Below are 45834 nucleotides of genomic sequence, written 5' to 3'. Positions count from 1 at the left end.
TATGAGGGATAAGGGCAAATTGTAGGTTTTATCTCAGGTTCAAATTTAAGATTTTAGCAGCACTCCAAACTCTACAATTTGCGTATAGTGGTAGCTAATCACTATATCAATCAAGATACAAGCAGCACCAAACGTCCGGAAGTGGTCGGCAATGGGGTTTTTGTCGCCAGTGCCGATGGCCGTTTAGTGGCTTATGAAATTACCAGTGGCCAGAAGCTGTGGGAAAATGACCAGTTGCTTAACCGTCGTTTAAGTAACCCGGTAATGCTGGGTCAGGACCTGGTGGTGGGAGATATGGATGGTGTCTTGCATCTGTTTAACCCGAGCAACGGTCAGCTGATTGGTCGCGCCAAAACCAGCGGTGAAGTGCGTTCTTTACGTGTCATCGACAACCAGTTATATGTTGGTACGCAAAAGGGTGCATTCAGCATTTGGCAAAACCGTTAACTTTTTGTTGCCTTATGTTAAACTAGGCGACAATTTCCGTATTTTTTAACGCGGGGTGATTGAATGTTCAATGCCCCGTGTTTTTATTCAGGTCTTTGACTCAAATTTTTTCTTCCCATTTGTTTCTGATGTTCAGACCCGTGTAGTGGACTGATCTCAAATAAAGGTTAATCTATGAAACCCGTAATTGCGCTCATTGGTCGTCCGAACGTCGGAAAATCAACGTTGTTTAACCAGATCACCAAGAGTCGTGATGCTCTGGTCGCAGACTTTGCCGGCCTGACGCGTGACCGTAAATATGGTGATGCGACCTATCAGAATAAATCCTTCATCGTGGTCGATACCGGCGGTATTGGCGAATCTGAAGGTGGTATCGATTCTTACATGGCCGAGCAGTCGAAAACCGCCATCCATGAAGCCGATATGATCATCTTCGTGGTCGATGCGCGTGCCGGTCTGCTGGCTTCGGATGAGCAGATTGCCCGTGAACTGCGTACGCTGGGTAAAAAAGTCTTTCTGGTGGCCAACAAGGTCGATGGCGTACATGCAGAAGCCGCGCTGGTTGAATTCTTTAAACTGGGGATGGGCGAGCCAATGCAAGTGGCCGCCAGCCATGGTCGCGGTGTTCAGCAGATGCTGGAAGAAGTACTGCAAGATGTGCCGGAAGATGAAAACCCGGAAGAGCGTGATGAAGACACGGGTCTGCGTCTAGCGATTATTGGTCGTCCAAACGTGGGTAAATCGACGCTGGTGAACCGTTTGCTGGGTGAAGAGCGCGTGGTTGCTTTTGACCAGCCGGGCACAACACGTGACTCGATCTATATTCCGTTTGAGCGTGAAGGGCGTAAATACACCCTGATTGATACTGCCGGTGTACGCCGTAAAGGCAAGGTCGATGAAATGATCGAGAAATTCTCGATTGTAAAAACCTTGCAGGCGATGAAAGATGCCAACGTGGTGGTTGTGGTGGTCGATGCGCGTGAAGGGATTGTCGAGCAGGACCTGCACCTGATTGGTTATGCGCTGGAAGCTGGCCGTGCCATGGTGATTGCGATCAATAAATGGGACAACATGTCTGAATATGATCGCAAGCAGTGTAAGCTGGATGTCGAGCGCCGCTTTGACTTTATTCCTTGGGCGCGTATTCACCTGATTTCAGCGCTGCATGGCACTGGGGTGGGTGATCTTTATCCATCGATTCATCGTGCTTATGAGTCTTCGCGCTTAAAAGTATCACCAGCCAAACTGACTCAGATTCTGAATGATGCAACTGAAGCGCACCATCCGCCAAAAGTGCAGGGTCGTGCCATTAAAATGCGTTATGCACACATGGGAGGCCAGAACCCGCCAACGATTGTAATTCACGGTAACAAGGTGGATAAAACCCCGGCCGATTATCGTCGTTACCTGGAAAACGTGTTCCGTAAGGTCTATAAGCTGGAAGGAACTCCGGTGAAGATTGAATTTAAAACCTCTGAGAACCCGTTTGAAGGACGTAAATCACAGGTGGATGAACGTACTGCTGCGCGTCGTCGTCGTTATGTACAGAAGTTTAAGAAAGCCGAGAAGAAATTTAAACGCGGTTAAGCGGTTTTTACTTGATACAAAAAAAGCCCGAATCAGATTCGGGCTTTTTTATGGCCATCAGTTTCTAGTCTGGACGCCGTGCCAGCCACATATTGCTATAACGATTCACCCACTGCGGGCTTAGGCGCGACAGGGTAAACAGGAATTTGCTTTTTAATCCGACCGGCTGATGGGTGGCGGTAAATAGCGAGCTTTTTCGCGTAACACAACTGAAAATTTCATCGGCCACATCTTCCGCGCTTAAATGTACCCCCATATTTTGGATGGTGCCGGCATCCATATCTTTGACCATGGCGGTTTGTACAAACAGCGGCATCACATCCAGCACCCGGATACCGTATTTTTGCCATTCTACATCCAGCCCTTCGCTTATACCGCGTACCGCAAATTTACTGGCCGAATACGACACCAGATCGGCCTGTCCATAAATGGCCGAAGCTGACGACAGGTTCACCACCCGGGCAAAAGTCGCCTGTTTTAAATAAGGCAGTGCGGCATGACAGCCATTTAGTACCCCATTGACATTAACTTGCATGGTGCGCTGATGCGCCTGAATCTCGGTGTCTTCAAAAGCACCCGAATATAAAATGCCGGCATTGTTGACTAAAATATTCAGCTCGCCAGCCCAGTCTACAAAACGCGCCAAAGCCGTTTGCCACTGCGCATAATCCGCGACATCCAGCCCGCCGGCTTGCGCATTAGGACCCAGCTGCTGCGCCAGTTGCTCGGCCAGCGCAACATTTAAATCATAAATTCCGACTTTATAACCCGCCTGATAAAATAAGCGGGCCACTGCTGCACCAATGCCTTGTGCTGCGCCACTAATGAAGATACTGTGCATGTGGCTAACTCCTTGTGTTTTTGTTTTTCAACGTGTGGTTCTGTTGAGAGCATAGCAAATATTTTTATGTAGATGATGGTTGAAGAAGGTAGAAATCGGCATGGATCAGTTATTGGCAGTGATGAAACAGCTTCGTGAGCAATGTCCGTGGGACCAGAAGCAGACCCCAGAATCGCTGACCAAGTATGCGATTGAAGAAGCCTATGAAGTCGAAGCGGCCGTGCGCAGTGGTCATGCTCAGGACGTCAAAGAGGAACTGGGCGATCTATTGCTGCAAGTGGTATTCCAGTCGCAAATGTATAGCGAGCAGGGTGCTTTTGACTTTCAGGATGTGGTGCAGGCCATTACCGATAAAATGATTCGCCGTCATCCGCATGTATTTCAGCCCGAGCAGTTTGCGGCCTTAAGCCCGGAAGATGTCAGTGCATTGTGGCAGCAGATTAAACAGCAGGAAAAAGCCGGCAAACCTGCATCGCGCTTATCTGAGGTCAAACATGGCCCGGCCATTCAGCAGGCTCAGCAGTTACAGCACAATGTCGCGCAGATTGGCTTTGATTTTCCCGATGTCACTGGCGCGATGCAGAAAGTCGATGAAGAGTTGCAGGAGTTGAAACAGGCGGTGGATCGGCAAAATTCCGACGAAATTCTGGATGAGCTGGGTGACTGTTTATTTTCTTTAATTAATGTTGGCCGTAAACTGAATCTGTCCAGCGAAATGGCTTTGCTGAGTACCGTACATAAATTTAGAACCCGCTTTGCTTTCATTGAACAGCAGTTACAACAGCAGCATAAAAATATAGAACAGGTGTCGTTGGCTGAAATGGATCAGTTGTGGGAGCAGGCAAAACAACAATTAAAATGACAGAGTGACCATGACAAGAAGAATAAGATTTCAACACGCTCAAGCTCTAATTCAATTTACTGTGATGTTCTGCGTGTTTTGTAGCTTTTTCGCGCTGCAAAATGCGCAGGCAGAAAATTATGATGCGCGTTATCTGCAATGGAAGGCTGAACAAGAGGCGATTGATGCCCGCTTAAGCCCGTCGGCTTCTACGAAGACTTCCCAACCCCGTTCAGCTAGCGCAGGCAGTAGTGAAAAAATTAATCTGAATATGGCAACAGCCGCGCAATTACAGCAATTATCTGGCGTGGGACAAAAGAAGGCGGAAGCTATTATTGAGTACCGCAATCGGCATGGAAAATTCAAACGGATTGAAGATTTACAGTTAGTCAAAGGGATTGGACCGGCATTATTGGCCAAAAACCGGCACCGGCTGGGTATTTAATCGGGTCTGATCATCGGCCAACACCGCATCAGCCGGGCCCGAGTATTGAGATAATCAAATTGCCCTTTGATTGTGTTAGAGATATGATTAGCGTCATCTAATCTATTTTACGTTCAGACGTAGGAGACAGCGTCTTTTGCAAACTTTGCGCGCGTCAAAATGTGGTTTATCAACCACGCAATTACCTGCTTACATTCTAGATGTTATTGATGCTTTAACCAAAGCTGGCTATGAAGCTTATATCGTTGGTGGTGGTGTTCGTGACCTGATGTTGGGCCTGAATCCGAAGGATTTTGATGCCGTGACCAATGCCACGCCATCTCAGGTCAAAGAGGTGTTCGGACGCCGCTGTCGCATTATCGGACGCCGCTTTGAGCTGGCTCATGTCTATTCTGGACGTGAACTGGTGGAAGTTGCTACCTTCCGTGCACCGCCGAAAAGAGCGGTGACCTCTGCTGCGGGCATGATTTTAAGAGACAATAACTGGGGCACGATTGAGCAGGATTTTGCCCGTCGTGACTTCAGTATCAATGCTTTGTATTACCAGCCACGTAAAGGAATCGTGCTGGATTTCTGTCATGCAGTTGATGACATTAAATCCAAAACCTTGCGTCTGCTTGGGGATCCGACCGTCCGTTTTGAAGAAGATCCGGTGCGGATGCTGCGGACCTTACGTTTTGCGGCCAAGCTGAATTTCAATATTGATCCGGCCATTCTGGAGATTTTTACTCCGGAAATGACTCAGTTGCTGCGCGATGTTTCTCCGCACCGTCTGTATGATGAATCGCAAAAACTGTTCACCATGGGGCATTTAAATCGCGTCTTGCCGATGCTGATTGACTTCGGTATCTGGCGTCAGCTTTTTGCCGACATCAAGCCGGACATCACCCCCTTTATTGAACTGGCTGCAAAAAATACCGATCAGCGCATTGCGATTGGCAAAACCATCAACCCGGCCTTTTTCTATGCGGTGCTGCTGTGGAAGCCATTTTTAGAGCGCTGTGATTTTTATCTGTCCAAAGGGGTAATTCCGGCAGAAGCACGTGCACAGGCTGGGCTGGATGTGTTGAAACGTCAGGCCACCCGCACGGTGATTCCGCGTTTTGCCGAAACCTTTATTCGTGAAGTCTGGGAAATGCAAACCCGTTTGCTGAATCCAAAACCTCAGCAAATTGCTGCCTTGTCCAACCATGCGCGTTTCCGTGCCGGTTTCGACTTTTTGCTGCTGCGTGAAAGATCTGGCGATGCCCAGACTCAAGAGATGGGTACGTGGTGGGATCAGTACCAGACCATGAGCACCGATGAAAAAGAACGTGCCATTGGCCAGTACAACCGTCAGCGGGCCAAGAGCCGTCGCAAAGCTGCACAGGAAGAACATCTGGAGCAGCAGCTGAATGCCGCGCAGACCGCCGAAATTGAACCGCTGGTGAATGAGCCGGAGCCACGCAGCCGCCGTGCCCATAAAGCCAAACAGCAGGAAGATGCCCGTGCCCAAGTTGCATCAACATCATCAAGCAATGGCTCGGGTATTGGTGCAGACCATCCAATTCTGAAGCGCAAGCGGGTACAACGTGATTTAAGTCAGGTTATTTTCGGGCCAACACAATGAGTAGGGTGACTTATATTGGCCTAGGTAGTAACCTGGGCGATTCACGCCAGATTCTGACCGAAGCTGTGCACAAGCTGGCGACGTTGGGTCAGGTCAAAACCTCTAAACTGTATCAAAGTCCGCCAATGGGGCCACAAGACCAGCCGAATTATTTAAATGCGGTGGTACAGCTGCGTACAGATTTACCGGCGCTGGAATTGCTGGATCAGCTGCAGCGTTTTGAGCAGGAAGCCGGACGGGTGCGTTTACGCCATTGGGGTGAACGCACGCTCGATCTGGATTTACTCCTCTATGGACAGGAGCAGATTCAGCATGAACGTCTGACTGTGCCGCATGTCGGCGTTTTAGAACGCAATTTCGTGGTCATTCCATTACTGGATTTAGACCCCGAACTGCGTGTGCATACGCAATTATTAAAAGACTTGCCGTTCATTCAACAGCCCGCACTGGATGTGCTGGACCATGAACACTGGGCAAATATTTAAAGTGATTTTTAGCATGTTCTATGCTTTTCCTAGAGGAACATCTCCATGATTAGTCTCAGTGACTTAAGACAATTTAAAGCCGATGGTCGCAAATTCTCCTGCCTGACTTGTTATGATGCGAGTATGGCCAAGGCAATGGAAATTGCTGAAATTGATAGTATTTTAATTGGCGACTCGCTGGGGATGTCGATTCAGGGCCGTGACTCTACCTTGCCGGTGACCGTTGAAGATATGGCCTATCATACGGCAGCAGTGCGTCGTGGCAATCAGCATGCCTTTATCATGACCGATCTGCCATTTATGAGTTATGCCACCTTGAATGATGCACTGCAAAGCTCGAAAACCGTGATGCAGGCCGGTGCGCAAATGGTCAAAATGGAAGGTGGTGCCTGGCTGGCTGAAACCGTAGAAGTGCTGACCCGTAACGGAATTCCAGTGTGTGTGCATTTGGGCCTGACGCCGCAATCGGTACATGTCTTTGGCGGTTATAAACTCCAGGCGCGTACCCGTGAAGCGGCGGACAAGTTGATTGCCGACTGTCAGGCGGTGGTTGATGCCGGTGCTGCGCTGTTATTGCTGGAATGTGTACCGGCGCAGCTTGGTCAGGAAATTAGTGCCCTGTTCCCGCATATTCCGGTAATTGGGATTGGTGCCGGTGCAGACACCGATGGTCAGGTGCTGGTGGTGCAAGATATGCTGGGTCTGACGTTTGGCCGCGTTGCCAAATTTGTACGGAACTTTATGAAAGAGCAGTCTGGTGAAACAGCCATTTTAGATGCCTTCAAATCCTATCATGCTGCGGTACAAGACGGTTCTTTCCCGGCACGTGAACAAACTTTCCAAGTTGAGTTGTAAAACATGAAAACAGAAACCACGATTCAGGGATTGGCAGCCTCATTAAATCCTGCACGTGCAGCGCGTAAAATTATTGGTTTTGTCCCGACCATGGGCAATTTGCATGAAGGCCATCTGAGCCTGGTGCGTGAAGCGCGTCAATTATGTGATGTGGTGGTGGTCAGCATCTTCGTGAACCCGATTCAGTTTGGTCCAAATGAAGACTTTGACAACTATCCACGGACCTTGGAACAAGACAGTCAATTGCTGGCAGAAGCCGGTTGTGACATCGTATTTGCACCTTCTGTCGAGCAAATGTATGGCAAAAACCCGCGTTTAACCAACATCAGTGTGTCTGAAATTACCGAAGACCTGTGTGGTTTGCAGCGTCCGGGACATTTTGATGGTGTCGCGGTGGTGGTGACCAAGCTGTTTAATATTGTGCAGCCGAACTATGCCTTCTTTGGCCAAAAAGATTATCAACAGCTGGCGGTGATCCGTCAGTTTGTACGTGACCTGAATATTCCGCTGGAAGTGATTGGCGTGCCAATTGTCCGGGCAGAGGATGGTCTGGCGCTCAGTTCACGTAACGGTTATTTAAGTGAACAGGAACGTAAAACGGCACCAGTAATTTATCAAAGCCTGAAAAACGCTGAACAGGCACTGCAACAGGGTGAAAAGCTGTCAGAAGTGTTAGCGAATATTAAAGCAGCATTGACGCAGGCCGGCTTTGTTGTGGACTATGTAGAGGCACGTACACCTGAACTGCAAAAAATTGATGAATTTAATCAAGAGATTGTTTTGTTCGTGGCGGCAAAATTGGGAAGCACCCGCTTAATTGATAATATGCAGATCAAACCGACTGCATAGCTCAGCAATGGAAAGGACAGCCTTGTCATGAAGCGTATTTTGATTGTGACCGGACAATCAGGTTCAGGAAAATCCTCGGCTTTGCAGGTTCTCGAAGACCTCGGATATTACTGTATTGATAACCTTCCTCTGGCATTGCTGCCCGAAATTGTGGCCAAGCTTGATCTGGAAAATAATCTGGAACAGCTGGCGCTAGGGGTCGATGTGCGCAGTACCCGCGCCAATTTGCAGGAATTTGACCAGGTATTTGAACAGCTGCAGGGTCATGGCTCGGTCGATATTATTTATCTGACCGCCCAAGATCAGGAGCTGATCACCCGCTTTAGTGCTTCGCGCCGTCCACATCCTCTGGCCAGCCGGTTTAAAAGTCTGCATCAATGCATTCAGGAAGAAAAAGTCCTGCTTATGCCGATTCAGCTGCGCTCCACGGTGCACATTGATACCACCGACAAGAGTGTGCATGACTTAAAGCATACCTTGCTGTCGAAGCTGGGTCAGACCGATAAACTGATTGTGATTTTGCAATCTTTTGGCTACAAGCATGGTATTCCGCTGGATGCCGACTATGTCTTTGATATCCGGCATTTGCCGAACCCACATTGGGATCTGTCTTTGCGCAAATATTCCGGGCTGGATGAGCCGGTGCAACAGTTTCTGGAACAGCATGAACAGACCAATGAAATGTTCCAGGATATTTATCAGTTTTTAAATAAATGGCTGCCTGCATTTGCAGAAGGGCATCGTCATTATATGACCATCTCTATTGGCTGTACCGGTGGGCAGCACCGATCTGTTTATATGGTGGATAGACTAAAAAAGGCACTTGAGGCACAATGGTCTATTCAAGTCTTACACCGGGAAATGAAGCACTGGTCATGATTGACACAACTGTTGACGTAATTAATAAACTAGGTTTACATGCGCGTGCATCAGGCAAACTGATTGAAGTCACCACGAAATTCCGTTCGTCCATTCAAATTGGCAAAGGTGACAAGTTGGTCGATGCAAAAAATATCATGTCCCTGCTCATGCTCGGCGCAGGTAAGGGCACAACTTTACGTTTAGTGATTGAAGGTGCAGATGAAGAACAAGCTTTATCTGAAATTCAGGCACTTTTTGCAGCAAAATTTTACGAGGCAGATTAATCGTGGCACGTCGACCGCACCGTTTTACCGAAGATGATTTCGAATCTTTAGAAGGACGTGCAAGTAAAACTGAACAGAAAAAAGCCGTACAGCGTATGGCTGCTTTGGGCGAGCAGTTGTCTCAACTGAACCCGAAGCAAATTCAAAAGCTTCCTGTAGATGAGCGTTTAATTGATGCACTCATTGAAGTGCAGAATATCAGTTCGCATGAGGCGCGTCGCCGTCAGTTCCAGCGGATTGGGAAACTGCTGCGCAATGAAGATGAATCGGTGATTCTGTCTTATTTAACCCCGCAGCAGGGTGCCAAAAAAACCGCACAGCTGCAACGCTGGGTCGAGCGGATTATTAAAGATGGTGATCCGGTAATTAATGATTTCTGCAAAACTTATAATGCGGCAGAACGACATACCCTGCGTCAGCATGTGTTGCGCATTCACCGTGATTTGAAAGTGGAAATGCCGGAAGCAGAGCTGGAAGCATCCAAGTTAAAATTGTTTAACTATGTGCAGCAAGTGGCGCTGTTATCTGACAATTAAGCTAATCAGACTTTATCTGGTCCGAAGCCATTAAAAACGACTCAATGGAGTCGTTTTTTTATTGCGGTTCATTTTTGGGTGACTGATTTGAAAACGGGCACTATGACCCGCATCAACATCTCAGCTGGCTTTAACCGAACTCGCCGACAGCGCGTTCTTTGGCCCATTCACGTAATACAAACTTCTGTAATTTTCCGGTCGAGGTTTTAGGAATCTCGGTAATCACCACTTCTTTTGGCACTTTAAAGCGCGCCAGATGCTGCTGGCAGAAGGCAATGATTTCATCTTCGGTCACGGTTTTACCTTCTTTAATTTCAATAAAGGCGCACGGGACTTCCTGCCAGCGCGGATCCGGTTTGGCCACCACTGCCGCGGTGAGGACCGCAGGGTGCTGGTACAGCACCTCTTCAACCTCCAGCGAGGAAATATTTTCACCGCCGGAAATAATCACATCCTTGGAGCGGTCGGTAATTTTGGCATAGCCATCCGGCTGGCAAACGGCCAGGTCACCGGTATGGAACCAGCCACCGGCAAAGGCTTCGGCCGTCGCTTCCGGATTTTTTAAATAGCCTTTCATCACGATATTGCCACGGAACATAATTTCGCCCATGGTTTCGCCATCGTTCGGTACCGGTTGCATGGTCTCCGGGTCGAGGACTTTCATGCCATCTTGCAGCGGATATGGCACGCCTTGGCGTGAATGCAATTGCGCCTGTTCCTGAATAGTCAGCTCAGACCAGCCAGCTTGTGATGCACATAGCGCCGATGGGCCATAGGTTTCAGTTAAGCCATAAACATGGGTCACGTTAATGCCCAGATTACGCATCCCTTCAATAATCGCCGCAGGTGGTGCAGCACCGGCCACCATCACTTCTACGCGATGCTCAATTTTGATCTGCTGCTGTTCCGGGGCATTAATCAGCATCGACAGTACAATCGGTGCGCCGCAGAAGTAATCAACTTTGTGTTCTGCAATCAGCTTAAAAATCAGTTCAGGATCGACTTTGCGCAGGCAGATATTGGTGCCGCCATTGGCCGCCATGGTCCAGGCAAAACACCAGCCATTGCAGTGGAACAGCGGCAAGGTCCATAAATAGGTCGCGCGCGGGGTCATGCCGCAGGCAATAATATTACTGGCGGCATTGATATAAGCCCCACGATGATGATAGACCACGCCTTTCGGGTTGCCGGTGGTGCCAGAGGTATAGTTCAGGCTAATCGCATCCCATTCATCTTGTGGGAGTGACCATTCAAAATTGGCATCGCCTTCAGCCAGCCAGTCTTCATATTCAATCTGGCCAATCGGGGCAGTAAAGCACTGCTCGTACAGCTCATCTTCAACATCAATCACAAAAATTTCTTGTGGCACCAGCGCCAACGCTTCTTTGGCCACGGCAGAAAATTCCGGATCAACCAGTAACACTTTGGATTCGGCATGTTCCAGCATAAAGGCCAGACTTTTGGCATCGAGCCGGGTGTTGAGGGTATTGAGGACGGCGCCTGCCATTGGTACGGCAAAATGTGCTTCCAGCATGGCTGGTACGTTCGGGAGTAAGGTGGACACGGTATCATTCTTGCCGACCCCCAGCTGTTGTAGCTGATGGGCAAACTGGCGGCAACGTTGATATTTTTCTCGCCAGGTAATGCGGCGTTTACCGTGAATAATGGCGTCCTGATGCGGGTAGATATAAGCAGCGCGTTCAAGGTATCTCAGTGGAGACAAGGCCACGAAATTGGCAGGGGTACGCGGCAATTGATCATATGCGCTAACCATTATTATTACTCCCTAATCATATTTATTGTTTCTCTGGTTTAAAGATATTCATTTCAGTGCAGGCTTGCAGTTATTCTTTAGTCGAGTGAGCGGTATTGCTGCTGAATAGGCACGCTATCATCTGAAATATAAACCTTTTTTGATCCGGTAAAATTGTATGGAGATATTTCTTTTTTATCTGGGTGTAGCTGATGATGGCAGTTGCAGATAGATTGGCCAGATCAGCATATAAAAAGCCACATCATCCGTTTGACCGGTAAATCCGGAAATAAAATTGGCCCATGCAGCACATTTTTTTAAATCGGAAAAAATTAAGCATAAACACGAGGCTTAATTTGAATTTTCTCGGAGAAAAGGTTTAATCACCGCGCCAAGACGTGTAAAATTCTAGTCGATTTTTTATTTACCACCGTTTTTTATCTTTTGAGGTTCTCCTCGATCATAATCTCGCGGTGACATGCTCCATGGTACGGGGCATCACTCCTTAAGGATTTTCTATGCCAATTATCACTTTGCCGAATGGTGATCAAAAACAATTTGATCAAGCCGTATCTGTGATGGAAGTTGCACAAAGCATCGGCCCGGGTCTTGCCAAAAATACTGTGGCAGGTCGTGTGAACGATCGTTTAGTCGATGCCTGCGATTTAATTACCGAAGATGCCACCTTACAAATCATCACACCGAAAGACGAAGAAGGGGTCGAAATTATTCGTCACTCTTGTGCGCACCTGGTGGGCCATGCGGTAAAACAATTGTTCCCTGAAGCAAAAATGGTGATTGGTCCGGTCATTGAAGAAGGTTTCTACTATGACATCTGGATGCCACGTCCATTTACTTTAGATGACATGGCGGCCATCGAAGAGCGTATGAAAAAGCTCATCGACCAGGACTACGATGTTGTGAAAAAAATGACCCCGCGTGATGAAGTTATTGCTGAATTCACTGCGCGTGGCGAAGAATACAAACTGCGCCTGATTGCAGACATGCCTGAAGAAACTCAAATGGGCCTGTACTACCATCAGGACTATCTGGATATGTGCCGTGGTCCGCACGTACCAAATACCAAATTCTTAAAATCGTTCAAGCTGACCAAAATCTCGGGTGCTTACTGGCGCGGTGATGCCAAGAACGAGCAGCTGCAACGGATTTACGGTACCGCTTGGGCTGACAAAAAACAGCTGGCTGCCTACATCAAACGTATTGAAGAAGCAGAAAAGCGTGACCACCGTAAAATTGGTAAAGCCTTAGACCTGTTCCATATGCAGGAAGAAGCGCCGGGTATGGTGTTCTGGCATCCAAATGGCTGGACCATTTACCAGGTGCTGGAACAGTACATGCGTAAAGTGCAGCAGGACAACGGTTATCAGGAAATCCGTACTCCGCAGGTGGTCGATTTCACCTTATGGGAAAAATCGGGTCATGCCGCGAACTATGCGGAAAACATGTTTACCACGCATTCTGAAAACCGTAACTACGCAGTGAAGCCAATGAACTGCCCATGTCACGTGCAGGTGTTTAACCAGGGCCTAAAGTCGTATCGTGATTTACCAATCCGTCTGGCAGAATTTGGTTCATGTCACCGTAACGAGCCATCGGGTTCATTGCACGGTATTATGCGGGTACGTGGTTTCACTCAAGATGATGCGCATATTTTCTGTACCAAAGAGCAGATTGGCCAAGAGGTTGCTGACTTTATTCAATTAACCTTAGACGTCTACAAAGACTTTGGTTTTGAAGATGTGCAAATGAAGTTATCGACTCGTCCTGAAAAACGTGTCGGTGATGATGCACTGTGGGATCTGGCGGAAAAATCACTGGCCGATGCTTTGGATGCAGCGGGTCTGGCCTGGGAATTACAGCCGGGTGAAGGTGCATTCTATGGTCCGAAAATTGAATTCTCATTGAAAGACTGCTTAGGCCGTGTATGGCAGTGCGGTACCATTCAGTGTGACTTTAACTTGCCAGAACGTTTAGATGCTTCTTATGTGACGGAAGATAACGACCGTGATCAGCCGGTAATGTTACACCGTGCGATTCTTGGGAGTTTTGAGCGTTTTATTGGTATACTTATTGAACACTATGCGGGCTTTATGCCACCTTGGTTATCGCCAACACAAGCCTGTGTAATGAATATTACCGACGCGCAAGCTGAAGCCTGTGGGTCAGTCGTCGAGAAACTGAAAGAAAACGGTATCCGTGCGATTTCTGACTTGAGAAATGAGAAAATCGGCTTTAAGATTCGTGAACGTACTTTAGAGCGTATTCCTTACTTGCTGGTTCTTGGCGACCGTGAAGTAGAGGAAGGTACAGTGAACGTGCGTACCCGCTCAGGAAAAAATTTGGGTACTATGTCAATTGATGCTTTCATTGACCTAGTAAAAGCAGCCGTTGCCGAACGCGGCCGGTACATTGTGGAGTAAGAAAGATTAAACAGCCTGACCGTAACCAACAACAAGGTGCTAAGAGTAACCGCCCTGCAATTAATGACGAGATCCGTGCAAAAGAAGTACGCCTCGTTGCAGCGGATGGTGAACAAAAAGGAATTGTTTCTTTAGCGGAAGCATTGCGTGCTGCAGAGGATGCAGATCTTGACCTCGTTGAGATTGTGGCAAATGCAGAGCCGCCTGTTTGTAAAATCATGGATTACAACAAGCACTTGTTTGACCTGAAGCAAAAGCAAAAAGATGCCAAGAAAAAGCAGCATCAAGTGCAGGTAAAAGAAATTAAATTGCGCCCAGCAACCGATGTAGGTGACTACAACGTAAAACTGCGTGCCATTTTAAAGTTCTTGGAAGAAGGCAACAAAGTCAAAATCACGCTGCGTTTCCGTGGTCGTGAAATGGCGCACCAACAATTGGGTCTGGCACAATTACAGAAAATTGAAGCGGATGTAGCTGAAATTGGTGTAGTTGAACAGGCGCCAAAAATGGAAGGTCGTCAAATGGGTATGCTGCTTGGACCGAAAAAGAAAAAGTAAGCACTCATTGATCAGAAAAGCCCTGCAAGTGCAGGGCTTTTTTATTTTTAAACTTTTGTATTTAAATCCCAATGCTGCTTTAGGTCGTTTACGATTTGATCAGTGTAATTTTTAGAGAAGCTGCCTAACTGAATGAGTGTAAACCTTTGTCTGAGGCTATTGCCTAAGTTTTTTTCAATAAATATAAATTGTACCGTCCCCTGACGAAAATTAAACTGCTGTTCTGATTCAGGCGTATTAAATCGGGTGAGATTTCGTTTGATATAATAATAAGGTGGGTCATATTTAGCATTAAATCGGCTACTTGAAATATCTTCGCGTTTGATTGACCACAATGTAGGTATGCCAAGCACACTATAATAAATTTTAGACTCGGTAATATGTAGTCGTATATTCCACAAAGACAATGAAATTATTATAAAAATAAGCATATAGAGCAAAGATTGCGGCGCTTCTTTGATAAGCGCATTTAAAACTTCCAAGAAGGGTATATCATTATCAAGCCCCATCTTCCAAAGAATCCATAACACGCCAATGGGTGCAGCTAGACTTAAAATGGAGGCATACTGAAAGATCAAAATAGGATAGGAGTGGTTTTGAATATTCATACTTTTTATTTTTATGTTTCATTGCTTTAAATGTATCAATTTAAATAAAAAAAGAAAGACCCATCTTCGAGTCTTTCTTGGGATTTAATGATTATTCAGCATTCACTGTTTTTTCGGTCACTTCAGGTGTTTCGAGTAACAGTTTTTTGCCGATTGGAATTTGACGCGGTAATTTTTCTTCAGGAATAATGCGCTCAAGATCAATCACCAATAAGCCATTTTCGTAGTCCGCTTGTTGCACTTCAATATGCTCATCTAGACGCAATGATAATTTAAATGAACGGCGCGCAATGCCTTTGTGTAAGTATTCAGTATGTTCTTGCTGTACTGCTTCAGGTTTGCCTGTAATGGACAGTAACTGATTTTCAAGGCTAATGCTGAGTTCATTTTGGCTAAAGCCTGCAGTTGCAACCACGATACGGTAACGATTTTCGCCACTTTTTTCGATATTGTAGGGCGGATAATTCGGTGCATCGCTTTGCATTGCATACTCAATAAAGTCGTTAAGACGGTCGAAGCCAATGCTACGGCGGAATAATGGATGAAGATTTAAATTACTCATAATTAGAACCTCCTGAGGTCAGCAAAGTTTTAAAAATAAGAAATAAGATCTGTCATGAATATCATCGACAGGGCGAAAGATGAATTTCATCCTTACGCAAAAATAAATATAGGTGTAGGTGTTAAAATTTCAAGAATTAAAGCTAAATTTATTTAAAAAAATTTCTTAAAATACTGAAATTAAAATAGAAATAAATTATAAATGATGCGCTTGCTGTTTTTCTGAAGATACATTAAATTGTCATAACAAAACACCAGTGAAGGTGTGTGGAGTATAAAATCTGATGATTGATCTTTATTATTGGGGCACGCCCAATGGCCATAAAATTACGATTGCCTTAGAAGAAATGGCGCTGCCATACCAAATTTTCCCGATTAATATCCTTGAAAACGACCAGTTCCAGCCAGATTTTCTGCGCATTTCTCCCAACAATAAAATTCCAGCTATCGTCGATCAGAATGGACCGAATCGCCAGCCGATTTCGATTTTTGAATCGGGTGCGATCTTGCAATATCTGGGCCGTAAAACCGGTATGTTCTATCCGGTAGATGAGCTCGAGCGGGTAGAGGTGGAGCAGTGGCTGATGTGGCAAATGGGTGGCTTAGGCCCGATGCTGGGGCAGAACCATCACTTTAGCCGTTTTGCACCCGAGCGTATTGCCTATGCCACCGAGCGTTATGTCAATGAAAGCAAACGTCTGTATGGCGTGTTAAACAAGCAGCTGATCGGGCAGAAATATGTAGCCGGTGAATATTCAATTGCCGATATGGCGATTTTACCGTGGTTGTTACGCCATGAATGGCAGCAGATTCCGCTAGAAGATTATCCGCATGTGCAGGATTATATTGAGCGTTTAACCGCCCGTCCGGCAGTACAACGCGCCCTGGCGATTCAGGTTTAAATAATCATCATAAAATCACCTAAAGCATCTTCGGGTGCTTTTTTTGTGATTTCAGTTAAGATGGGCAGAACCTGTTAACTGCATCTGTTATGGCTTATCTGCTGTTATTTCTGTCGGCCTTTGGGGCGGCTACCTTATTGCCGTTGCAATCTGAAGCGGTATTACTGGGCCTGCTCATTCAAGAGCAACATTCGGTGATGGCTTTAATAGCCATCGCCAGTCTGGGCAATATTCTGGGCAGCTGTGTGAACTGGTGGTTAGGACTCAAGATCGAGCAGTATAAAGACAAGCGCTGGTTTCCGGTGTCTGAACCCAAGCTGCAGCAGGCACAGCAGATTTATCGGAAATATGGCTTCTGGTCTTTGCTGCTCAGTTGGGTGCCGGTGATTGGTGATCCAATCACCCTAATTGCCGGTTTAATGAAAGAAAACTTCGCCCGATATCTGCTGATGGTGAGTGTAGCCAAAATCGGGCGTTATCTGTTTATTTATCTGGCTTATGCCATGTTCTAGTTTAGCCCTCACATTCTGCTGGCTGAAAACGGACTTCATCTTTCAGGCTGGATTTTTTATAGATCCAAAATTTGCGTGGTACATCGACCTGTGCACCTTGCAGCGCCTGAATCAGTTTCTGGTCCAGCGCATAACGGCCGGAGCCTTGCTGAATTTTAACCTTGTGGATGTTGCCGTATTTATCGGCTTTCACTTTGAACTGAATCCGGCGGGCATGACCATTTAACTCATCTTCGGTGACGTTCAGTTGAGGCTGGCTGCGATATTGAAACGCGCTTTTTGCGCCGGCTTGCTGCGCTTGCCAGACAGTCGAGTCAAAGCTGTAGTGGCAGTCCTGAGCAGTATCTTTTAAATCCAGATGAAAGACCTGATAACCAATCACTGGAACCGGGGTATCATCGACCAGATGTGGTTTGATTCTGGCCTGTTTTACCGCCTGGCTAATCAGCTGATCTAAAGATTTTAGTCCGGTGCTTTCCTGTACCGTGACCTTGTTGATTTGCCCCGATTCATCGGCATGAATCCGTAAAATGGCCGCGCGGTTTTGCTGCTTTAAATCGGCATTGCTATAACGCAGCTGCGGAAACTCGGTCCATTGAATACGCGTGGTCAGATGGGCGGCCAACGCCGAGGTTTTTTGTACTTGCAGTTGTTCGGCAGGGGCAGCAATGGCAAGCGTGGCACTAAGCGGCAGCGCCAGACACAGACTCAGGCAAATGGTTTTTTTCATGAGGATTAGCTTGTTGTTGGGCAAAAGAAGGAACGCTGCGCAGTATTTCCTGAATTGGCCGTCAGTACAAGTCTTCCGCTATAAAAATAAGAGGTTCCATCTGTATGTTTTGGCTGTTCAATAAAAAGGAGAGATCCTGCTAATCTCAAAGACCTCATCTGCCGATAGAAGACGAGCGACTTTTGCAATATCTGCTTTTGTTTTAGGCAAAGATGCTTTAGAATACGTGCTCCCTTACCTGCAGGTCGTTTGTAATGGTGCAAATGAGCCGAACAGGTACTTAAAAGAGGTTGTTATGGCTAAGTTAAAAACTCGCCGTGGTGCAGCTAAACGTTTCAAAGCGACTGCTAACGGTTTCAAGCGTAAACAAGCGTTCAAACGCCACATTTTGACCAAAAAATCTGCTAAACGTATCCGTCAATTGCGCGGCTGTGTAATGGTTCACGTGAGTGACGTTGCTTCAGTTCGTCGTATGTGCCCATACATCTAAGGAGATTTATAAATGGCTCGTGTAAAACGTGGTGTACAGGCTCATCGCCGTCATAAAAAAATTCTTGCTCGTGCTAAAGGTTACTATGGTGCTCGTTCACGCGTATATCGCGTAGCGTTCCAAGCGGTAATCAAAGCAGGTCAATACGCTTACCGTGACCGTCGTCAGAAGAAACGTCAATTCCGTGCTCTATGGATTGCGCGTATCAATGCTGGTGCTCGTCAAAACGGCTTATCTTACAGCCGTATGATTGCTGGTTTGAAGAAAGCCCAAGTGATCATCGACCGTCGCGTACTTGCTGACATCGCTATGCATGACGCAGTTGCATTTGCTGCTTTAGCTGAAAAAGCGAAAGGTGCATTGGCTGCCTAAGTCCTCGTGACTTAAAAGAAGACCGCTTTATGCGGTCTTTTTTATTGCGCAGAATCAGGATCTGGATGATGAAACAGGGAAATTGTATGCAGCGAATTAATGTGGTTGGTACTTCGGCCTCAGGCAAGTCGACCTTTGCCCGGGCGCTGGCAGAAAAGCTGGGACTGGCCTATATCGAGCTGGATAATCTGTTCTGGTTAGATGACTGGCAGCAAAGTGCTGATACAGATTTTTTTGCCAAAATTCAGGCAGCCATTGAGCAGGCACCCAATGGCTATGTGATTGATGGTAACTATACCCGCACCATTCCCATTAAATGGGCACAGGCCGATACCATCATCTGGCTGGATTTACCGTTTCATAGCAATTTACTGCGTTCTGTACAACGCGCCGTGCAGCGCGCGGTTTCACAGCAAACCCTCTGGTCCAATTCCAATAATCGGGAAACGATCAGACAGCTGTTTAGCCGCGATTCGATTGTCTGGTGGATGATTAAAACCCATCAGAAAAATCGCCGGCATTATCTGCAGCTGATGCAATCTCCCGAATATGCCCATCTGCACTGGATTCGGCTGACCTCGGTCGCTGAGGTTGAACGGTTTCTGAATCGCGTTTAAAGTCCGAAATAATAGGCTAATAAACAAATTACCACAGTAATAAGAATCAGCTTGATGACTCCAGTCGCACCAACTTTATGATGAGACGGGGCTTTGGCTGAATGCGCTGCTTGCGCATGGGTAGCCTTGTTGTCAGATGCGAACGGTTCCAGCGGATTCGGCTGTGCGACAGGCGTCAGCTGGGCGCTTTGGTAATGGTTGGCCACCTTGACAATAAATTTGGCGCTTAAATCATCCAGCTTCTGGGCAAAATGGCGCAGGTCAAGCTGCTCTTCCGGACTCAGCACTTCATTATCTGCATTATAGGGATGCTGGATTTTCTGTTGAATATCATCTTTTAGCGCTTCTAAACGGTACAGCATGCGATGTGCATAATCGGCCTGATAGTGAGTCGGTAATAAAGACAGCTGATGCGGATCAGGTGTATCTGCCGTAAGCGGAACACCATAATAGGGTAAATTCTGCTGTTCAGGTGGCTGAAAGTCGGCCGCCAGTGTATGGGAAAACAGCTCCTGCTCGGTAAACAGATGAATTTCATCCCAGTGAGCGGGTTCTAAATCGGCCTCTACCTTTTTGGCCAGCTTGCTATTGAGTTCATAGCGCCAGAACGTTTCCTGGCGCAGTTCCATCCGCTGTGCCGGTGGAAATTCATAATCATTGTCGGCGTTATACCATTCCGGCAATTCCTTGCCACAAATCCAGGCGAATTTTTTATGTGCTTCATGGCTGACAATAAAATGCGGGTAGGGCAGCAGCTCGACATTGGCGTTGGGATTTTTTTCATCGACCAGCAGACTGGCATTGTGCAGACTCAGTCGGGTTGTACCCTGGCGTTTTAAGCCTTCCAGCCAGATTTCAAAATGCTGGGCCAGCAGATGCTGGGAATTTAAATCACGAAACCAGAACATGTGCTGATTAAAAATGGGATGCGCACGCCAGCGACTGAAACTCAAATCCTGGCTCAGATATTCATTGCCATAGGTGACCAGGGTCAGTTGCTGTTTCCAAATTTGATCGAGCGCCATAGTGTTTGATCTCATTGATATTTTGATTATCTTATACTTTTTCCAAATTGCGATGCCAATCTAATTTTCCTGCAATGCAACTTCATTCTACTGTCCAAAAACTGTTAGAATGTGGGGTTTTTTAATTATATTCAAAATTTGTTGCTTTGAGAGTTACTATGTCACTGGAAGCCCTGACCACTGAAGCGCTCGCTGCCATTGCAGCAGCAGACGACCTTGCTACACTCGATCAAGTACGGGTGCAATTTACGGGGAAGAAAAGCCAGCTCGCGGAACAATCTAAGTCACTTGGTAAAATGGATCCTGAACAGCGTAAAGCGTTTGGTGCGCAAATCCATGCGGTGCGTGAAGCCATTAATATTGCATTAACCGAGCGTCAGGCAGCATTACAGCAAGCGGCATTAGAACAAAAACTTGCCAGCGAAACGGTGGATATTACTTTACCAGGCCGTGGTCAGACCATTGGCTCCATTCACCCGGTAACTCAGGTGCAAGAGCGTATTTGCCAGTTCTTTACCAAAGCCGGTTTTACTGTGGCTACTGGCCCAGAAGTTGAAGATGATTATCACAACTTTGAAGCGCTGAATATTCCAGGCCATCACCCGGCCCGTGCCATGCACGACACGTTCTATTTTGATGCGACTCATTTACTGCGTACCCATACCTCTGGTGTACAGATTCGGACCATGGAAACCCAGCAGCCGCCAATCCGTATTGTCTGCCCGGGCCGTGTTTATCGCTGTGACTCCGACCAGACGCATTCACCAATGTTCCACCAAATTGAAGGTTTGTACGTGGCGGAAAACACCAGCTTTGCTGAACTGAAAGGTTTACTGGTGAACTTGCTGAACGAATTCTTTGAAAAAGATTTGAAAGTCCGTTTCCGTCCGTCGTATTTCCCGTTCACAGAGCCAAGTGCTGAAGTGGATATTATGGATGAGCGCGGTAAATGGTTAGAAGTGCTGGGCTGCGGTATGGTGCATCCAAATGTATTACGCGCGGCAGGTATTGATCCGGACAAATATAAAGGCTTTGCTTTTGGTCTGGGCGTAGAGCGTTTTGCAATGTTGCGTTATGGCATTAACGACCTACGTATGTTCTACCAGAATGATGTGCGTTTCTTACGCCAGTTTGCTTAAAACAAATTTATACCTCTCCCTGACCTCTCCTAAAAGGAGAGGGGTTGTCCATCGGTGACATAGGGTTCTCCCCCTTTTTTTAAAGGGGGAGTTAGAGGGGGATTTTAGAGATTTGAATTACAGGTTTTATATTAATGAAAATTAGCGAAAATTGGCTACGCACGTGGGTCAACCCAGCCATCGATAGCGAAAAACTTTCTGACCAGTTAACCATGCTGGGTTTGGAAGTTGATGATTTATCTCCAGCTGCAAAACCATTTACTGGTGTAGTGGTTGGTGAAGTGCTGACGGTTGAACAACATCCAGATGCAGACCGTTTACGTGTAACGACGGTGAACATTGGTTCAGGCGAGCCTTTACAAATCGTCTGCGGCGCGCCAAACGTACGAGCAGGTATGAAAGCACCTGTGGCAACTATTGGTGCAGTATTACCAGGCGATTTTAAAATCAAGAAAGGCAAACTGCGTGGTGTGGAATCACAAGGCATGCTCTGCGGTGCATCTGAAATCGATTTAGAAGACAAAATCGACGGTCTATTAGAACTTCCTGTGGATGCACCGGTCGGTGTCAACATCCGTGAATATCTGGACCTAGATGACAACGTGATTGACATCAGCATCACGCCAAACCGTGGTGATTGTTTCAGCATTCGTGGGATCGCACGTGAAATTGGGGTGATTAACCAACTGCCTGTGACTGCGCCTGACATTCAAGAAGTGGCTGCAAGCATTGCTGATGAAAAGAAAGTGGTTGTATCGACTGAAGGCTGTCCACGTTATTTAGGTCGTGTGATCAAGAACGTGAACACCAAAGCCGCGACGCCTGAATGGATGGAGCGCGCATTGGCACGTTCGGGTATCCGTCAGCACAGCATTCTGGTTGATATTACCAACTATGTCTTGATGGAACTGGGTCAACCACTCCATGCCTTTGATGCTGCAAAAGTGCAAGGTGCTGTGCAGGTGCGTCAGGCGACTGCGGGCGAAAAACTTGTTCTATTGAATGAACAAGAAGTAGAACTGCAAGACGATGTCATGGTGATTGCTGATGATGAAAAAGCACTGGCGATTGCGGGCATCATGGGTGGTCTGTCTTCATCGGTTACCGATGAAACCACTGAAATCTTCCTGGAATCTGCTTTCTTTGCACCGCTGCATATTGCCGGTCGTGCGCGCCGTTTTGGCCTGCATACCGATGCCTCTCAGCGTTATGAGCGTGGTGTGGATTTTGAACTGCCATTGATCGCCATGCACCGTGCCTCTCAGTTAATTTCTGAGCTTGCAGGCGGTGAGTTTGGCCCAATTACGGTGGCAGAAAATGCAGCAGTATTGCCAACACGTGACGCGATTGAACTGGAACAGGCACAGGTCGATCAGCTGCTGGGTTATAGCGTAGATTCAGACTTTATTACCGATGCTTTAACACGCTTGGGTTGTGAAGTGACGGTAAAAGCGCAAGGCCAATGGTCTGTGGTACCGCCATCGCATCGTTATGACATGGCCATTTACCAGGACCTGATTGAAGAAGTCGCGCGTATTCACGGTTATGACAATATTCAAATCAGCCTGCCGGTGATTGACACCAAACTGGCGAAGTATCAGGATCAGTTTGAAGTGGCACAGCTGCGTCAAACCCTAGTGACTTTGGGCTATCAGGAAGCAATCAGCTTTAGCTTTGCTGACCTGAAACTGGAAAAACAGCTAAATGCAGCGGTCAACCCACTGGCATTGGCGAACCCGATTTCAAGCGATCTGGCGGTGATGCGTTCAACCTTGCTGTCGAGCCTGATTCCTTGCGTACAGTACAATATTAACCGTCAGCAAAGCCGTGTGCGTTTCTTTGAACTGGGTTTACGTTTTGATTATCAGAATGCAACTTCAATTCATGACCTGAAACAGATTCCAACCCTGGCGATGATTGCGGTGGGTGCTAAAACAGCAGAATCATGGCATGGCAAGCCACAAGCTATGGACTTCTTTGACCTGAAAGGTGAAGTTGAAGAGTTGCTGGCGGCAGGTCGTGTACAGGTCGAATACGTACGTTCAGAGCGTAGCTGGTTGCATCCAGGCCAATCTGCAGAGATTCTGGTCAATGGCCAGTCAATTGGTTATTTAGGTCGTCTGCATCCATCTCTGGAAAATGAACTGGATTTAGGCACTACTTGGGTGGCGGAACTGGATCAGCAGGCTGTTTTGCAAACTTATGTATCTAATTTTACAGAATTATCACGTTTTCCGTCGGTAAGACGTGATATTGCGCTTTTAATTAGTGATAAGATTAATGTTAGCGAAATTCAGCAACTTATCGAACAAACGGGCGGCGAGCTTCTGCATTCAACCTGGTTATTCGATGTGTACACTGGTCAAGGTGTTGAAGCGGGTAAACGCTCATTGGCATTTGCACTGTTATGGCAACATCCGACACGTACGCTTGAAGATGCTGAAATTAAATCAGGTATGGACAATATCCTACAAGTGTTAGAAAACACTTATCAAGCGACATTGAGGGCTTCATGACAGCATTAACAAAAGCAGAAATGGCTGATCATTTAAGTGAGCTCACGAGTTTAAACCGTCGTGAAGCGAAACAAATGGTCGAGTTATTCTTCGATGAGATTAGCCAGGCGCTAATCTCTGGGGAGCAGGTGAAACTTTCAGGTTTTGGTAACTTCGAGTTGCGTGATAAACGTCAACGTCCAGGCCGAAATCCGAAGACGGGTGAAGAAATTCCGATTTCTGCACGCCGGGTGGTAACCTTCCGTGCCGGACAGAAGTTCCGCCAACGTGTTGGAAATGAGCAGATCGATTGATCTGCTTTTTTTATGCCGCTAAAAAAGTAAGGGCTGAGGTTCTAACGGCAGGTATTACCGTGTTCCTTGTATGTGATGATGAGATGTTGTAAGAAATATTCAGACAATAAAAAAGAGAGCCAAAAGGCTCTCTTTTTGTCAATAATCTAAGATTATTGAGCTTCAGAAGCAGCAGCGTCAACAGCAGCATCAGCAGCGTCAGTAGCAGCATCAGCAGCAGCAGCAGCAGTGTCAGCAGCATCAGCAGCAGCGTCTACAGCAGCATCAGCGCCAGAAGCAGCTTCAACAGCAGCAGCGTCAGCAGCAGCTTCAGCTTCAGAAGCAGCTACAACAGCTTCAGATGCAGCTTGGTTAGCGTCAGCAGCAGCTTCTTCAGTTTTTTTAGCACAACCAACGAAAGCTAAAGTAGTAGCAACTGCAGCAGCAATAGCGATTTTTTTGAATAACATGGCATCACTCTCTAAAAAATTGAGATTAAAAAAAACCGACGTTAGCCTGTTATATGCTTTTATTATTCCTAATTTTGTTAGGCACTAACAACGCAGGAGCAGTCTAACTGGTCTGCGAATATGCTATCACTGAGTTTTTTTAATTACTACTAGCTTGCTCTAAAAAAAGCCGAAAAAAGCCCTAAAATGCGTTGTTTTTTAACAGAAAATAACAATCAAGAGTTCAGTTTATATTGGCGAAAGGCGATTTAAATCATTAAAAACTATAGGGTTTTTTTGAAATACTTATTTATAATCATTTACTTAAAAATAAGTTTACACAGAAAACATCCAATTGTATCTTTATGTAAAGATGGTCAACCGAAATAAAAAAGCCATCGTTATACGATGGCCTTTTTAAAAAGTTTTGATCTTAGTTGCTGGCTTTACGCTTCATATGATCAAAGAACTCGTCATTGGTTTTGGTTTCTTTCATACGATCCAGCAGGAATTCCATGGCTGCCAGTTCATCTTGGGTATGCAGCAGCTTACGCAGAATCCAGACCTTACGCAGGTTGTCTTCAGACATCAGGCGCTCTTCACGACGGGTACCTGATTTCTTGATGTTCATGGCAGGGAACACGCGTTTTTCGGCAATACGACGATCAAGCGTAATTTCCTGGTTACCGGTACCTTTGAATTCTTCGTAAATCACTTCATCCATCTTGCTGCCGGTTTCAATTAACGCGGTTGAGATGATGGTCAGTGAGCCGCCTTCTTCAATATTACGTGCGGCACCAAAGAAACGCTTTGGACGTTCCAGTGCGTGAGCATCGACACCACCAGTCAGGACTTTACCTGAAGATGGCACCACGGTGTTATAGGCACGCGCTAAACGGGTAATCGAGTCAAGCAGAATCACCACATCTTTTTTGTGTTCTACCAGACGCTTGGCTTTTTCAATTACCATTTCAGCCACTTGTACGTGACGGGCTGGAGATTCATCAAAGGTTGAGGCAACCACTTCACCACGCACGGTACGTTCCATTTCGGTCACTTCTTCCGGACGTTCGTCAATCAGCAGAACAATCAGGAATACTTCCGGGTTATTACGTACAATCGACTGGGCGATGTTTTGTAATAACATGGTTTTACCAGCTTTTGGCGGCGCTACAATAATTGAACGCTGGCCTTTACCAATTGGCGCAACCAAGTCAACCACACGCGCGGTTAAATCTTCAGTGGTACCGTTACCAAGTTCCATGACCAGTTGTTCGGTTGGGAACAGTGGGGTCAGGTTTTCAAACAGGATTTTATTGCGCGAGTTTTCTGGCGTGTCGTAGTTAATCTGGTTAACTTTTAACAGGGCAAAATAACGTTCGCCTTCTTTTGGTGGGCGAATGGTGCCGGTAATGGTGTCACCGGTACGCAGGTTAAAACGACGAATTTGCGAAGGGCTGACATAGATATCGTCAGGACCGGCTAAATAAGAGCCTGCTGCAGAGCGTAAGAAGCCAAAACCATCTGACAGAATTTCGAGCACGCCATCACCAAAAATCTCTTCGCCATTCATTGCATGACGTTTTAAGATGGCAAAAATAATGTCTTGCTTACGGTTACGAGCCATTCCTTCAAGGCCCATAAACTCGGCAATCTTGATGAGTTCGCCAATCGGTTTTTTCTTGAGTTCGGTTAAATTCATAGGTGATCAGATAGAATCAAAAATTCTGGGGTACAGGTTGGAAGGGAAGCAACATTTGACCGCATGCAGGCAATAAAACGAACGCAATTGTATTTGCACAATAACAATTCAGAGGACTGATTAATTGTTTCAGAGAAAAATGTGAAAAAACAATTTCTGTTGCCGAGCGGCATTTTTGTGTTGTGTCTTTTAAGAAACGGGCGGGACGGGAAGTCCTTTATTTCTTGAGCAAGCAATATAAGAGAGAAACGCCGATTTGTCAATTTATAGACGAAAAAAATACGCTATGAAACATAGCGTATTTTAATTTTTCTAAACAGACAGGATTTAGATGTTTTCATCAATAAATGCAGTCAGTTTCGATTTTGGTGCAGCACCAATCTGCTGGGCAACCACTTCACCATTTTTGAACATCAACAGTGCAGGGATGTTACGGATGTTGTAGTTCACGGCAGTTTGTTCGCAAGCGGTCACGTCAACTTTCACAATTTTAACTTTGCCTTCATATTCAGTCGCCAAAACTTCAAGTACTGGCGCAATTGCCTTACAAGGCGCACACCAGCCCGCCCAGAAGTCAACCAATACAGGTGTTTCAGATTGAAGAACGTCTGCTTCGAAGTTTGCATCCGTTGTGTTTACGATGTTGCCAGACATGGAATGTGCTCCAAATGAATTTTTGTATAGATAGCTATATTTATTAGTATTACATAGCCATCTAGAACAATGTAGAGGAATATGTAAATTTTCGATCTTTCCTGTGAATTTGTCTAATTGATGCTCACGATGCTGATGATCGTGTCACACAATTGTCACATCTGCCGAAAATTTAAATACTCATCGAAATGTGCGCACAAATGGCTTTTAAATTGCATGTATGTGAATTACTCTAGGCACAATTCTGTATAGGTTTGTTTGAAGAATGTCTGATTTTTTAATTGATGAAGAGTTACTTGCAGCCATCGATATGGGGTCGAACAGCTTCCACCTGGCCATTGCCCGTGTGGATCATGGTGAAGTAAAAAAAGTGGCATCAATGTCAGAAAAAGTACAGCTTGCCGCTGGTTTAGATGAGAATAAAAATTTAACCGAAGCCGCACAGCAGCGCGGTTTAGCCTGTTTGGCACGCTTTGTCGGACGTTTAAGCGCTGTACAGCCGAACCGTTTACGTATTGTTGCCACCAACGCCTTGCGTCAGGCCAAAAACGGACATGAATTTATTCAAAAAGCCGCAGAAATCTTGCCAAAACCCATTGAAATTATTGCCGGTCGTGAAGAAGCCCGCTTAATTTATCTGGGCGTGTCGCACACCATGGAAAACAGTGGTCGCCGCCTGGTGATTGATATTGGCGGTGGTTCAACCGAGCTGATTATTGGTGAAGAATTCGAACCTATTCATACCGAATCTTTACAGATGGGCTGTGTGGCCTATACCAAAGCCTTTTTCGCCAAAGGTGAAATTAACCATAAAAGTTTTGACAAAGCCGTGTTTGCCGCACGCAAAGAATTATCCACCATTGCCAATACTTATAAAAATGCCGGCTGGGATACCGTAGTAGGCTCAAGTGGCACCATTAAAGCCTGCCGCCAGATTACCGTGAATATGGGCTGGAGCAATGCGCAGGAAAATCTGACCCGTGAGGGCCTGGAAAAACTCAAAGATAAACTGCTTAAATACAAGCATGTCTCTGAAATGGACTTTGACGGTTTAAAAGAAGATCGACGAGCAGTTTTGCCAGCCGGGATTGCGATTTTATATGCAGTTTTTGATATTTTAGATATTGATAAACTGGTTTATTCCGATGGTGCCTTACGTGAAGGCGTAATGTATGACCTGCTGGGCCGTTTCCAGCATGAAGATATCCGAGACCGCAGTGTGCAGGCGCTGATGGGCCGTTATAACGCCGATCCGAAACAGGCAGAACGTGTGGTCAAAACCGCGCAGCACCTGTTTGAAGGCGTAGCCGCGGAGCTGAAATTGACCAGCGATGACAGTGATTTACTGCGCCGCGCGGCCTATTTACATGAAATTGGTCTGGCGATCAGTCATGGTGGCTATCATCGTCATGGTGCTTATTTATTACAACATTCGGATATTCCGGGCTTTTCACAAATTGATCAAAACCATCTGTCGCATCTGGTTGCGCACCATCGCCGCAAGCTGCGTCAGGACGATAAAATTGATGTCAACAAGGTCGGTGGCCATAAATTAATGCATTTATGTCTGCTGCTGCGCCTAGCAGTTTTAGTCAATCACAGTCGCAGCGATCAGATGCTTCCTGCCATTGAATTGAGTGTTCAGAATGCGCAACAATGGCAGCTCAGCGTTTCGGGTGATGCTAAACAATGGCCATTGCTTGTCGCTGAATTGCACGATGAACAAGTGCAGTTCAAGAATTGGGACATTGAATTAAAAATTCATTCGGAACAATTTGTCGATTAACGTTTTGGTTAATTTAGGGATAACAGTCGACTTATGAAAAATAAAGCTGCTCAATCAAAAGCATGGACAACGGTCCAAATTGCACGACATCCAGAGCGTCCGCAATTCCTGGACTATGTAGGCGAAATTTTCACTGAATTTGATGCGTTGCACGGCGACCGTTTATTTGGTGATGATGGTGCAATGGTGGGTGGCTTGGCACGCTTCGATGGTCAGCCGGTCATGGTCGTGGGCCAGCATCGTGGTCGCAGTACCCGCGAAAAATTGCAGCACAATTTCGGCATGAGTAACCCGGAAGGTTACCGTAAGGCACAGCGTTTGCTGGATATGGCAGAACGTTTCAAGCTGCCGGTCTTTACCTTTATTGACACCATGGGGGCTTATCCGGGGGTGGGTGCAGAAGAACGTGGTCAGGCGGAAGCGATTGCTACCAGTCTTGCTCAATTATCGAACCTGAAAGTGCCGGTCGTGGCAACAGTTTTAGGTGAAGGAGGTTCAGGCGGTGCCTTGGGTATTGGTGTGGCGGACCGTGTGGTGATGTTATCTCACAGTATTTATTCAGTGATTTCTCCAGAAGGCTGTGCATCTATTTTGTGGAAAACTGCAGAAAAAGCAGAACAGGCAAGTGAAGCATTGGCACTGACTGCTGAAAAATTACAGCAGATGGGTATTGTTGAATATGTGGTTGATGAAGGTGAGGGTGCTCACTTGCAACCAGAAAAAGTCATGCAAGATTTAAAAGCCGTGTTAAAACAGGCTCTAGAAGAATTGCAACCGATGGATGCACAAGAACGATGCGAAGCACGTTACCAGCGTTTGATGAAGTTTGGCAGCGACAATTTAGGACTGGCGTCTTAACCCAGATTCAGTCTTTTCCAGAAGATACGCATTTTCTCATCGGATGTAGTGGCGGCATGGATTCTATGCTGCTGCTGCATCTGATGGCGTTTTTATGCCCGGAAAAAGTCCGGGCCATTTATATTGATCATCAATTACAGCCTTCCAGCCAGGCCTGGGGCAAATTTGTCCAGAAGTATTGTCAGACCTTCAATATTCCCTGCATCATTCAAGCGGTACAGGTCGCCGAAGGCAATCTGGAACAGCAGGCGCGCGCCGCACGTTATCAGGCATTTCAGCAGCATATTCAAACCAACGAGATATTGGTACTGGCCCATCATCAGCAGGATCAGGCGGAAACGGTGTTATTGCGCCTGTTTTCCGGTGCTGGAATTCCTGGTCTTGCCGCCATGAAAACTTTCGATTTTCGTCCTGAGCTGTCAATCTGGCGACCATTGCTATCTTTATCGCGTGAGCAGATTCAGAGCTGGTGCCAGCAGCTTTCGATTCCACATATTCAAGATCCGACCAATCAGGATATTCACTACGACCGGGCCTGGTGCCGGGAACAGTTGTGGCCGCTGTTAAACGCGCGCTTTCCCAAAATGCAGCAAAGCATTTGCCGCAGCAGCCAGCTGATGCAGGATGCCGAGCAGATTCTGACCGAAGTATTGCTGCAGGATTTGGCCAACTGTGGCGATGCCGAGCATCTGGATTTACACCGTATTCAGCAATTGTCCGAGGCACGGCAACGCCAGTTACTGTCATTCTGGATGAAAGGGGACAGCCAGTACCGGCCAAGTTTTGACATGGTGCAGCGCATTCAGCAGGAAGTGATTCAGGCCCGGGCCGATGCGCAAGCAGCTTTGCATTGCAATGGCTTTTATTATGTGCGCTATCAAAATGTCATTTACCGTCTGCCCCAGCTGGAATATTTGGCCAGTCAACAGGCCATCCCTGCGCGGGAACCAGTGTGCTGCCAGTTGGGGCAAACCCTAGATTTACCAGCCGGACAGTTTCAGTTGAATGCACCGCATCAGGTTGGTTTGTCTTTTGCATTACTCCAACAAGAATTGACTTTAAGTACGCGAGTGGGCGGAGAAAAAATCCATCTTCATGGACGTGTCGGGGCCTGGCCATTAAAAAAGGCGATACAACAGGCACAAATTTTTCCTTGGAAGCGTCATACAATTCAAATATTAAGCAGAGATAATGTTATGCTAGGGGTTTTCACGCCAAAAGGGTTTTGGCTGGCAGATTCTGCCTATTGCGAACCGGATGGCTGGCAACCGACTTTAATCTCTTAACTATAAAGAACTCAACCAAGAGTGTGAATCATGAGTGCAGTGTTAAATTGTAATATTAGTTTTATTGGTGGCGGAAATATGGCGCAGGCCTTAATTGGCGGTCTGATTGCACGTGGCATGCCTTCAACGCGTATTACAGTTGCTGATCCGGTCGAAAAAATCCGTTTGTTGCTGGAAGAAAAAGATGTACATGTGACCGAAGACAACCAGGCTGCCATTCGTGATGCCGATATTGTGGTGTTCGCGGTCAAACCGCAGGTACTGGCCAGCGTGCTGCAACCGCTAAAAGGGCAGTTTGAAGGCAAACTGGTGATTTCGATTGTTGCTGGTGCAGAAATTGCTACCATTTCGGCATTGCTCGATACCGACCGTGTGGTACGGGTGATGCCAAATACCCCGGCGCTGGTACAAACTGGTGCGCATGGTTTATATGCGCATGATGCGGTCGATAGCAAAGACCGTGAATTGGCAAGTCAGGTTTTGGCTGCCACGGGTTTAACAATTTGGGTAAACTCTGAAGCGCAAATTGATGCAGTCACGGCAGTATCCGGTTCTGGCCCGGCTTACTTTTTCTATATGATGGAAAGTATGATTCGTGCCGGCAAAAATTTGGGCCTGGATGAAAAAGTGGCAACGGCTTTAACCTTGCAAACTGCGTTGGGTGCGGCACAAATGGCAATTACCAGTTCCAATACCCCGGCAGAGCTGCGTAAAAACGTGACCTCTCCAAACGGGACCACGCAGGCAGCGTTGGAAGTGTTTGACCGTGCGCAAGTGTCGCAGAATATTCAGGCGGCGTTGGCGGCTGCCAAAACACGCAGTCAGGAACTGGCTGCCGAGCTGAGTGACAGCATTAAATAAAGTATTTAATTTTAGGAACGTTCAAGTATGGGTGCAAATTCTGCGCTAATTTTTGGCATCATCATTAACGTAGCGATTTTGCTCGTCTTCTTCCGTTTTCTCATGCAGCTGGCTGCGGTGAGTCCTTATAATCCGGTGGTGTTGTCTACGATCAAGGCCACGAAAATTGTAGATGTATTTAGCCGTATTTTCCCGACCGTGGCAAAAGGCCGGGTGAATCTGGCGGCATTGGCGCTGCTGGTGGTGCTTTATCTGCTGAAAAATTACGGCATGATGTATTTAAACGGGGCGATGCCTAATGGCCCGGTACATCTGCTGATTCTCACCTTTGTGACCATGATTCAGGACCTGCTACGTTTCTGTCGTTACCTGATTTTTGCCACCATTATTTTAAGCTGGGTAGTGATGTTTACCCAGTCACGCGGGCCTTATATTGAAGTGATGCAGGAGCTGGCAGAACCCTTGCTGGCACCGTTTCGCCGGATCATGCCGAATATGGGCATGATTGACCTGTCTCCAATTCTGGCATTTCTGGCCTTGTATATTGCTGAAATTCTGATGAACCAGGTGGCGATTGTTTTGCTGACCGGCTTCTAATAAATTCAGCTCAAGAAAAAAAGGACTCAATTGAGTCCTTTTTTATGGCTCAAGTTTTGAGGTGAAGACCTTGATATTTCGCCCAAGAGGCAAATGACCTTCAGCCCAGCCTTCCTCCGAGGAGGAAGGTGGAAAGACTTTAGTGTGCTTCATCCCAGTTCTGGCCTTTGCCCACTTCAACCACTAGCGGAACAGACAGTTCAATCACCGACTGCATCACTTCGGCCAGTTTGGGTGCCAGTTCATCGGCGACATTGGCATCGACTTCAAACACCAGTTCATCGTGCACCTGTAGCAGCATTTTGGCCTGATGGCGTGGCAGCATTTTATCTACCTCCACCATGGCCATTTTAATAATATCTGCCGCAGAGCCTTGTAAGGGCGCATTAATTGCTGCACGTTCTGCTGCTTTACGCACCATCATGTTACGGGCATCAATATCCGGGGTATATAAACGGCGGCCGGTCAGGGTTTCAACAAAGCCTTGTTCCAGAGCCACCTGACGGGTGCGCTGCATATATTCATAAATGCCCGGATAACGCTGGAAGTATTGCTTGATATAGTTCTGCGATTCTTCCCGGGTAAAGCCCAATTGACGGATCAGACCAAATTCGGACATACCATATAACAGGCCGAAGTTAACCGCTTTGGCCTGGCGGCGCTGATCTGGCGTGACATCTTCCAGGGCAATATTCAACACTTCTGCTGCGGTACGGCGGTGTACATCCTGACCATGATTGAAGGCATCAACCAGCGCGTCATCTTGCGAGAAATGCGCCATTAAACGCAGTTCAATTTGCGAATAGTCGGCAGCCAGTAATACGCGGCCTTCTGGTGCAATAAAGGCTTTACGAATTTGACGGCCAATATCCATACGTACCGGAATATTTTGCAGATTCGGATCGGTGGAAGACAGACGGCCGGTCGCGGTGAGGGCCTGATGATAACTGGTATGCACGCGATGGCTGCTGCTGTTGGCCTGTTTTTGCAAGCCATCGGTATAGGTACTTTTCAGTTTCGACAGACCGCGATATTCCACAATCAGGCTGGCAATCGGGTGCTCAATCTTTTCTAGAATGCTTTCACTGGTGCTGTATTGGCCGGTGGCAGTTTTCTTGCCGCCTTTGATGCCCAGTTTTTCAAACAGGATTTCGCCAACCTGTTTTGGCGAGCTGACATTAAACGGCTGGCCGGCCAGTTCAATAATCTGCTGTTCCAGTTGCAGCATGGTATTGGAGAATTCTACTCCTAGTTGATCCAGGAAATTCAGATCCAGCTTGATGCCGTTTTCTTCCATCTGGGTTAGCACGCGTGCTACCGGCATTTCAATATGATGCAGCAGATTGCTTAGTTCCGGATGACGCTGTAACTTTTCATTCAGCACTTCATACAGGCGATACGTCACATGTGCATCTTCGGCGGCATAATGCGCAGCTGTTTCAATCTCGATCTGGTTAAAGGTTTTCTGTTTGGCGCCTTTACCGGCAATCTGTTCATAGGTGGTGGTCAGGTGACTTAAATACAAACGTGCCACATCATCCATCCCATGACGGGTGGCGACAGAATTTAAGACATACGAGGCCAGCATGGTGTCAAAATACCAGCCCTGTAAGTGAATGCCGTGGTTTTCCAGCACATGCGCATCATATTTTAAATGATGGCCAATTTTTTCAACCGCTGGATTTTCCAGAATCGGTTTGATCTGCGCCAGCACCGCTTCACGGTTTAACTGTTCCGGTGCGCCGGCATAGTCATGCGCCAAAGGCACATAGAAGGCTTCCGTAGCATCAAAAGCCACCGAGAAGCCGACAATCTGGGCAATCCGATAATCTAGGCTGGTGGTTTCGGTATCAAAGGCAAAACGTGTGGCGGTGCTTAAACGCTGGAATAGCGCATCCCAGTCTGCCGGGCTTAACACCGTATGATAGGTGGCTTCACCTAGCTGGTCTTCACTGCTGCTGAGCTGGGCCTGATCTTCAGTAGCGACTTCTGCGGCCGCTGGGGTTTGGCTAATGGCCTGGCTGACCTGTTTGTAGCTGTTGCTGTTCGGGTTGTTCGGATGATCGAGCGACTGCAGCTGGTTCCGGAACTCCAGTTCGGTATACAGGCGGCGCAATTCTTCGGTATTTGGATCGCACAGTTTCAGGTCTGCAAAGGTCAGGCCCATGTCCAGATCACAGACAATACTGGCCAGTTGATGATCAATGGCAATACCATCGACATTGTCTTTAATATTCTGGCCAACGCGACCTTTAATTTTGTCGACATTTTCTAGAATTCCGCCTAAAGAGCCGTATTCAGTCAGCAGTTTGGCGGCAGTTTTAGCACCCACGCCCGGAACACCCATAATCCCGTCCGAGGCATCGCCCATCAGGGTCAGATAATCAACAATCTGATTCGGCCAGACGCCAAATTTCTCAAAGACACCCTGCACATCCATTGGCTTTTCTTTGAAGCTGTCTTCCAGCGTAACTTTGTCGGTCACCAGCTGAGCCATGTCTTTGTCGCCGGTGGAAATTAACACCTGATGACCTTCGGCTTCGGCGCGTTTGGCCAGCGTGCCAATAATATCGTCGGCTTCGGCACCCGGCAGCATATAAAGAGGAATCCCCAGTGCGCGAATTAAGGCGTGTAAATAAGGAATCTGCTGTGACAGTTCATCTGGCATACTTGGACGGTCACCTTTATAAATGGGTGACAGTTCGTGACGGAAGGTTGGTTCCGGGGTATCAAAAATCACCGCCATATGGGTGGGCTGGGTACGGCGCATCAGTTTCTGGATTGCGGAAATTGCCCCACGGATGGCGTTGGTATGTATACCGGTTGACGTGGTTAAAGGGGGTAAGGCGTGAAACGCACGAAATAAAAAATAAGACCCATCGACCAAGACAAATGGTGGCATTGAAAGTTTCCTAATCCAAAAAACCTGTTTATTGTACGTGATTTTACACACGCACGCTGAGTGATGATTGTATATGCAGGTTACCGAATATCTGATGAATATAAAATAAGCACTGTGCAAGTTGTTGTATGATCAGCACAATTAATAAAGGAATAAAACAAGATGCTGAGAGGGCAGAGCGAAATCCGCATGATCTGGTTGATGAGCCTGATGATTGTCGCCATCAGCGCGTGGTTTTTATCATTTCCACTGCTGACCTATGTCTGTGGTTTTGCACTGCTGATGAGTGTCATGCACTATGTCGATGCTATTCAGCAACCGGCCCAGGCGCTAGGCGAACAAAGGTTAATTGCATTTCGTGCCACCTCCAAAGTGCCGCTGTATCTCTCCTCGATTATTGCCGTGGTCGGTGGGCTGCTGGATTGGGGCTGGATGATTGCTGCTGGCGCTGCGGCCTGGATTTTCTTTTTTCTGCGCTGGCTGCGGCGTCTGGAACAGTATTTGGGCCACATTCAACAGGCCCAGCATTTTTTGCCGCAGCCGGCTTCTTCGGTACAGCCGGACATACCGCCTTTACCGTTTAGTGCAACAGCTGAAGCTACGCCAGTGCCTGCTCCCAATTTAGTCCAGCAAATCAAACACTGGATTTTTGACGGTAATCCGGTGCTGAAAACCGCGATTTCTATTCTGGTGATCGGCATTATTCTGCTGCTGCGTTTTGCCACGGAACATTGGCAGCTGAGCCTGGCCACCAAACTGGCCATGGTCGCGCTGAGCAGTGCTGCCGTGACCGGACTGGGTTATCGCCTGCAACAGCGCAATCGCAGTTTTGCTCTGGGGCTGGAAGGGCTCGGGCTGGCGGCCTTGTGTCTGACCTTATTCTTTGCCTATTACAATGCGGTGATTCCAAACTTGCTGATTGCCAGTGGCTGTTTTCTGCTGCTAATGGCCCTGACGTTATGGCTGAGTTTAAGACAGCAGTCGGTTGAACTGGCGTTAATGGCCATGGTGATGGCCTATCTTGCACCATTTACCTTACCGGTGCGTGATGCAACTGCGCCTGAATTTATTGGCTATTATCTGGTGATTAATATTGCGGTGGCCGTGCTCAGCAGCCTGCGGCCATGGAAGTTTCTGAATCAGATTGCCTTTTTAATGACCGTGCTGGTCGGTGGCAGCTATGCCTTCGTGCATGGTAGCGATACTGACCGTGACCTGATGACCGTACTGATTCTGGCACATGCCGCTATCTTTATCTGGCTGGGTTTCCGCTTTAGCCAGTTATTGGCACAGCAGGACTTAGACAAGTTTAAGCTCAAGCCGGCGCTGGATATCGGGCTGATTTTTGCTGCTCCATTGCTGGCCTATAGTGGTTTATATGTGATGCATTTTCAGGACACGGCCTGGCAGGCAGGGCTTAGTCTGCTGTTTGCACTGCTGTTCGCCGTGTTGTACCGATTGTCCAGACACCATCAAACGGTACAGCTAATTGCGCACAGCTATTTAAGCCTGACCTTAATTTTTCTGGCCTTAATTCCGCCGATTTTATTACCAGCTGAAAAAAGTGTTATGGGCTGGGCCATTGAAGGCCTGCTGATTTTCCTGTTGGGGCTGGTGCGGCAGTCCAAAATCAGTCTGTATCTGGCCATGGGCCTGCTGGTCGTGGCGGGACTGTCGAGTCTGTATTATCTGGTGGAGCTGATTGTATTTCCACGCGCCATGTTCTGGGTGCTGTGCCTGAGCTATGTGGGCGTGGTATTGCTGTCCAATAGCCGGCTGCAATTTCAGCAACAACTTAGTAGCAGTATGATTGGCTTTCAATGTCTGCTGATGTTGCTGGCGACCACCATGTTGCTGGTGCTGCTCCAGGATGAATGGTCCGGCGAGCTGAGTGCGGTGCTGAGCTTGTTGACTCTAGGTCTGGCCTATTGGGTTGTGAATGAAATCCTGTTACGCCGTCAGGCCGGGGTGGCCTGGCTATTCAGCAAATGGTCGGGCTTGGTTCCCTTGCTGCTGTTTGCGGCAGGAATTGTCATGCTGCGGATGCAACAGGGCAGTATTGTCTGGGCATCTTTCAATGAGCGGCTGTTCTTTGCCGGAGCTGGCATCATCCTCAGCCTGCTCTGGTTGAGGCCACTTTTGGGTGTGCGAACCGAAAAGGAATGGGTCAGTGCCGGTACTTTACTCAGTCTGCTACTGACCAGTCTGACTTTATTACCGCAGCAGCCGTATATTAGTATGGTGATTTTGCCGCTGCTGTTTTGCGGCTGGTGTTACTGGCAGGCACAGCCCGAATGGCAGATGTTCTGGCAGGCCCGAAGCAGTTTGCTGTTGATGCTGGCCTGGATGATCTGTTCGCAGCTGTTAAGCCAGCAGGCGTTTCATGGCTATCTGCTGCCCATCTTAAATCCTTTTGATCTGGTCAGCATCGCCATGCTGGTCGGCTTTTTATGGATGCTGTCGTTACAGGTTAAGGCCGGGCTGGACCGCAGCATGGCTGCAGTGTTGATGGTGCTGAGTTTATTGTGGCTGAGTAGCTATATTGTGCTGCGTGGCTTGCATGTGTATTTGGGGACGCCGCTGAATGAACTGGCGCTGTGGCGTAATGGCACGGTACAACTGAGTTTGACTTTACTTTGGGTTAGCCTAGCATTTGTTACCATGAGCTGGGCCAGCCGCAAACAGCTGCGTTCGGTCTGGGTCCTGGGCGGCAGTATTCTGGTGATTGTCAGCTTAAAGCTGGTGCTGTTTGATCTGTCGCATATTGGCACTTTAACCCGGGTCATTTCCTTTTTAGCCGCCGGTGCGGTGATGCTGATCATTGCCTATATTGCGCCAATGCCCGATCCAGAACAACCGGTTGAACGCTCACCCTCTGAATAGAAAAAGCCTTCTCTTGGTGGAGAAGGCTAATATTACAAAGTTTATTTTACATCCGGTTCACGTTTCAGGGCTTTTTCATTGGCATATTGATCAATCTCTGCATTTTCCAGCGGTCGGGACAGCGGATGATCGACAAAGCCCATTTTCGGTACCGGAATTTCAATCTGGTTATCGACAAAGCCATTACGAATCCGTTCCTGCATTTCATCACGTACTCGCAGGAAATTTTCCTGCTGGCACCAGATCGCAAACAGCAGTTCAATTGAGGATTCTCGGAAGGCAGTTACTGTCACCGCAGGTTTCGGATCGGCCAGCACCAATGGATATTTATTGGCCACATCCAGCAGCACTTCACGCACCTTGATAATATCTTCATGGAAATTAATGGCCAAAGTAATTGGAATCCGCCGGATCGGGAATTTGGACAGGTTGTGTACTGGCGCCCGAATCAGCTGTTCGTTCGGTAAACGCACATACACGTTGTCCTGGGTGAGCAGTTTCACCGAGAGCAGGTCAATCGAAATCACTTCACCTTCTACGGTATGACCACGAATGAGGGTAATCTGGATAGTGTCACCCACTTCAAAGGAACCTTCACCAATCAGGAACAGACCGCTGATCAGGTTGGAAGCCGAGGTTTGTGAGGCGAAACCCAACGCCACGGTTAAGATACCGGCTGCACCCAGGAAGACACTAAGTTTAAAGCCGGCTTCTTTCAGGCTGGCCATCACAAAAATCAGGAAAATAAAGTAGAAAATCCCGCGACGCCAGACCAGACTCTGATGCGCATTAAAGCGTTTCCCAATGGTGCGGATAAAGGCATTAGAGACAAAACGCGCCACCAGAAAGCCTAAGAAGCACAGCACCAGCGCCACCAGAATTTCAGTCAGGCGCTCGGTGTTGATATTGGTGAAAATCCCTTTCAGGCTATTGGTAATTTCTTTAGGGATATTGGAATCGGCCATGTCTACTCCCTAGAAGAATGAATCAAACATATTAAATAACGCCCCCGCGGTTTCACGTGGCGGATGCACATAAATCACTTCACCGGCATGCGGTGGGGTACGGTTTTCAATTCGTACCCGTGGTGGCCGGTCAGAGCCTTCGTGCAAGACTTTAATTTGGGAGGTCCATAAACGTCCGGTACTTTCACTAAAAAATAGCGGCAGTGCCGGCACCGGTACATTCATCCGGTCAAAGCGCAATTGCTGGTTGCTGATATTATGAAACTCGATAGGCGTAATGGCACGAAAAGCGCGCGGGCGTAGCTGGTGCAGCTCGGTCCGGCCATCCACCGCGGTGGCATAACAGATTTCGCCATAACGGTGATTCGGTCCAAACCAGGTATCTTTGGGCAAAATCACCGGCAAATCAAAAATCGGCTCGCGCTGGCCATCGACAAAGCCGGCAATCCATAACGGGGTACTAATGTACAGTGTCCCACGCTGGCCAGCCGGAATATAAATTGGATCGACCGGTTTAATCACCACTGAACGGTCTGCCAGACGCGGCATCAGCTGGAGTTTGTTGGTGGTCGATTTGAACATGTAGCGTTCAATTTTCACCGGCTGCGGAAAGGAAAAATTCGGGTCATTGATGCGATGCCATTGCTGTTCATAGTCATACTGCACCTGCGGACGATGATATTCCAGACGCCACTCCTGCATGCCGCGTGTTAAACGAAACAGTAGGGAGCCAAATTGCCAGGCTTTGGGCTGATGCAGCTCAAACTCGTGTTCGCCCCACCATTTTAAATCGGGCAATTCATCATGATTCAGTAATTCATTCGGATGCGGCAAGGGCGTCTTCCTTTCAATTTAAAACCATAAAAACAGACTTCACGCTGTCATAAGCTTAGAGTACACTCAAATGAGATTTTTTCATCATTATTATAATCGCTGATGCAAGTACTTAAACAATTACAAATTCCCTATAGTTTTGCAAAACGCCATGGCGTGCTAATTCGCTATGAGGGGGATCATGCTTTTATCGTGCGCCGTGAAAATACGCCGCTGCTGGCTATTCAGGAGGCGCGCCGTTTTCTCGGGCATCCGGCCCAGTTCCAGTTATGTACCGATCAGGAATTTCATCAGCTGTTAAGCAGCAGTTTTGCCGGCGATACCGGGGAATCACAACAGGTTGCGGCAGGTCTGGAAGATCATCCGGATTTACTCAGTCTGGCCGACTCGGTGCCTGAAGCCGAAGATTTAATGGATCAGGAAGATGATGCGCCCATTGTCCGGCTAATTAATGCACTGCTGTCCGAAGCCATTCGGGTCGGTGCGTCGGATATTCATATTGAATCGTTTGAAAAACGCTTATCGGTGCGTTTGCGGGTAGATGGACAATTACGTGAAATTGTACAGCCGCGTCGTGAGCTGGCGCCGTTACTGGTATCGCGGATTAAAGTCATGGCCAAACTGGATATTGCTGAAAAACGCATTCCGCAAGATGGCCGTATTTCGCTGCGACTGGCGGGCCGTGAAGTCGATGTGCGGGTATCGACCTTGCCATCTTCGCATGGTGAACGGGTGGTGATGCGTCTGCTGGATAAACAGGCCGGACGGCTGAACATGACCCATTTGGGCCTGATGCAAAATGATTATGACCGGCTAAAACAGCTGGTACATCGTCCGCATGGCATTATCTTGGTGACTGGTCCAACCGGTTCGGGGAAAACCACGACTTTGTATGCAGCACTATCGGACCTGAATGATGGCTCGAAAAATATTCTGACCGCTGAAGACCCGATTGAATATCAGCTGGAAGGGATTGGGCAGACTCAGGTCAACACCAAGGTCGATATGACTTTCGCGCGTGCTTTAAAAGCCATGCTGCGTCAGGACCCGGATGTGGTGATGGTCGGGGAAATCCGTGATCTGGAAACTGCAGAAATTGCGGTACAGGCTTCGCTGACTGGTCATCTGGTATTATCAACCTTACACACCAATACTGCGATTGGTGCCGTAACCCGTTTAAAAGATATGGGCATTGAACCTTTCCTGCTGTCCAGTTCCCTGATTGGTGTGATTGCGCAGCGTCTGGTCCGAACCTTGTGCTCGCACTGTGCCACCTGGCATGATGCCGATGACTTTGAAAAAGAACTGTTTAAACCTGTTAGCAGTGAAACCATGTTGCGCCTGCCGAAACCGAAAGGCTGTGAGCAGTGTGCGCATACCGGATTTACTGGCAGGACCGCCATTTATGAAATTGTACCGGTAGATGATCACATGCGCCGCCTGATTCATGGCAATGCTGCAGAGTATGAACTGGAAAACTATGCGCGCCAGCAATCTGGTTCGATTCGTGAAGATGGTTTGCGTAAAGTACTGGCCGGTAAAACCACAGTCGAAGAAGTGTTACGTGTCACCAATGAAGCGGCAGACTAGCAGAGCTGTAGAGCCTGTTTAAAAAAATCGTCAGTCCCTACCACAGGCTGACGATTTTTTGCATTAAGAGGGCGCGTAAGGGTGCTGTCGGATTGCCGGGATTGCGCTGGCTTTCATGAGTATAAAATGCCTGCCAGGCCTGCACCATCTCCAGGGTTAAACCTTGAATTTGCATCTGATGCACATCGGCAGCTGTGATGGAATCTAAACGCGCTTGCGCACCTTCCGGGCCGCTGCCCCAGCCAATCAGTCCCTGTCCAAAGGCCGGAAGATTCATCTGATTCGGTGTGGCTGGAACTGGCAGACGTGCCATCTCCGGATTGACCTGAGAATAAACCACAGGACGCATTTTTTCAGAAATACTCAGCTCGGCCAAGGCCAGTGTTGAGCACAGTAGCCCCAGACTGGTGATCACGCTTTTAAACATCAGGATAATTTTTTGTTGAAAATAAGAATCATTATTATATTTGAGTTACAAGCCTACGTCGATCACAATATTAGTGAGATTAATGGAAAGACTTAATAATTGACTAACACGCGATGCTGCATTAAAGGCATTGACTCGCGTACCTGTTGCTGTTCTTTCAGGTCAAATTCGACTGTAATCAGTTGCGCGCCTTCGTCCTGCACCATGGCCAGTAATTGTCCACGGGAATTGGTCGCACCAGAATGACCCCAGGTTTGACGTTTTTCGCCGTGCCAGCCTTGCTGGGCAGCACCTAAAACCTGACACTGACTGTCCATGGCACGTGCTTGTAGCAGCAGCTGCCAGTGCATCTGGCCAGTGGTGTAGGTAAAAGCAGAAGGTGCTGTCAGAAGATTGGCGCCTTGTGCACGCAGTTTTAGCGCCAGTTCCGGGAAACGTAGGTCATAGCAGACCATCAGGCCAATATTGCCAAATGGGGTTTTGGCCACCACAACGTCTTGGCCCGGTTCAAAGAATTTGGATTCCTGATAACCCCCGACGGCATCACCCACCTGTACATCAAACAGGTGAATCTTGTCATAACGGGCTTCGGTTTTTTCCGGACTGATACACAGGCTGACAGTACGTACCCGGCCATCTTCAATGACTGAACCATCCGGGCGGAATGGACACGGCAGGGTACCCGCCACCAGCCAGATTTGATGCTGATGGGCCAGTTGTTCCAGACGTTGTTGAATAGATTCAAACTGGGCTGCAGTTTCGCGCTGCTTGCCGGCAGCAAAACAGATAAAATTTTCAGGAAGAACCAGCAGTTCACTGCCGGCGGCTTTACTCTGCTGAATCAGCTGCTCGACTGTGTTGAAATTGGCTTCAATATCATTTTGCGAGTTCATCTGTGCAACAGAAACGAAAGTCATGCAGGCATTCTCCCAAACTGAAAATTATACGTTTTGCTGATTAGACACCTGTTCCAAGTTGTCCTGTTCTTTTTGTAGCTGTTTGACCAGGGGTTCAAACATATTCTGGTTGCTGTCGTTGAGTTTCATCAGGGTTTTGTGGGCATCCAGTACGGTCGAGAGCATATTGCTATGCGTCACATGCTCTTCAATCAGGGCACGGGTGCAGACACTCGGATCGCCACAGTAATTCAGAATCACAAACACCTGTCCCAAGCCCATGCTATTGGCCAGTGTGGTGATGTCCGGATTGGTCGACAGCATGACCGTCTGAATCTGATGTACCTGTTTAAGTTTCAGCCCAAGTTTTGCCAAAACACCCAAAACAGTACTGTCAATAAATGTGGTTTGAGTTAAATCGACAATGGCGCCGACCACATTGGTTTGCTGTTCAATTTTACTGAGTAGTTTGTCTAAACTGATACAAGATTGGGCACGCACTTCGCCGATCAGCTTGAAAATATGCGTTCCATCCAAACTTGCGTATTCAACATGACCTGTTGACATATAAATGCCATTTGCAGAGAAGGATAGATAAAATTATCCCATAGGGACACCACAGACTCAAGTGTCTGCTATGGACATAAGTCTAAGGATGGTTTTAAGTGGTTGATTAAGTGATTAATTCAGTCGGCACAAACTGAGGATGGCAATATCATCGGCCACGTGTTCTGGCGCTTTAAAGGACTGATTCTGCAAGTGATAGACCAGTTGTTCAAACTGTTCATTGAGTCCGCCGACATAAGGTTCAAGCGCACCATCTGAACAGATAATAAAGCGCGCCTGACGTGACAGCACGCATTCATATTCTTCTACTTCCAGGTCTTCGGTCAGACCCAAAGGGAAGCTGCTGGTGTTTAAAATTTTCGGTGGCTGATTCGGTTCAAAGATAATCGCAGGCGGATAATGTCCGGCACTGGACCAGCGCAGCTGATGGGTTTCCAGGTTTAAAATCCCGCTAATCATGGTGATATGCTTTTCAATATTTTCCTGTACCAGCATCCCGTTGAGTTTTTTCAGTAACTCGCGCGGGGTTTTGGAACGACCATGAAAAGCCGCCATCCATGACGTTAATAAACTGCTGGTTACCCCATGGCCAGACACATCGGCCAGATAAAAAATCAGCTCTTTGTCACTAATTTTCCAGTAATCGAACCAGTCGCCAGATAAATAGGCGGAAGGTTGAAACAGGGTTTCAATTTCATAATTGACCAGTTCAATTGGGTTTGGCAGTAAACGTTTTTGTAACTCTGCAGCCGAGGGTAAATCACGGCTGTCCTGATTGCGTTTATATTGCGCATCAATTTTAAGCAGGGCCTGCTGCGGTTCTGTCGGCAGTTTGCTCCAGATCCAGCCGGCTAAAGCACCTTGCTCCCAGGCTTGCGATAGGGCCAGCCCTTCATCTTCAAAGCCCAAAACAATGGTCGGTAAATTCCAGCGATGGGTTAAATAATCCTGCACATCGGCAATGGCAATGATGGTCTGATCATATAGGTCGATGTCATCTATGCGAATCATTTGCACACTGGGCAGTGTGTCAATCACCTGATCTAGATAGGGAATATCACGTGTGGGCTGAATGAAATACATAAATGTAGAATATAATCCTATGCGCTTTAGGGGATAGATGTACTATAACAATCAATGAATTACTAGGGGAAGTTGAACTTCCCGCCAGAAAGAAGTATTACAAATTATTCAGTGAGCGGTGCAACTGAATCAAAGTTTTCTTCATCTTCGATGTAGTCGTCTTCGACATCTTCAATAAATGAAATGCTCTCGGCCTCTAAGCCTTTTTTCTCGGCAATTTCAAAGTTTTTACGCTGCAGGTAAATATCACGAATAGCGGCATAGCGATCCCCTTGTAACACCTGTTCTACATCCAGAATCTGGGAACGGGCATCAATGCCGCGTAAAGCCTGCTCGGTCCAGTACAGTCCATCATGATCTTCTAGAATGTATTTTTGTGGACGGGCCTGACTGTCAACCAGACGGCTAAAACCATCACGGAAGGTACTTGGGCCAATAATCGGCAAAACCAGATACGGGCCAGACGGCACCCCGAAATAGCCTAAAGTGGTGCCAAAATCTTCATCTTCGGTTTCCATTCCCAAACGACGGGCCGGATCAGCCAGACCTAAAGTGGTGATGGTATTTACAGTAAAACGGCCCAGCGTTTTTGCTGCTCTGAGCGGACGGCCCTGAATCAGCTGGTTTACTGCATTCCATGGTTCACCCAGGTTTTTACGGAAGTTACGATAAGAACCACGCACATCGCCAGGAACTTTTTCTGTATATTGCACAGCCAGCGGACGGGCGATATTGCGGTCTAACACATCATTTAAGGCATAGACCTGACGGTTTAAAGGTTGTAGTGGATCTTTAACACTTTCCGGTTGTGCGGCATTGGCATTCACTTTCAAATCTTGTGCTTTAATATTTTTCAGCTCTTTTAAGGATTCAAAGCGTGAAGGGGCTTTGCTGGTTGCTGCAGATGAGTCTGCTTCTGCTGTGGTGCGGGTAGAACTGTCTACTGCAGATTCATTGGCAAAAGCAGGGGAGGCTATCCCTAAAGTCAGCAGGCTAATCCATACATATTGTTGTTGACGCATAAAAGATCCTAGTGCTTTGAATACTGAAAGCAAAAAAGAGAAAGCAGGGTCATTCGACCCAGCGCACATTTTAAGAGAGTATTTAAACACTTTTGGCCGAAATTTATAGCTAAAAAAGGTAAAATGAATAAAAAATAATCGGATGATTAAATTTTTTTATCAAAGGGCTTGCAAGCGTAAATATTTCGCCTATAATGCACATCCATTGGTGGTGATGTTGATAAAAACTTGTTGATAAACAAGGATTTAGCTAAAATGGTTGAGTTCTGGTTTAGGTGGTAAGTTTAGAAATAAAATCAACATTGCATGTTGACTTTCTAAAAATAGAGAGTAATAT

At 47.2% G+C, this 45834-nt stretch carries 44 protein-coding genes and 1 pseudogene; 28 read left to right on the top strand and 17 right to left on the bottom strand.

From position 1 onward, the window contains the following. Positions 1–108: 108 nt before the first annotated feature. Together FTU50_RS11375 and der are read left to right on the top strand one after the other, a co-directional pair. Positions 109–447 (top strand): annotated as a pseudogene (locus tag FTU50_RS11375) (PQQ-binding-like beta-propeller repeat protein); the annotation flags it as partial. Between the two features lie 174 nt (positions 448–621). Next, the gene (gene der, locus FTU50_RS11370; protein WP_005182406.1) at positions 622–2034 is read left to right on the top strand and encodes a ribosome biogenesis GTPase Der; all 1413 of its coding nucleotides are present in this window, start codon (positions 622–624) and stop codon (positions 2032–2034) included. A 64-nt stretch (positions 2035–2098) separates the two neighbouring features. On the opposite strand, the gene FTU50_RS11365 is transcribed toward der, so the two are convergent. Next, entirely contained in the window at positions 2099–2875 is a 777-nt protein-coding gene (locus tag FTU50_RS11365; protein ID WP_180046236.1) for an SDR family oxidoreductase, read from the bottom strand. 100 nt (positions 2876–2975) lie between these two features. On the opposite strand from FTU50_RS11365, the gene mazG reads away from it, so the two are divergent. From mazG to yjgA, 9 genes are all read left to right on the top strand, one after another. Beyond that, a complete protein-coding gene (gene mazG / locus FTU50_RS11360; protein ID WP_104487792.1) occupies positions 2976–3737 on the top strand; it encodes a nucleoside triphosphate pyrophosphohydrolase in 762 nt (253 codons plus the stop codon). A gap of 10 nt (positions 3738–3747) precedes the next feature. Further along, positions 3748–4161 carry a ComEA family DNA-binding protein gene (locus tag FTU50_RS11355; protein WP_104470595.1) on the top strand — a complete coding sequence of 138 codons (414 nt, stop codon included), beginning with the start codon at positions 3748–3750 and terminating at the stop codon, positions 4159–4161. Positions 4162–4297: 136 nt separating this feature from the next. Continuing rightward, entirely contained in the window at positions 4298–5770 is a 1473-nt protein-coding gene (gene pcnB / locus FTU50_RS11350; RefSeq protein ID WP_180046235.1) for a polynucleotide adenylyltransferase PcnB, read from the top strand. Continuing rightward, entirely contained in the window at positions 5767–6255 is a 489-nt protein-coding gene (gene folK / locus FTU50_RS11345; protein WP_180046233.1) for a 2-amino-4-hydroxy-6-hydroxymethyldihydropteridine diphosphokinase, read from the top strand. The genes pcnB and folK overlap by 4 nt, the downstream gene beginning before the upstream one ends. Positions 6256–6300: 45 nt before the next feature. Beyond that, on the top strand, positions 6301–7110 hold the full coding sequence (gene panB, locus FTU50_RS11340; protein ID WP_180046231.1) for a 3-methyl-2-oxobutanoate hydroxymethyltransferase: 810 nt from the start codon (positions 6301–6303) through the stop codon (positions 7108–7110). Positions 7111–7113: 3 nt separating this feature from the next. Next, positions 7114–7959 (top strand): pantoate--beta-alanine ligase, encoded by an 846-nt coding sequence (gene panC / locus FTU50_RS11335; RefSeq protein WP_005182413.1) that lies wholly within the window; start codon positions 7114–7116, stop codon positions 7957–7959. Between the two features lie 27 nt (positions 7960–7986). Beyond that, positions 7987–8838: an RNase adapter RapZ gene (gene rapZ, locus FTU50_RS11330; protein ID WP_005182418.1), complete on the top strand. Its 852-nt coding sequence runs from the start codon at positions 7987–7989 to the stop codon at positions 8836–8838. Then, complete coding sequence (locus tag FTU50_RS11325) at positions 8835–9104, top strand: HPr family phosphocarrier protein (RefSeq protein WP_034598158.1); 270 nt, start codon at positions 8835–8837, stop codon at positions 9102–9104. The genes rapZ and FTU50_RS11325 overlap by 4 nt, the downstream gene beginning before the upstream one ends. A gap of 2 nt (positions 9105–9106) precedes the next feature. Beyond that, positions 9107–9640, top strand: a complete 534-nt coding sequence (yjgA, locus tag FTU50_RS11320) for a ribosome biogenesis factor YjgA (RefSeq protein ID WP_156188789.1) — start codon at positions 9107–9109, stop codon at positions 9638–9640. Positions 9641–9770: 130 nt separating this feature from the next. Here the strand turns inward: yjgA and FTU50_RS11315 are convergent, their stop codons facing one another. Continuing rightward, positions 9771–11414, bottom strand: coding sequence for an acyl-CoA synthetase (locus tag FTU50_RS11315; RefSeq protein WP_127801702.1), 1644 nt, complete (start codon positions 11412–11414; stop codon positions 9771–9773). A gap of 497 nt (positions 11415–11911) precedes the next feature. Here FTU50_RS11315 and thrS point away from each other — a divergent pair, with 497 nt between their 5' ends. Beyond that, a complete protein-coding gene (thrS, locus tag FTU50_RS11310; RefSeq protein WP_104472408.1) occupies positions 11912–13834 on the top strand; it encodes a threonine--tRNA ligase in 1923 nt (640 codons plus the stop codon). Positions 13835–13839: 5 nt separating this feature from the next. Then, on the top strand, positions 13840–14391 hold the full coding sequence (gene infC / locus FTU50_RS11305) for a translation initiation factor IF-3 (protein WP_075167371.1): 552 nt from the start codon (positions 13840–13842) through the stop codon (positions 14389–14391). Positions 14392–14438: 47 nt separating this feature from the next. Here infC and FTU50_RS11300 read toward each other — a convergent pair whose 3' ends face one another. Both FTU50_RS11300 and FTU50_RS11295 read right to left on the bottom strand, forming a co-directional pair. Beyond that, positions 14439–14999: a hypothetical protein gene (locus FTU50_RS11300; RefSeq protein ID WP_087662381.1), complete on the bottom strand. Its 561-nt coding sequence runs from the start codon at positions 14997–14999 to the stop codon at positions 14439–14441. 91 nt (positions 15000–15090) lie between these two features. Next, a complete protein-coding gene (locus tag FTU50_RS11295; protein ID WP_045795981.1) occupies positions 15091–15561 on the bottom strand; it encodes an Hsp20 family protein in 471 nt (156 codons plus the stop codon). 283 nt (positions 15562–15844) lie between these two features. Here FTU50_RS11295 and FTU50_RS11290 point away from each other — a divergent pair, with 283 nt between their 5' ends. Beyond that, positions 15845–16462, top strand: a complete 618-nt coding sequence (locus FTU50_RS11290) for a glutathione S-transferase N-terminal domain-containing protein (protein WP_180046229.1) — start codon at positions 15845–15847, stop codon at positions 16460–16462. An 89-nt stretch (positions 16463–16551) separates the two neighbouring features. Beyond that, a complete protein-coding gene (locus tag FTU50_RS11285) occupies positions 16552–16974 on the top strand; it encodes a YqaA family protein (RefSeq protein ID WP_180069765.1) in 423 nt (140 codons plus the stop codon). Between the two features lies 1 nt (position 16975). Here FTU50_RS11285 and FTU50_RS11280 read toward each other — a convergent pair whose 3' ends face one another. Further along, positions 16976–17704, bottom strand: a complete 729-nt coding sequence (locus FTU50_RS11280) for an energy transducer TonB (RefSeq protein WP_180054634.1) — start codon at positions 17702–17704, stop codon at positions 16976–16978. Between the two features lie 295 nt (positions 17705–17999). Here FTU50_RS11280 and rpmI point away from each other — a divergent pair, with 295 nt between their 5' ends. The 3 genes from rpmI (at position 18000) to FTU50_RS11265 (ending at position 19183) form a co-directional block, all read left to right on the top strand. Next, positions 18000–18194 (top strand): 50S ribosomal protein L35, encoded by a 195-nt coding sequence (gene rpmI / locus FTU50_RS11275; protein WP_001096359.1) that lies wholly within the window; start codon positions 18000–18002, stop codon positions 18192–18194. 12 nt (positions 18195–18206) lie between these two features. Then, positions 18207–18566 carry a 50S ribosomal protein L20 gene (gene rplT, locus FTU50_RS11270; RefSeq protein ID WP_005182440.1) on the top strand — a complete coding sequence of 120 codons (360 nt, stop codon included), beginning with the start codon at positions 18207–18209 and terminating at the stop codon, positions 18564–18566. Positions 18567–18652: 86 nt separating this feature from the next. Further along, positions 18653–19183 (top strand): AAA family ATPase, encoded by a 531-nt coding sequence (locus tag FTU50_RS11265; protein WP_034598321.1) that lies wholly within the window; start codon positions 18653–18655, stop codon positions 19181–19183. Here the strand turns inward: FTU50_RS11265 and FTU50_RS11260 are convergent. Further along, positions 19180–20208: a hypothetical protein gene (locus tag FTU50_RS11260; RefSeq protein ID WP_180054636.1), complete on the bottom strand. Its 1029-nt coding sequence runs from the start codon at positions 20206–20208 to the stop codon at positions 19180–19182. The genes FTU50_RS11265 and FTU50_RS11260 overlap by 4 nt on opposite strands. A 158-nt stretch (positions 20209–20366) precedes the next feature. Between FTU50_RS11260 and pheS the strand changes: the two genes are divergently transcribed. The 3 genes from pheS to FTU50_RS11245 all read left to right on the top strand — a co-directional run bounded on the left by pheS (position 20367) and on the right by FTU50_RS11245 (position 24156). Next, on the top strand, positions 20367–21347 hold the full coding sequence (gene pheS, locus FTU50_RS11255; RefSeq protein ID WP_180062650.1) for a phenylalanine--tRNA ligase subunit alpha: 981 nt from the start codon (positions 20367–20369) through the stop codon (positions 21345–21347). A gap of 134 nt (positions 21348–21481) precedes the next feature. Continuing rightward, positions 21482–23863, top strand: coding sequence for a phenylalanine--tRNA ligase subunit beta (gene pheT / locus FTU50_RS11250; protein ID WP_180054640.1), 2382 nt, complete (start codon positions 21482–21484; stop codon positions 23861–23863). Next, positions 23860–24156 (top strand): integration host factor subunit alpha, encoded by a 297-nt coding sequence (locus FTU50_RS11245; RefSeq protein ID WP_004649746.1) that lies wholly within the window; start codon positions 23860–23862, stop codon positions 24154–24156. Before pheT ends, FTU50_RS11245 begins: the two co-directional genes overlap by 4 nt. 152 nt (positions 24157–24308) lie before the next feature. On the opposite strand, the gene FTU50_RS11240 is transcribed toward FTU50_RS11245, so the two are convergent. The 3 genes from FTU50_RS11240 to trxA all read right to left on the bottom strand — a co-directional run bounded on the left by FTU50_RS11240 (position 24309) and on the right by trxA (position 26940). Then, a complete protein-coding gene (locus FTU50_RS11240; RefSeq protein WP_180054642.1) occupies positions 24309–24605 on the bottom strand; it encodes a hypothetical protein in 297 nt (98 codons plus the stop codon). 412 nt (positions 24606–25017) lie between these two features. Next, positions 25018–26286, bottom strand: coding sequence for a transcription termination factor Rho (gene rho / locus FTU50_RS11235; protein ID WP_005182456.1), 1269 nt, complete (start codon positions 26284–26286; stop codon positions 25018–25020). Between the two features lie 327 nt (positions 26287–26613). Continuing rightward, positions 26614–26940, bottom strand: coding sequence for a thioredoxin (gene trxA, locus FTU50_RS11230; protein ID WP_016659515.1), 327 nt, complete (start codon positions 26938–26940; stop codon positions 26614–26616). 265 nt (positions 26941–27205) lie between these two features. Between trxA and ppx the strand changes: the two genes are divergently transcribed. From ppx to FTU50_RS11205, 5 genes are read left to right on the top strand one after another with little or no spacing between them, the layout of a single operon-like run. Then, the gene (gene ppx, locus FTU50_RS11225; RefSeq protein ID WP_180046221.1) at positions 27206–28726 is read left to right on the top strand and encodes an exopolyphosphatase; all 1521 of its coding nucleotides are present in this window, start codon (positions 27206–27208) and stop codon (positions 28724–28726) included. Positions 28727–28759: 33 nt separating this feature from the next. Next, positions 28760–29584, top strand: coding sequence for an acetyl-CoA carboxylase carboxyltransferase subunit alpha (locus FTU50_RS11220; protein WP_045795976.1), 825 nt, complete (start codon positions 28760–28762; stop codon positions 29582–29584). Then, positions 29521–30870, top strand: a complete 1350-nt coding sequence (gene tilS, locus FTU50_RS11215) for a tRNA lysidine(34) synthetase TilS (protein WP_180046218.1) — start codon at positions 29521–29523, stop codon at positions 30868–30870. Before FTU50_RS11220 ends, tilS begins: the two co-directional genes overlap by 64 nt. A 30-nt stretch (positions 30871–30900) precedes the next feature. Beyond that, positions 30901–31731 (top strand): pyrroline-5-carboxylate reductase, encoded by an 831-nt coding sequence (proC, locus tag FTU50_RS11210; protein ID WP_005182498.1) that lies wholly within the window; start codon positions 30901–30903, stop codon positions 31729–31731. A gap of 27 nt (positions 31732–31758) precedes the next feature. Next, entirely contained in the window at positions 31759–32328 is a 570-nt protein-coding gene (locus FTU50_RS11205; protein ID WP_180046216.1) for a YggT family protein, read from the top strand. Between the two features lie 139 nt (positions 32329–32467). On the opposite strand, the gene polA is transcribed toward FTU50_RS11205, so the two are convergent. Further along, the gene (gene polA, locus FTU50_RS11200; RefSeq protein WP_127799096.1) at positions 32468–35230 is read right to left on the bottom strand and encodes a DNA polymerase I; all 2763 of its coding nucleotides are present in this window, start codon (positions 35228–35230) and stop codon (positions 32468–32470) included. A 162-nt stretch (positions 35231–35392) separates the two neighbouring features. On the opposite strand from polA, the gene FTU50_RS11195 reads away from it, so the two are divergent. Next, positions 35393–38113 carry a DUF2339 domain-containing protein gene (locus FTU50_RS11195; RefSeq protein ID WP_180046214.1) on the top strand — a complete coding sequence of 907 codons (2721 nt, stop codon included), beginning with the start codon at positions 35393–35395 and terminating at the stop codon, positions 38111–38113. Positions 38114–38154: 41 nt separating this feature from the next. Here the strand turns inward: FTU50_RS11195 and FTU50_RS11190 are convergent, their stop codons facing one another. Further along, entirely contained in the window at positions 38155–39078 is a 924-nt protein-coding gene (locus FTU50_RS11190; RefSeq protein WP_005182510.1) for a mechanosensitive ion channel family protein, read from the bottom strand. A 9-nt stretch (positions 39079–39087) separates the two neighbouring features. Continuing rightward, positions 39088–39891 (bottom strand): hypothetical protein, encoded by an 804-nt coding sequence (locus FTU50_RS11185; protein ID WP_034598323.1) that lies wholly within the window; start codon positions 39889–39891, stop codon positions 39088–39090. Between the two features lie 123 nt (positions 39892–40014). Here FTU50_RS11185 and gspE point away from each other — a divergent pair, with 123 nt between their 5' ends. Further along, a complete protein-coding gene (gene gspE / locus FTU50_RS11180; protein WP_075167381.1) occupies positions 40015–41502 on the top strand; it encodes a type II secretion system ATPase GspE in 1488 nt (495 codons plus the stop codon). A gap of 37 nt (positions 41503–41539) precedes the next feature. Here the strand turns inward: gspE and FTU50_RS11175 are convergent, their stop codons facing one another. From FTU50_RS11175 to FTU50_RS11155, 5 genes are all read right to left on the bottom strand, one after another. Beyond that, positions 41540–41929: a DUF4951 domain-containing protein gene (locus FTU50_RS11175; protein ID WP_168383403.1), complete on the bottom strand. Its 390-nt coding sequence runs from the start codon at positions 41927–41929 to the stop codon at positions 41540–41542. 92 nt (positions 41930–42021) lie between these two features. Next, positions 42022–42846: a carbon-nitrogen hydrolase family protein gene (locus tag FTU50_RS11170; RefSeq protein ID WP_005182522.1), complete on the bottom strand. Its 825-nt coding sequence runs from the start codon at positions 42844–42846 to the stop codon at positions 42022–42024. 24 nt (positions 42847–42870) lie between these two features. After that, positions 42871–43392 carry an anti-anti-sigma factor GigB gene (gene gigB / locus FTU50_RS11165; protein ID WP_104472729.1) on the bottom strand — a complete coding sequence of 174 codons (522 nt, stop codon included), beginning with the start codon at positions 43390–43392 and terminating at the stop codon, positions 42871–42873. 114 nt (positions 43393–43506) lie between these two features. Beyond that, positions 43507–44475, bottom strand: coding sequence for an RsbU family protein phosphatase GigA (gigA, locus tag FTU50_RS11160; RefSeq protein ID WP_104472728.1), 969 nt, complete (start codon positions 44473–44475; stop codon positions 43507–43509). 104 nt (positions 44476–44579) lie between these two features. Further along, positions 44580–45497: a VacJ family lipoprotein gene (locus FTU50_RS11155; protein ID WP_180046213.1), complete on the bottom strand. Its 918-nt coding sequence runs from the start codon at positions 45495–45497 to the stop codon at positions 44580–44582. Between the last annotated feature and the right edge of the window lie 337 nt (positions 45498–45834).

Origin of the sequence: Acinetobacter sp. YH12112 (assembly GCF_013418945.1) — a bacterium.
GTDB lineage: Bacteria > Pseudomonadota > Gammaproteobacteria > Pseudomonadales > Moraxellaceae > Acinetobacter > Acinetobacter indicus.
Note: the sequence above shows the minus strand (reverse complement) of the source record. Positions and strands in the feature narration are given on the sequence as shown.

Excerpts from the sequence above, each read along its gene's own strand:
- der (WP_005182406.1), top strand. The coding sequence starts at position 622 with ATGAAACCCGTAATTGCGCTCATTGGTCGTCCGAACGTCGGAAAATCA.
- FTU50_RS11365 (WP_180046236.1), bottom strand. The coding sequence starts at position 2,875 with ATGCACAGTATCTTCATTAGTGGCGCAGCACAAGGCATTGGTGCAGCA.
- mazG (WP_104487792.1), top strand. The coding sequence starts at position 2,976 with ATGGATCAGTTATTGGCAGTGATGAAACAGCTTCGTGAGCAATGTCCG.
- FTU50_RS11355 (WP_104470595.1), top strand. The coding sequence starts at position 3,748 with ATGACAAGAAGAATAAGATTTCAACACGCTCAAGCTCTAATTCAATTT.
- folK (WP_180046233.1), top strand. The coding sequence starts at position 5,767 with ATGAGTAGGGTGACTTATATTGGCCTAGGTAGTAACCTGGGCGATTCA.
- panB (WP_180046231.1), top strand. The coding sequence starts at position 6,301 with ATGATTAGTCTCAGTGACTTAAGACAATTTAAAGCCGATGGTCGCAAA.
- panC (WP_005182413.1), top strand. The coding sequence starts at position 7,114 with ATGAAAACAGAAACCACGATTCAGGGATTGGCAGCCTCATTAAATCCT.
- rapZ (WP_005182418.1), top strand. The coding sequence starts at position 7,987 with ATGAAGCGTATTTTGATTGTGACCGGACAATCAGGTTCAGGAAAATCC.
- FTU50_RS11325 (WP_034598158.1), top strand. The coding sequence starts at position 8,835 with ATGATTGACACAACTGTTGACGTAATTAATAAACTAGGTTTACATGCG.
- FTU50_RS11315 (WP_127801702.1), bottom strand. The coding sequence starts at position 11,414 with ATGGTTAGCGCATATGATCAATTGCCGCGTACCCCTGCCAATTTCGTG.
- thrS (WP_104472408.1), top strand. The coding sequence starts at position 11,912 with ATGCCAATTATCACTTTGCCGAATGGTGATCAAAAACAATTTGATCAA.
- FTU50_RS11300 (WP_087662381.1), bottom strand. The coding sequence starts at position 14,999 with ATGAATATTCAAAACCACTCCTATCCTATTTTGATCTTTCAGTATGCC.
- FTU50_RS11295 (WP_045795981.1), bottom strand. The coding sequence starts at position 15,561 with ATGAGTAATTTAAATCTTCATCCATTATTCCGCCGTAGCATTGGCTTC.
- FTU50_RS11290 (WP_180046229.1), top strand. The coding sequence starts at position 15,845 with ATGATTGATCTTTATTATTGGGGCACGCCCAATGGCCATAAAATTACG.
- FTU50_RS11285 (WP_180069765.1), top strand. The coding sequence starts at position 16,552 with ATGGCTTATCTGCTGTTATTTCTGTCGGCCTTTGGGGCGGCTACCTTA.
- FTU50_RS11280 (WP_180054634.1), bottom strand. The coding sequence starts at position 17,704 with ATGAAAAAAACCATTTGCCTGAGTCTGTGTCTGGCGCTGCCGCTTAGT.
- rpmI (WP_001096359.1), top strand. The coding sequence starts at position 18,000 with ATGGCTAAGTTAAAAACTCGCCGTGGTGCAGCTAAACGTTTCAAAGCG.
- rplT (WP_005182440.1), top strand. The coding sequence starts at position 18,207 with ATGGCTCGTGTAAAACGTGGTGTACAGGCTCATCGCCGTCATAAAAAA.
- FTU50_RS11265 (WP_034598321.1), top strand. The coding sequence starts at position 18,653 with ATGCAGCGAATTAATGTGGTTGGTACTTCGGCCTCAGGCAAGTCGACC.
- FTU50_RS11260 (WP_180054636.1), bottom strand. The coding sequence starts at position 20,208 with ATGGCGCTCGATCAAATTTGGAAACAGCAACTGACCCTGGTCACCTAT.
- pheS (WP_180062650.1), top strand. The coding sequence starts at position 20,367 with ATGTCACTGGAAGCCCTGACCACTGAAGCGCTCGCTGCCATTGCAGCA.
- pheT (WP_180054640.1), top strand. The coding sequence starts at position 21,482 with ATGAAAATTAGCGAAAATTGGCTACGCACGTGGGTCAACCCAGCCATC.
- FTU50_RS11245 (WP_004649746.1), top strand. The coding sequence starts at position 23,860 with ATGACAGCATTAACAAAAGCAGAAATGGCTGATCATTTAAGTGAGCTC.
- FTU50_RS11240 (WP_180054642.1), bottom strand. The coding sequence starts at position 24,605 with ATGTTATTCAAAAAAATCGCTATTGCTGCTGCAGTTGCTACTACTTTA.
- rho (WP_005182456.1), bottom strand. The coding sequence starts at position 26,286 with ATGAATTTAACCGAACTCAAGAAAAAACCGATTGGCGAACTCATCAAG.
- trxA (WP_016659515.1), bottom strand. The coding sequence starts at position 26,940 with ATGTCTGGCAACATCGTAAACACAACGGATGCAAACTTCGAAGCAGAC.
- ppx (WP_180046221.1), top strand. The coding sequence starts at position 27,206 with ATGTCTGATTTTTTAATTGATGAAGAGTTACTTGCAGCCATCGATATG.
- FTU50_RS11220 (WP_045795976.1), top strand. The coding sequence starts at position 28,760 with ATGAAAAATAAAGCTGCTCAATCAAAAGCATGGACAACGGTCCAAATT.
- tilS (WP_180046218.1), top strand. The coding sequence starts at position 29,521 with ATGCGAAGCACGTTACCAGCGTTTGATGAAGTTTGGCAGCGACAATTT.
- proC (WP_005182498.1), top strand. The coding sequence starts at position 30,901 with ATGAGTGCAGTGTTAAATTGTAATATTAGTTTTATTGGTGGCGGAAAT.
- FTU50_RS11205 (WP_180046216.1), top strand. The coding sequence starts at position 31,759 with ATGGGTGCAAATTCTGCGCTAATTTTTGGCATCATCATTAACGTAGCG.
- polA (WP_127799096.1), bottom strand. The coding sequence starts at position 35,230 with ATGCCACCATTTGTCTTGGTCGATGGGTCTTATTTTTTATTTCGTGCG.
- FTU50_RS11195 (WP_180046214.1), top strand. The coding sequence starts at position 35,393 with ATGCTGAGAGGGCAGAGCGAAATCCGCATGATCTGGTTGATGAGCCTG.
- FTU50_RS11190 (WP_005182510.1), bottom strand. The coding sequence starts at position 39,078 with ATGGCCGATTCCAATATCCCTAAAGAAATTACCAATAGCCTGAAAGGG.
- gspE (WP_075167381.1), top strand. The coding sequence starts at position 40,015 with ATGCAAGTACTTAAACAATTACAAATTCCCTATAGTTTTGCAAAACGC.
- FTU50_RS11175 (WP_168383403.1), bottom strand. The coding sequence starts at position 41,929 with ATGTTTAAAAGCGTGATCACCAGTCTGGGGCTACTGTGCTCAACACTG.
- FTU50_RS11170 (WP_005182522.1), bottom strand. The coding sequence starts at position 42,846 with ATGACTTTCGTTTCTGTTGCACAGATGAACTCGCAAAATGATATTGAA.
- gigB (WP_104472729.1), bottom strand. The coding sequence starts at position 43,392 with ATGTCAACAGGTCATGTTGAATACGCAAGTTTGGATGGAACGCATATT.
- gigA (WP_104472728.1), bottom strand. The coding sequence starts at position 44,475 with ATGTATTTCATTCAGCCCACACGTGATATTCCCTATCTAGATCAGGTG.
- FTU50_RS11155 (WP_180046213.1), bottom strand. The coding sequence starts at position 45,497 with ATGCGTCAACAACAATATGTATGGATTAGCCTGCTGACTTTAGGGATA.